Source organism: Roseibium sp. AWQ4_290 (assembly GCF_056160985.1).
The window spans coordinates 1-57,671 of record NZ_JBSWYG010000030.1 but is presented as its reverse complement, the minus strand read 5'-3'; the positions used below and the strand labels follow the sequence as shown (position 1 = coordinate 57,671).

Below are 57,671 nucleotides of genomic sequence, written 5' to 3'. Positions count from 1 at the left end.
GCCAGCCAGACACAGCATCTCCCGCACCGGCATCAAGAACATCGTGCCCGAGGCCACCGCGCAGATCATCGTTGCCTGCGCCGCCCAGCAATGTGTCGTTGCTTCTCTGACCATCAAGCACGTCATTTCCCGCGCCGCCATTGATCAGGTCGTGCCCGTTGCCGCCGTTCAAAGTGTCATCACCGTCAAGACCGGAGAGCCATTCGTTGGCGCTGCCGCCAGTTAGGGTTCCCGTGCCTGACGTATCCTCATTGAACGCTGTCAGATGACCGATCCAATGACTGTCGCCATCGTCAAAAGCGATGCGCTCAATCCGTTTCGTGGAGGACGTCCAACCTTCGATCGTGATTGTTCCGGTCAAAGGCGCCAGACCAGCCGCCGCAGCTGCGGCAGCTTCAGCCGTTCCTTCAGTATGGAAGCTGATGACCAGATTCGCGCCCGACAGGGAGAACGAGAGGTCACTGACGCCGATCCCCTTGCCGAACACCAGCGTGTCGCCGTTTGCGCCGCTGCCGGTGTCAGCGATCACATCGTCGCCGTCTCCGCGTTCATACGTGTAGGTGTCGTCGCCTGCACCGCCTTCAAGGCGATCGTCTCCGGTGCCGCCGGCAAGGTTATCCTCACCGGTATTGCCCTTGAGCGTATCGTTTCCTGCTCCGCCGATCAGGGCGGTGGCTTCCGTCGAGGCGATCAGGGTGTCGTCGCCATCCCGGCCGTAGATTGCGTCATAGCCCGCACCGTTCAGCGTTTCACCGGTCGCGGTGCCGATCAGGATATTGGCATCGTCGGTTTCGATCTCTACCGCACCACCGTCGAAGGAGACCTGAAGCGGGTCCTCCTTTTCCAGATCCATCAGGAAGACATCGTGGTTGGTGGTCTCGGTATGGCCGTTGCCGACCACATTATGTTCCGCCGTTTCTGCCAGATCCGCCGCAATCTGCGCACGTGTGACCGTGCCGCCGTCGAGATCCGAGAGATGGCCTTCCAACTCGTCAAGAGACGGTTCGCGCCCGAGTGTGTTGTGGTAAAGCCGCGCGACAAAACCTGCATCACTCAAAGTGCCGTACCGGACCGCATATTCGTTGGACAAAAGCAACGCTTTGGTCAGCGCCACGCGATTCAGCTGGCTGTCGGCCGCGTGTTCCACAAGGACCTCGACTTCCGACAGATCCATATCGCGATCGAGAACGGCATCGTAGATCCGCGCGGCTTCGGCGAGCAGACGCTCCTTGGCCTCGGCGTCGAATGTCTGGGTGAAGACGGCCGTGGTGCCATTCACGGTCTTTCGCATCTCCCAGGTTTCCAGGCCCAGGCCATCGACCGCATGGGCGACGATGATATGCGCATCCGTCGATGTTGCCGTGACGCCATTGCCCCAGGAATAACTGCCGTTTTCAACCGGAGAGCGGTCGATCGTCTGGGTGACGTCATCTCGAAGGATCGTTGTCTGAAGACCGTCGGCAGACGTCGTGGTCACGGAACTCCGGGTGCCCTTGTCACCGAAAGCCGTCTCGGTGATCGTGACACTGCCGTCTGCTCCAGTCACGGATACGAATGTCTTGTCGACAGCCGTATCGCCGTCAAAGTCATACGCTCGGTTAACCGTTCTGCCATCGGCGCTGACGGTTTCCTCGAAGCTGGAACGCAAAGCGCCGTTGTCGAACCAGTCGGTGCTGTTGGTCGTCGTCGACCCGTCGGCGTTCAAGGTGGTGACGGTGATCTCGGTGTTGTCCACCTCTCCGTTGCCGTCGGAATCCACCACAGTTGTCGAGTGCAATCCGTTGGCCGAAGTCGTTGTCGTGCTGGAGAATTCCAGACGGTCGTCTGCACCGCGTTCCTCAAACGTGCTGATCTCGTTGCCTGCCGCATCATGGGACATGGTGGTGACACGGGTGATGTCCGCCGTACCGTCACCGTCGATGTCAAAGGCGTAGCTCTGAGTGGCCCCATTGGCCGACATCGTCTTGGTGATAACGGCCTCGGTCGACCCATCCGCTGCCCTGTCGGTGTAGGTGACCGTTTCGGTGCGGCTGAGATCGATCTGCGTTACCATTTGAAGGTCATCAGATCCATCGCCGTCCCGGTCGAGCGTGGAGGTCACGGTGCGCCCGTCAGCGCTGATAACAGTCTGCGAGCTACGCAGGAGCGCGCCACCTGAGCCGTAAAGGCTCACCGTTTCCGTACTGCCGCCTGACGCGCCAAGCTGAAGGGAATTCACCCGGTTATCTGTACCGTCTCCGTTAAAGTCGGTTGTTTGCGCGACATCAAGGCCATCTCCGCTGGTCGTACGTGTCTGAGACGCTGTTAACGTATTTGCAGCATTGCGCGTTTCCCAGGTCTCCAGAGTCTCGCCGTCTGTAGCAAAGGTCGTGCTGAAGGATGTAGCCGTCTCGAAGCTGCCATCACCGTCAAGATCTAGGGAAGCTGTGCTGGAAAGACCGTCGTCGGATGTGATGACCTGCTCCCTGGCAAGTAGCGCTCCCGCACCGTCCCGGTGCTCAGCGGTTCGAGTCCGGCTGCCGTCGGAACCTAGGGTAATACTGGCCGCAAGGGTGCGATCATCGCGACCATCGCCGTCAAGGTCGTAACCCATCGTCCGGGTCAGACCGTTGCCGCTTTCCGTGGCAACCATCCGTGCCACCAGCGCGCCAGTTGCAGCAAAATAAGACGAAGTCGTTGTCGTGGCACCGTCATCGCCGACGGTCGTGACCATATCCTCATCGTTCTGGCCATCGCCATCCCGGTCGACATGAAGCGAGGTCGTGCGGCCATCTCCGCTGACGGTTTCAACCGTCTTTTCAATGAGCGCGCCACTCTGTGCAGCCACGTCGGTCGTCGTCGTGACCGTGCCGTCCTGGGCAATCACCGTCTGGCGTGCCGTTGTTCGATCTGCCTGGCCGTCCGCGTCCAGATCGTCGGCAAGGCTGCTCGACAGACCGTCGTCACCGGTTGCCGCGACCGAGCGGGACCAAAGTGTGCCGTCACGTCCCTTGAGGTCGTTGGTTTCGGTAACAGACCCGTCGGCATTCAGAACGCGGGTGGTGGTTGCCACCGTTTCAAAAGTTCCATCGCCAAGCCGATCGGCCTCAGCCGTGGTGATCAGGCCATTGGCACTGGTGACCAATCTGGTCTGGCTCTGAAGGCTGCCGTCGGATGCAAGATACTCCGTCAGCGTTTCGACAATGCCGGTATCGGCTATCGTCTGCGTGGTCCGGATATCCGTATTGCCGTCGCCGTCGACATCTTCGGTCGTGACGACAGAACGGGAATTGTCGGTGACGCTTCGCGTCGATGCGCTGCGCAGAAGACCAGCGCCATCGCGCAGTTCGCTGGACACAACTGTCGATCCGTCGGTGTTCAGAACCGTCGTGGACGTCTCGACAAGATCATAGGTTCCATCACCATCGGCATCGGTGCTGACGGTGGTCACGAGACCGTCGTCGCTGACCTCCGTCCGGGTCCGGCTTAAAAGCGTATTATTCGAAGACCGGATATCCACCGTCGCGGTGGTGCCGCCGTCGCTCTCCAGAACGCTTGTCTCGGTGACGACACGCTCAAAAGTGCCGTCTCCGTCGCTGTCTGTCGCCGTGCTTGTCTCCAGCCCGTCATCGCTGACAGTCACAACAGACGCGCTTCTGAGCGACTGATCTCCGTTCAACGTCTGTTGCGTGGTTGTTTGGCTGCCATCAGCATTCAAAACACTTGTGCGCGTCGCCGTAACGTCAGCGGTCAGATCACCGTCAAGGTCCGTTGCCGTCTCGCTCACAAGACCGTTGGCGCTGGTGCTGGTCACCGTCTGCCCCAGCACCGTGCCGTCATTGGCCGTCACCGTCTCGGTCAGTGTGATCGCCCCGTCACTGCCTTCGTTCCTGACCGAGAGCGAATCGGTGTTGCCGTCGCCGTCCCTGTCGACCGTGACCGTGCGCACGCGCCGGTCGGCGCTGTCATGCACAATTGTCCGCGCCAGCAAATTCGTCTCATCACCGGCATAGCTCGACGAAGTACGCGTGGTGCCGCCATCGGTCTCCAGAACCCGCGTCTCGACGGACTTTTCCTCATAAGCGCCATCGCCGTCAACATCGGTCCGGACTGTCGTCGTCAGTCCGTCCGCGCTGGTGACGGTCTCGCTTACAGTCCTTAGGGACTGATCCTGATTGCTGGTCGTAACCGTCCGTGTGGAGGTGCCGTCGCCATTCAGAACCGTGACGTCGGAAACGCTCAGATCCGTGTCGCCGTCAGCGTCTGCATCGGTTGTAACGGTCTTCGTCAGACCGTCGGAACTTGTCGTTGAAGTTGTGACGGCATTGACGGACCCATCCGCATTACGTGTGTAACTTGTCGCGATTCTCTCATTGGTTGTAGCACTGACCGCAACAGAAGACACAAGGTCCGTAGACTCAAAACTCCCGTTCTGGTTGAGATCCGCCCAGGTTGTGGAGCTGACCTTGTCCGCGCCGAGCGTTTCCTTCGTTTTTGCCCGCACCGAACCATCAGTGTTTGTCACCGTGACCACCGTCTCGCGGCTGTCATCGGCATTGATCACGGTTTCTTCGACGGTCTTGACATCAATGTCGCCGTCGCCGTCCTGATCGAGCTCGGTCGTCTTGGTCAAGGCATCGTCCGACTGGACAGTCGTCGAGCTGCTGCGCACCGAGCCGTCGCCGTTCTTGACGGTGAGCACGGAGGTCGTAACACCATCCGGGGCAACGGTGATGGCCAGGTCCTCGCGCGTGTCAGTATCGCCGTCGCCATCAAGATCGCGCAGGATCGTCTTGGTACGACCATCCGCACTGACATCTTCCTGAACATGCGCGCGCAGGGATCCGTCCCGGTTGGCGGTTGCCACGGTTTCGGTACGGCTGTCATCGACATGAACCGTCACCGTGTGGGTCACGGTGGTGTCGGCCAGTCCGTCGCCATCCCGATCCGTCCCTTCGGTGCGGACAAGACCGTTGACCGAGACGGTTTCGGAGCGGCTGGTGATCACCGAACCGTCCTGCGCCAGATCGCTGAGCACGATCGTCCGGCTGCCGTCGGCATGCTCGGTGCGAACCTCGCGCTGGTCGAACCAGCCGCCCCCCATCAGGTCGCGTTCGATGGTCTCGACCTTGCCGTCCGCGCTCGTCGTCGTGACAATGCGGGTTTCCAGCACCGCCGTTGCCGCAACGCTGCCGTTGAGATTGGATTCCGTTTCGGTGCGGCTGCCATCCGGATTGACCACCGTCACGATGGTCTGGATGCGGTCGGTCACCCCGTCGCCATTGTCGTCATAGCGGTTGGTGATATCGAGCCCGTCCGGGCTGAAGGTCGAGTGGATCTCATAAGCCTTGCTGCCATCCGCCGCATAGGCGGCCGAGGTCAGCACCCGGTTGCCGCTGCCATCGGTTGTTTCCACCTGCTCGACCCGGTGTCCCTGGGCCTCGGAAGCCAGCAGCATGTCGCCGACCGTGCCTGTGGTGCCGTCGGAGCGTTTGAAGGTCGTCTGTCCGGTGATCACCGAGCCATCGGCAAGCTCGATATGGGTTGCGTCCGCCGTCAGGTCGAGTTCCGTAATGCCAAGCTCGGCCAGGGTTTTCGAGACGAGCGACCCATCCGCATTGGTCACCATCAGTTTGAATTTGGAAAAATCCGTATCACTGGCGTTCAGGACGCCGTCGCTGTTCGTGTCGAAGACGGAGGCCAGGGCTTCCAGATCACTGGTTGCGGTCGGATCCCACTCGGTGAAGATAAACTGGCGCTTTTCGGTGATCTCGTTGCGGCCGTCAGGGTCAAAGTAAAGGATCCCGTCCCCCTCGCCCGCCCAGGCCGTGCGGCGCAGAAACCCATCGCCCTCAGAGTCGAGGAATACGGTCGACCGATCCAGCGCCGTGACCTCGATCCCATCACCGTCAAGATCAAGAAGAACAGGCTTGCCGTTGCCGTCGCCATCGCCGCCGGATTCGCCTTCGCTTTTGTTGTTTCCGTACTTCCCTTCGGCCTCCGCGCGATTGTGTTCGCGTGCGCTGACCTCACCATCATTGTCGTAGTCGCCAAGGCCACCGCTGCCAATGCCCGTCTCCCGGGAACGGGTCGTGTCGACGGTCGAGCCCTCCGAGTCACGGCCCGAATCTCTGTCCGAGGCCGACGAAGCAGCAAAGTCTCTACCCTTGTCGCGACCGTGTTTGATCGACGCTTCCAGACGGGAAAAGTCTTTCGCACTCATGAAAGCGGACGTCCAGCCAACACCAGACTTATCTATGTTTTTCGCGCGGTATTCACTCCATGCCGCAGCATTCACCTCGCGGTTTGTTCCGCCCGCAGCCGCAGCACCAAATGCAACGGCTTCTGCTCGGCCTTGAGACGTTGAATCATAGGATGAGTTTTGGTTCGCTCTGTATCCAATGACCGCATGCCCATTTAGCGGCACAACTCCCTCAAGTTGAGTAACGGCAACGGCATTTCCACTAGCAAAATTTTCTTTCTGATACTCAAACCCTTTCCCATCTGCCCAAGAGTCATTGTGGACTCTTACACCACCGGCCACATAGGTATGGAATTCATCAACTTCAAAGTTGTATGTTTTCCAACCTTTCTTATAAACAGGCTTAAGCGCAAGACTTCCGCTCTCCGGGTAATAGTAACCTTCACCCTGTTCGAACATATCTGCGGTCTCTGCGGAATAAACAATACGTTCTGAAGTGACTTCGACTTCTGTGCCGTCGGCTAACACCAAAACTCCTTTACCGCCTTGAACTAGACTATCGATCTCACGAAAGCCGCCATTCGCGGAGAGAAACTGGTGCTCTGGTGTCGTCACCAGTTCTTTTTCTTCACCGTTGTCTACCCAACACAACCTAAGCCAAACATCTGTTATATTTTCGAAAACCCGAACGACTTTTCGCGGCAACAGCGCTCCCCGACCCAATTCAACTGTTGAATCAAATGAAAGAACGGTATGGCCAGGGCGAATTTCCTCAATAGGCAACGTACCAGACGACAAAACAATCGGAGTCCCGCCAGCAAAGCAACGATCTACAAATATTTCTTCTAATCTTCGAACAAAATCGGTAAGATCCGCTTTTATATTTGACTGATGCTCCAAACTACCTAAGATAATTCCAAACTTTGCAACCCCTTCCGCTCCAACTCTAAACTTGCCGTCCTCGTAGTGTAATCCTGCGTTGCCTTTGACTGAGTAGCCCTGCGCCACCCCCAGCGCAGTCCAAAAGTCCCCCTGAATAAACTGAGCACCGACAAACGACTTGAAATCATCAACCTTCAAGTTTGGCAGATCAATTTTGCTGCTGAAATTGAGCCCAAAGCCCCTAAAAGCACCCGAAAACTCAAGATCAACAACAAATGTGTTGGGATCCGCGGACAGCGAAACGATCGCCCCTGTTCCTCTCTGACCATAAGTTACAGTTCCACCGATATCAGGAGCATAGTACTCATCATTCACGTATTCTTCTCGTATAGTGTAGTACGTGTCTGGAATATTGTATTGACCAATATGCGAGTGCTTCCATATGGACCCATCCCAGATGGGTGTTTCTTCCTTCGAGCCGTATAGTACGAGGGCTTCACTTTTTGCTCCAATTTTTACTTTGCTACCGCCAGCCATATGCCCCTCCTAAAATCTGCGCATTAAAATGATGAAAATTGACAAAAAAACCAAAGCGTACACAATCAAAACATAATATTCTATCTTTCCATCAAATAAATAAGCAATAAAAAAAACAATTGGTACATTTATTAGAAGTAAAGCGGATCCATATATCAATCTAAGCATTCTAAAATATCTCCGACCAAAATCCAAAAAAGAATACATTCCTACTTGAGCGCTTCTTGAGACAAATAACCTCACAAAAAACTAACAAGGACAACGAATCACCAAACATATATTTGAATACTTCAAGATATAAAGTTAAATATATGAATTTTTTAATTCTCTTTTGCTTTTAATTCCCACAAGAAAACTGATTATTAAAAAATAAAAATCAAAGAGACATCTCATTTTCACCAATACTACTTCTATCGAAATTTTCTTCTGAGCTCTCAAGTAGATATCGAAAATCGATAAGAATTTTTGCGTATTAAACGAAATAAATGACGGGCACTTGAAACTATTTGTTCGCACAATCCACCTTACAACCAACATGGATACAACAAAGGTTGTAGAATTATACACCATAGATGTTTTGCACATAACTCCCCCCCAATGTCGCAAACCCACAGCGACGAAAAAAAATGTCGCTCTCAGCCACGTTTATTCCATTCGTCACATGCACCATTACGTGCGCGCAACGCCGCTCCTTTACCCAATGCCGGACCGCCTGCATCAGCCGGAGAGCAACTTTACCTGCGAGCACCTTCCCGGAGAGCTGCTGGCTGATATTCAGCGTCTGCACTGTTGCAATCAGCGCTCCAGACCCCAGGAAATACTCCCCCGCAAGAACCGAGGCAAAGCCGTAGAGGCCTTCTTCTGCAAGTGGCTCACTGCCGGCTGGAACGGCATAGATCAGCCCGAACCGGTTCGGCTGTGCCATCGCCTTGTCGAAAATCGCGCGGGCTTTTGCTTCAGAAAACGGAATGTCACGGAAGATCGTGTTCTGATGCGCTTCACGGGCGAGATAGACACCAGCGCGATAGTCCGCCTCGGACTCCTCCGCCAACCGGACCACCATATTGCCTTTGACCCGCGCCGTGTCGGCCGCGCCGCCGAATAACCTGGCATCCACCGCCGCGCCACCCGCCTGCACAGCCGTTCTCGTTTCGCCAGGCACACTTTCCCTGTGCCCGGAGAGATCAAACTCTCTTCTGTCCACCTTGCCCCAGTCCCCTGCCGTTACCGGATCACGCATCCTGCTAAGACAACGCCTTCGGTCAGAGCCATCTTTCAGAAATATTTGATAGCGTTAAGAAAACATTAGCAATAATGCGGAGAGGTGCGCAACCAGATTTTTGCGATTTTCAGTTGAAATTTTGTCGCAGCGCCTTCGGTCCCATCGGCAAGTCATTCACGCTCGTGCGCGCGGTTCGCGGGCAAACGCCTGCAAGCTGTGAGGCGCTTTCCGGCGTGTGCCCGCTGTCCATCAAACGGACGAGCCGCACTCGACCAAGAGGCGTCAATCGGGCATTCTGGTAAATGTTCATTCGGCTGCTCCGGGAAGGCGTGAAGTGTGGGAACTCCAGTCTCCTCGTAAAGCCCCGAAGGGACAACCTGTTGAAAGCTCACACCTAGAACCTCGGGCGACAATGGCTTGGAGTGGGCTTGACCTGTTTCAAATGCGTGACGGTTCTTGCCCGCTTTTTGCCCCACACCGGGAAGACCGGCATTTCCAAGTTCGTGCCGATTTGCTAGCGTTTGGAATGTTCCTTGTCCCAACGCGCTTAACGACTTCTGCCAGATCCTGCTGTGTCCACGCGGTCTGGCTCAGCTTTGCGGTTGTCCTGCTGTCTGTTTCCCTGGCAAAAGCGGAGCAAGCGCTCGTGCTAACGATGGCAGACAATGCGGCCCCGGCGGAACAGGCTGCCAAGTTCGTTCTCTCCGCCTATGACATTTTGGAGATCCCGGTCAAGATTGTCCGCGCACCGCACTCACGAACCTTGCTGATGGCGTCCAGTGGACGGGCCGACGGTGAAATTGCGACCAGTGCTGCGGTGGAAGACAAATTTCCAACCCTTATGCGCGTCAATGTCCCGCTTGTTGCCATCCCCGTCATGGTCTTTGTATGTGAGGACGTGGGGGAGGATGCGCTCTTCCGGGCCGCCTTGCCGTCCAAGCGCGTCGGCCGCCTGTCCGGGGCCGTGGTTCTTGAGACCCTGACACAAGACTATGAAAACGTCTGGACCGGCGAGACCTTCGATGAACTGTTCGACATGCTGAAGGCCGGGCGTCTTGATGCGGTTCTCGGCCCCAAAGCCGTCCTGAAGAAATATCGGACGAAACATGACCTGGACTGCATTCGGCACCTGCAAACCCCGGTCAAAACCGTGCATCTCTATCATTATCTGCACGAAAAGAACGCAGCCCTTGTTCCCCTGATTACCGAAGCGCTCAAGCAGGTCACACATATGAGCCCTCTGGGCAACTGAAGCACCCGGGCGAACCGGGCATCAAGCGGTCCGTTCGGACGCGGATTTCACAGTCTTCTCCGGTCTTTGACGAAGCTACCTGGCAGAAACAGACCTGACGGGGTTTGTTTTAAGGCTTTGCCACCAGCACACCATCTTCCAAGGCCAACGTGCGGGTGCCAAGACGGTCCCGGAAGGTCGCGTCGTGGGAGACGATGATCATGGCCTGCGGCAGGCCCGACAGAATTTCGATCAAACGGGCTTCATTTTTCCCGTCCAGGGCATTGGTCGGCTCGTCCAGCAGCAAAATATCCGGGGACATGGCCAGTACCGTCGCCAGACTGACAAGCCGTTTTTCGCCGCCCGACAGCTTGTAGGTTATGCGCTCTTTTAGCGGGCAAAGATCCAGCTCGGCCAAAACACGGTCAACGATGTCCGCCGCCTCTGCCCGGCTCTTGCCCAGATTGAGCGGACCAAAGGCAATGTCTTCGGCAACGGTCGGGCAAAACAGCTGATCGTCCGGATCCTGAAACACAAACCCGGCCCTGCGCCGGACAGCCTGAAAATCCGATTCAGTGGCACACTGCCTCCCGAAGGCGCGGATAGTGCCTGCCTCAGGCACCAACAGTCCGACAATCAGGCGCAGCAGTGTGCTTTTGCCAGCCCCATTGTGGCCGCTGATCACCAGCCGTTCCCCTTCTGACAGGCACAGGGACGCGCCTTTGAGAACAGGTGTATGGCCGGGATAGCCAAACCGGAGGCCAGTCAATTCAAGCAGCGGCGCCAATCGTTCCCTCCAAGCCCAAGAGACAGAGCGCCAGCAGGACTGCGCCCCCAGCGAACACGCCGTCCCGGCCGGTGAACCGCATCGTGTCGAGCAACGGGAGCCCTCCGGTAAATCCCCGGCACTTCATGGCTGCAAGAATGCGTTCGGACCGGTCAACTGAGCGCACCAGCATCATGCCCACCAGATAGCCAACAGATCTATAGGTGTGCAGCGAGTTTTGCAGTCGAAAGCAGCGCACCTTCATCGCCCCGCGCAAGCGCAGGTATTCCTGATGCAGCACGTCGATATAGCGCACGGTGAACATCAGGAGATGGACCAGTGTCTGTGGCATTTTCAGGCGGTTCAGGGCATGACCAAGGGTCACCGGTTCAAGCGTTCCCACAAGCACCATCAGCATGAGAATGACGGCATTTGCCTTCAGGGCAATCTCCGCCGCCCGGGCAAGCCCTTCTAGGGAAAAGCCGAATCCGAACACAGTGAAAAGCGGTGAGCCTGGAACCGTGAAAGGCAACAGCACCAGCATGAAGACAACAAAACCGTCCATCGCCGCCATTCGCCGCAAGGTTGCCTTGACCGGAATACGGGCCACCAGCAGACCTGCAATGGCAACAGCTAACCCGAGGGGCAGCACGGCGAGGCTCTTGAGGCTGACCATCAGAACCGCAAAGGCGGCAGCCGCCAGAATGCGGGTGCGCGGGTCCAGCCCGTCCAGACCCGTTTTGACCTGGACTTGACCGGAGCGGACGAGACCCGGCGCCCCGGTGGAAACGAGGTGCCCCATGCCTAGGCCTGCCCCTCCGCCTGAGCCAGCTTGCGCCGTGCGGCAAGGTAGAAAAAGAGGCCGAACAGCCCGGCAATGTAGCCGATCCCGCCCAGAATGGTCTGGAAGTCGTTCTTTTCCTTGTAGGCGGCAATCTCCCGCCTCAAAGGTGTCACCTCCTTGTGGATCATCTGCCGTAACTGCTCCCGGTTTTCTTCAAGTGCTGCAAGGGAGGCTTGGCCTGCCTGTTCCTCAACCGTCTGTGCGGTTTGCCGCAGGGCTGCCGGGCGTGTTTTCTGTGGCCCTGTCCCCGTTTCACCCCCACCAGTATTTGCCGTCTGACCGATCTCCGGAAGGTCTTCCAGCTCCATACGCACTTGGGCGATGTGACCGGCCCCGAGATTGGCCTTGAAGACATGGACAACCCGCTTGCTGGGCGTGAAGGTGAAAAAGCCATCGCTGTCAGTGATCGCCTCGCCCAGTTTGGCGCCATCTTCGTCAAAGACTTCAACCAGGGCACCTGTGGCCATGTCGCCGTTGGAAAACCCGATTTCCCCCTCAATCACGTCCCCGTTTGCAAAAACCGAGGCAATCACCTTGTGGGCCTGAGCCGGGAGCAGGCCCATGCCGGCAAACAAGAGGCCTGACAGCAAAAAGATGGCAGCGCGTCTCATGGGGTCCTCCTGATGGGCGAGTGAAGAGCGGAAAACAGATCCGGTTTGACCCTGCGCGCCAGATAGACGGCAAAGCCGGTCAAAAGTCCCTCGACGGCCACCACCGGAAGATGGGCGAAAAACACCAGTTTGGCGGCCGGAACGAATTCCTCTCCGCTCAAGGCCAAGGCTGCGCCAACCAGAAACGTCGTCAGAACAATGGCAAGCGCCCCGCCCGCCCCTCCCCAAAGAGCGGCCACCAAAGGCGACCCTCTGGCCGCTCCCCGGCCACACAGATAGTAGACCGCAACAGCAGGCAGCGCGATGTTCAACGTGTTGACCCCGAGCACGGTGAGCCCGCCAAAGCCGAAAAAGGCAGCTTGCAGCAAGAGGCCGACAAACAAGGCGGGAAAAGCGGCCCAGCCGAGAACAAGCCCGGCCAGACCATTCAAGATGAGGTGGACACTGGAGGGACCGACCGGCACATGGATGAGAGAGGCGACGAAAAACATCGCACTCAGCACCCCTGCCGCCGGGATCTTCTCCATGGGCAGGGCGCGCAGGCCAAGGGCTATGCCCCCGGCCGCAAGCCCTGCACCGCCCAGAACAACCGGCATCGACAAGGCGCCATCAACAATATGCATTGGTCTCCCTCCGCTATGTCCAGGAGTTTTAGAAGCTATCGCGTTCATCGGGATTCAATTCGTGTTGTCTTTTGTGTCGAAATCTCTGATTTCAGGCTGCGAAAGGCAAATCCGATGAAACGCGCTTTGCTCTAGTCGACGTCGTAGGCGCGGATCCAGATCACCGCATCCTGGCTGAGTTCCTTGCCTTCATGCTCCTTTGCAGGACCGGAGCCCAGAGCTGCAAATCCCCAGAACCCGGCCTTCGGGATGCCGAAAGTGAAATAGCCGTTGTCATCGGAGATTGCGACGATGCCCCCGCCCGGCAGGGGAGACGCAGTTGGTGCGGTGGGGGTGTTGGCATCCATGTCCGGCTCTGCGGCCATATACTCAATCTCGATCTCCGCTCCGGCCACAGGCTTGCCCTCTGACAGGACCCGGCCGGAGAAGGTGGAACCGGCCACAATGTTGGTCGGCCGGTTCAGCGGCAGGATTTCTGTCGCAAGCCCTTGCGGCTCCATCCAGTCCGTCGGGATCTCGTTCCTGGTCACGTAGGATTTCGTGATCTGCTGGATATAGATGTCTTCACTTTCTTCATAGTACGGTGCAGGTTCCACGACGAGCACATAGTCCCCGCTGCGTTTAACCGGAAGCGTGACGTCAAAGGCTGCGGCCTCATTTTCCGACCCGGAAAAGGTGATCGGCTTCAGGCTGTCCTTCAGGTCGATCTTCTGGCCGCGATGCACGGCATAAACCTCAAGGGGCTCGGCCATATCCATGACATGGCCGTTTTCGAACGGATGCCAAAACAGGAGTTTCACCGGGACATCCCCGGCTTTGTCCAGATTGACCTCAGGCGTATACGCCAGCTGAAAATGGGCCTGGGCAGCAAAAGGGGTCAGCAATGTGGCCGCGCAAAGCGCACCAAGGCCAAGCTTGCGAAGTGTCATATGACGTCTCTCTCAATGGGCCACCGGGACGGATTGCCCGGTCTGGTCGACTGAAAGGACGGTCGGGGAAAGAAGCGGAAAGCGGATGGAGGGTGTCCCGCCGCTTGGCCGCGTGACGCTCACCCCGGCGTCCGGTTGCGGTGTCAGGTCCGGCTGGCCGGCCATGACAATCAGCGGCAGGTCTCCTGGCTTGCGGGTCAAGGCATCCACCGGCCTTCCCGGCGCGCGCTTGCGCCAGTGGCTTTGTCGGTTTCAGCTCACCGCCTACAGTTGCGGGGGCAGCCACGGCTTTAGTCCCTGATGGGTACGCTTCACCGTGTTCCCTTTTAATCCCGGTGCCAGGATCTGGCGCCGGAAACCGTTGACCTGGCATTTTTGGCCCTGATCCAGCAGCCTTGTCAATCGTCTTTCTGCAAGAGACTTTTGGCATGCGCCTCGCTGGGCAAGGCCAAAAAATAAGTGGCGGAGCCAGGCTCCGCCACTGAACAAGATTAAAAAAAAGTCCTGGATCAAAGGTTTGGCGCGTCCTGCCTGTTCTGGGCATTCAGCAAAAAGGTCTGGTGCGGTGTCCCGCTAAAAAACTGTTTCCCGCTCCTGTGGAGCGTGCCGCGAACCTTGAGCTGTCGTCACATTTGCCCGGGTCAAGAAAAGTTCTGATGTCAGGCCGCGGCGGGCAAATCTGTCCTAAGCGCTATTTTCACTAAACGATGGGGTAGCCGTCAATGACGTTACGGTAAAATCCGGCAATGTCTTTTGACGCCTCAAGGTCCGGATGAAATTCGTCTGTCCAGCGTCCGCGCACAACATTGCGGATGTCGACCAGCGTCACATTCGGATAGAGCGCATCAATCTCCTGAAGCATGGTGTAAAACCGGTCGACCAAAAGGTGCAGGATACCGGAGATCAACTTCTTGTCCGCCTCGATCCTGAAATTGCGCTTCACAAAAGGCCGTCCGAACCAGGGGCCATCGCTATGGGCCACCGGGTAGTCATAGCCATGGACGAGGATTTGTGTCCGCGGCGCTTTTTTCAAAACATAGCCGGCAAGCTCGTGATAGCCCTGTCTGACCTTCTCCAGCACTGCGTCAAGCCGGTCCAGATTGAGGAAATCCTCCGCTCGATCCGATCCGAGCGCCGCGCTGCGGTCTTTCAGCAGGCGGGTGAGCGCCGAGCCACCCAGAAGCTCATTGGCCCCGCCGGAAAAGACAAAATAGTCATAAACGCCTGTATCTACATGAATGCGGAACGGTTTTTTCGCAATCACTTCGTCAAAAGACTGCTCGGGCCAGGCGGTGCTGGCGGTGTGGTAGTAATTTTCAAGAATATCGAAAAAGGTTCTATTGTAGCCCAGGTAGCGGGAGACCTCGATCACCACATTGATCCAGGCATCGCCCCCGGCGCAGACCCGCAGCGGAGACCGGCGGATGCGGACTGGGGCGCTGTCTTCCCCCTTGCCCGATGCGGACCACTCGATGGCGACCTGTTCCTGGGTCAAAGGCACCCGGTTGTCGTCCAGAATATGATAGGTGAGACACCGGTTGGGGTCTTTCTCATAGCGCGTGTTGTTCAGAACCGTCGCTTCCAGAATATCAACGTACATGACAACCTCCACTGCCCTTGCCGACCGCTGCCTCTGTGCTGACGTGACCTGAGGAAGCCGGTGCCTTTGACAGGCGTCGAGCCTGCCCAAGGATGGTCGATGGGGCCGGCTTCCTCACTTCGGGCCCCTCAGGGCCCGGATATGTCACATCCAAGCCGGGGGAAGACGCATCACCTCCCTCCCCCTTGGGCGTCCGCCGGTTCTGAAACCGCGCTGCAGATGCCCGCGCTTTTTCCAGCTGATCAATGTTCTTTGGCTCAAACGGACCCGTTTGAACCGCCATTGACCCAGGAAGACCCGGAACACGACCTGAAATTGTAGTTCGCCCTGTTCCGAAGATGAAACCCAAACCGCGTCTGGCTTCCCTTCCGTTAAGAGTAGTATTTACAATATCCGCTGCTGTGATGCGCGTGAGTAAAGCGTGAAAAGTCCGTCTCACAAAACGAAAGGCCCGGTCAAAACCGGGCCTTTCAGAGTTTTTTCATATCTCCTCGTTCAAAGAACAAGAAATTTTCCAAGCCGGGCAGAGTCTTCCACACTTTGAGATTGGAGTTCTGTGCTCTCGATAATGGAGAGATAGTTGTCAGCCTCCGCCTGCCGCACCTGTTCATCGGTGCATCTTGCGAAGGCTTCGGACAGTCTTCGGGCCACCAGGGGCGCGGCCACGCTGGTTCCCTGGACCAGGGCATAGGACCCGCTGCGTGTACCCGCCGCCAGAATGCCGGGCACCACATGGGACCGGTCCGACGGCGCCGTACAATCGACCTGGCCGACCAGATCCCCTGCCCCGGGTTTGCCGGCGGAGCTGTATCCGGACGGCACCGGCTGGGGCCTGCTCCAATCGGTGCCCGCAGCCGGACGGCAGCCGGAGACAATCAGAGAGGAGGAGGCAGCTGCCACACCGTTCATCGAGCCAAAACGCTTGACATAGCTGCATGGCACATCCCCGTCAGCTTGACCACCTGTGTCATCCACGACCCTGTAGTTGTCATCTTTCAGGTAACTCTGCCGGTTGCCCTTTCGAAACGCTTCCAGATCAACATCCCTTTGCACCCACACATAGAGCGGACCATGAAGTTCTGGAGCGTCCTGAGACCGGCTGAGAGTAACTTTCCACTCCCCCGCTGGCCCCGCTGCAAGACCGGCCGTTTCGGGTTCGCTTGGCGCAACAACCAAGGTCACACGCCAGCGGCCCAATCCTCTGTGGTTGTCCAGACAGATCAATCCGACAGGGCTCCCAATTGGCGGATCTCCAGCCCGCAACACCTCAAAGCGCCTTGGGTCACCGTCTTGGTGTGATCTGTCCGGCGTCAGGTCCATGCTTGCTTTAACCGTGCCGAAAGGCGACTGAACTGAGATGGAAAAGCCTTTTGGATCGAGCCCATCAGGAAACCAGACTTCCAGGTAGTTTGACGTCCTGTCATTGGGCTGAATTACCCAACGGAATGAAAATTCTCCCGCTTCCAAATCCTTATCCGTGACTTCGCCATGAAGGCGGTCCTGAAACGTATTTCCGGAAGGAAGAACAAAGGCGGTTGGCCGACCCAGCTTACGCCGAGCAGTGACAAGTTCATGAATAGCTGCTTCCAATTCGGAGTGCCCATCATGTCTGCCTGCGGAAAATCCGTAGCTGCAATTGATCGTCACCCGAATGTCATCAACGCCGTAGCCTCTGGCAATCCGTTCTGCCCTTTCCAAAATGTAGTGAACAGCTGCCAAAAGATACATATCCTTGCCGAAGCTTGACGTATCCCAGGGATACGTATTGGGCAGCTGTACCGCGATTAGACGCGTTTCTTCCGGGGGTTCGCTGGCCTTGTTGGGGTCATATCCAGCGGCGACATCCATGATATGTGCCCCATGCGTCACAAGCCGCCTGATCGCAGCTCCGCTTCCAAAACTATCTCGGGCTGCGCCAGCAGCTGCATAGAGTGCGTCCTCATCCTCGCCATGATCACGGATCAGATCCTCTATGGTCTTGCGGTCAAACTCCTTGCCAAACAGAACGCCCGGTTGCGTGTTCCCTTCCTCCTTAGGGGCAGATTGCAGCCAACAGAATTCCAAACGCGTTCTTGAGCCATCAGGCGCCCGAAAATTGCTGTGCGCAAACGGGATACCATCATCTATCACACCCAGCACATTGATGGTCTTCTTGCCCGTCGGATCGACCGATACCGCTGGGTCGGGAAACCAATCAGGTTCACCTGGCCCCGGTGCCGAGAGTTGGTGCATAGCTTGTTCTTCAACAGGAAACGCCATACGAAAGCGCGCCTTTGAAACAGCTTCTCGGTCAAGCGCTGTGCGAAGCCGTTGCATCAGCCCCTCAAAAGCACCATCGCCTTTTAAAGGGCTTTCTACGACGATCGGCCAAAACCGCAACGCAACTCCTTCTTCGGCGCCCCAAAGTGTCGGCAGCCACGGGTCAAGGTCAGACTTGAAAGCCCCCGCTTGCGCCGCTCTTGGCACATGCGGCTCCGAGTGCTCGGCCAAAGCCGTGAAATACTTCAGGTTCTTTCGGCGATACACCGGAAAGGCATATTCCTTGCCGACGCCGAAATTCCAAGCTTCATAAGGACCGCTGTAGTTCTTAATCGAAAGATCGTCTGCCCCAGCTAAGACAGAGGTGTTTGCATCAGTCATTGCCGAGCCTCCTCGTCCAAGAACATTCTACACCAAAAATTGGCGCGAAATGCTCTAGTTCATTGTTTTAGAACAACTATCCCGCTCAACTCGCCTCGGTTGAACATTTGTTGAACTAGAGGTCGAACTCTTCAACCGCGCTCTTCCAGAGCCACTCGAACTGGTCACTTTTGGCCACGGTACACAGGTCCATCTCGCTGACACCATGTCTGCCCCATTTGGACGGATCGTAGTCAGAGACCATGAAATCGGACTCGGCCTTTGCCTCATATTTCAGGCCGCGCATCTGAGCCGTGGCGCCACATTTGTTCAGAACAATCTCGCCAACCATTTTGCCTATGAGCGAGCCTGCCCAGCTGTCCACTGGATAGTGAACTCCGGCCACGGTCCGGCTTACAGCGATCCGTTCTGCCTGTTTTCGAAGCAATCTCTTCCGCTTATCCGCATCCGGGTAGTGAGATCCCGACGCATCGACAAGCCCCTCAAGCATACGGACAACAGCGAAGGCCTCTGTCGCATGGGCGCTCGGGAAGCTGCCATGTCCCGGTGTTGGAATCATAGGTAAGATCGATGCCCCGATCCGGTCCGGACGCCGAATGGCAAGATGATGCTTTACAATCATGGCGACATGCGCTGCCAAAACCTGCGTCAGCGTGATCAACTCAAGCGTCTTGCGGTTTCGGGCAGGAACAAGGCCCAAAATCATCGCAAAGTATGGTGTTGGAAACCCAAGTTGCGAAGTGATTTCAGCTGTCCGTTCCGGGCGCTGATCAATGTAGGATTTTACCAAGTCCAATTGCTTGTCAAAAACTTCCCCGTCAGGCCGGACAATGGAAAAGAAAGGTTGCGACGCCGCACCGGAGCGAGGCCGGTAGGAAAGCGTTACTGCATCGGAAGCACCTGTTTGGGTGTCCCATGTCAATTCACTCATGAAATCGCTGAGATAGATGGACGCTCGGACCCAGTCAGCCCAACTTCCCAAATTCTCAGCGGATGAAAATGCCATCTCACGGGAAGGGTGCCCGAGCTCTTCTCCCGCAACATAGCCAATTGCCTGGGCACTGGTTTGAAGACCTTGGACGGTTATGGGGTCCAAAGCCCCGCCAGCACCAGCTCCGAGCAAGCCACCCAATCCCGTGGCGTTTAAACCTCCTAACCCACCAAGACCGCCAAGACCACCAAGACCACCAAGACCGCCCAGCCCGCCAAAATATGCCATTTACGCCTCCCTTGAGAAATCAACTACTGAAAACCAACCGCACGCAGTGCACGCGCAACATTCTGTCCACTCTTATAATCGGCTGCAGGATGCGCGCGCATATATCCTTCGACCGAGAAATTCGGCTGCCTCCGCCGAAGTTCATCAGCAACAACGCTAGCCTCGTTGACCCTACCTAAGAAATACAAAGCCGTTATCTTCACTCGCAGAGTCGACAGATGCCTTTGGTTTCGATCTAATGAACTGTTGGCAAATTTTAGGGCCGTTTCATAATCTTCAGAGGCTAGATAGGCTGTGGCGCTCAAGCACTCGTAAAAGTATCTGAACGGGTCAATGGGAGACAACCGGCGGGCTTTGTCGGCCGCATAGACGGCCTGTCCTCCGGAATCTTGAAAAGCCAAAAGCGCGCCTCGAAGTAGCCAAGACAGCGCTTCGTTGGGATTCTCCTCCAGCGCATTCTCATATCTGCTTGAAGCCACATCCAGTCTGCGCAGCAGATTGTTATGTGCGAACCCGTCGATTGTCAGGCAAAAAGCGTTGTCTGGGTCGATATCAAGCGCCTTCGCCGTGCTGCTAACAGCGCTTTTCGTATCTTTCAGGGTGTCAGAGCTCCAGCCATTGACCACGCTGAGCACGTGCCATTTACCACGCCAGGCATGCACCTCCGCCGACCGCGGCGAACGGCGGAGCGCTTCGTCAAGCAACTCCCGGGACTGAGCAAAGTTGCGCAAGGTCGACTTATGCATCAGGCTCACCCCGGCCATAAGAAGCCTATGGTCTGCAATCTCGGAGATGGGACGGCCCCGAATATAGCGAAGTGTATCCGTCGCAATAGCGTTGCCGACCGACGTTACAACGTTTGTCAGCCCCTCACCGGCATGATTGATAAAATCGGCACGCCTGCTGCTGAACTGACGGGTCCACAAGATCCGCCCCGTTTCCGCATCCAGAAAGTCGACATCGGTAATCACCTCGTCTCCGGCCTGCCGGATACTGCCACAAACGCAATAGTCAACCGACAGTTTCGACCTGACTGCTTCGATATCGATCTGGCGTCCGGCCAAAGCCCGGCTCGACAGATGCGAAATCACAGCAAGCAGGTTGGAGCGCGACAAGGACCGGCAGATTTCTTCTGCAAACCAGTCTCCCAAAATCGAAAGTTCAGGATTGCTTTCAACGCTCAGGAGCGGCACCACCGTGACCGAGGGGACCGGTGGCCTTGGGACCGAAGCAGAGGGAGAACGGAACAGGGAACTGATCTGATCCGGATTGGACCGGATCGTCTCTCGCCAATTCACAAAATCCTGCGTCGGGATATCCAGCCCTTCGAGAAAAGTGCCTTGTCCGGGACGGCCAGAGAATGTGACCTTCCCCAGATCCAGAGTAACCTCGGAATTGTTGGTCGTGATCAGCTGAGCATAATATGGCCCCATGGCCGATTTGATGTCGGACAGGGCCCGGCGCAGGCTCTGACGGCCAGTGTCGTAACAGGATGCCCCCCAAAGTGTTTCCTGAAGAAATGTTCTGCTGCGGCAGCCATGGGGGGCGGTCGCCAGCAAAGCGAACAGCGCACGGGGCTTTTTGCCCGTGATTTCAAACGCGCCGGGCTCAACTGAGCGGACGATACAGGATCCGAACAGGCTGATTTCCAACACTTTTGCGCGCATGCCCCATTGCCTCGAGAAAAGTACGAATTCTATAGAACAAACTTATAGCAACTCTCCAAGCGGCTCACACTTTTTTCACACTCACAGCCAGGGAAGACCCACTAAACTCGCGCTGTAAGGACCAGACATGCGAGCGCGTGAATTGACTGAAAAAAGCTCCCTCATCGACGACGTGACAGATGTGGTTGATTTCTTTCTGGCGTGGAACACCCACCGGCAGACCATCTTGAAGATTACCGAAATCGACACACTCGACACCGAACAGAAAAAGACCCTGAACTGGCTGGTCAAGATGGCCGACCGGATCAGCCTCACCGATCTTGAAAAGGACGATCTGCGCTAGTCACCTGACTCTGACGTTCATCACATTTCCCGGCACGCTTCGAACGAACTTCAGATTCAAAAGGCGACTAGAAAGTTCAGGTTTCTAGTGTGGTTTGCGAATTTGCAATACGCTCCGGCGGGTATTGATAAAATGAGGCGTATTTCAAATTCACCACACTAGCGCAGATCGCACTTGACCGGATGTTCCTGCCAGAAGGGACATATCATACGCAACCGGAAAGTACGCTTTCGGCTGAGGCGCAAGGTCCAGAAAGGGCATAAGGCGGTTCTTTCCATGGAACAGCCATTTGCGCGCGTGACGTTGCACGCCGTTTTCGGCTATGGTCAGGCCTTGATGGCCCGAGTCGCCCGGACCGCATAACCGCCTTTCAGGCGCCCGTGGACGACAGGGCGCAACCGGTTGCAAGAGTTGACAGTCATGAAGCCGTTTCCGGCCGCTTTCCTGTTTTCGGTTCTTCTCTTTCTTCTGCCCACACCGCCCGGCCATGCCCAGGACCCAGGTGTACGGGTGCCCAATTTCTGGGACCCGAAGGCGGTCCAGGACCGGCCGGCCTCCATTCCCGACAAGATCCAGTTTCTGGCAAGCGATGCCTATCCGCCGTTTGTCTTCCGTGACCCGCAAGGACGGCTGACCGGCTTCAATGTGGATCTGGCCCGCGCGCTCTGCCAGGAACTTGGCAGTTCCTGCGCCCTCAGGATCAAGGACTTCGAAGTGCTCGTGGCTGCTCTGGACGAGGAGGAAGGCGATGCTGTCATCTCTGGTCTGGCCCGCGATCTGCCCTCCACCCGGCAACTGAACTTCACCGATGACTATCTGAAACTCCCGGCCCGCTTCGTCGTTGCCAGGGACAAGGCAGGCGTTTTTGACGAACAGGCCTTGAACGGAACCGCCATCGCCGTGGTGGCCGGCTCGCGCTACGAGGCCTTCGCCAAGCGTTTCTTTCCGCAGGCGAAGCTTCTGGCACTGGACAGCGTGTCCTCCGCCCGCGAGGCGGTGAAGACCGGCGAGGCGGATGCCCATTTCGGCGACGGGCTCAGCCTGGCCTTCTGGCTGCCCAGCGAGGCGGCAGAAAACTGCTGCGTGTTTGCCGGAGGCCCCTGGCTGGAGCCCGGCTATTTTGACCAGGGCCTGGCCATTGCCACCCGCTCCAGCGATCCGGAACGGGCCGCCGCCCTCAACTACGCGCTCCGCCAGCTTCACCAGAAGGGCATCTACCGGGAACTCTATCTCAGATATTTTCCGCTGAGCTTTTATTGAGGGCCTTCTGGTCCTGACCGGCTTCGGCAGGACATTCCGGCGCCGTGCCGGTCCTCAAAAACGGCATGCTCAGACTGAAGGCAAAGCTGTGGGCTTTCGGGGTCAAGGCAGGGCCAAGGCCGATTTCCATCCCCTCATGGCCCTTTTCCGGGGCCTCGATGTAGGTGCCGAAAAGCCGGTCCCAGACGGAGAGATAAAAGCCGTAATTGGAATCGGTCTCCCGCCGGATCACCGAATGGTGAATGCGGTGCATGTCCGGCGTGACAAGGACCCAGCGCAAGCCCCTGTCGAAAGACCCCGGCAGGCGCAGATTGGCGTGTCCGAAGACCGCCGAGGCATTGAGCACGATTTCAAACGTCAGCACCGCCTCCACCGGCCCGCCAAGGGCGCAGATCACGGCACCTTTCCAAAGGAAAGACAGCAGGATCTCAGCCGGGTGAAAGCGCAGGGCCGTTGTGGCATCCACTTCGCTGTCTGCATGGTGAACCCGGTGGATGCGCCAGAAAAGCGGCACCTTGTGGGAGGCAACATGCTGGGCCCAGACGGCCAGATCCAGAGCCAGGAAGGTCAAGACCCCGGCCAGCCAAGCGGACCAGTCCAACAGGGCGAACAGACCCCAGCCCTTGTCCTGCGCCAGAAGAGCCAGACCAGCCCCGCCGATGGGAAAGACCAGGCGGACGAGAAGGGAATCCAAAAGGATCAGCCCCCAATTGGCGGGCCAGCGCCTCCATCGGCTGCTCTTGCGTTGCCGTTTGGGCAGCCCCGCTTCCAGCAGCGCCATCAGCAAAAACACGCCGCCAAAGGCAGCCATGCGCATCTGGTCGATCCCAATCCCGTCCAAGGTCACAGTCCCCTTTTGAACCCCGCGCGCCCCGCGCAAGGCGGCTTGCCAAGCAGAGCCCGGCCCGCTACGCAGGCACATCGGGTCCCACCCTAGCGCCGGACCACGCCCTTTTGAACCGCAGACAGATCACATCCCCATGACCGAGTTTCTCTGGACCCGCCGTCCCGATGCCGCCCCCACTGCCACGCTGCTGATGGCCCACGGCGCCGGCGCCGCGATGGATTCCACCTTCATGAACATGCTGTCGGGCGCCTTGGGAGAGGCAGGCCTTGCAGTGGCCCGGTTCGAATTTGCCTATATGGCCGGCCGGCGCACCGGCGGCCCCAAAAAACCCCCGCCCCGGGCGGACAAACTGATTGCCGAGTTTCAGACCGCCCTGCAGGAGCTGATGGCAGAGTGTGAGGGCCCGCTGCTCCTGGGCGGCAAATCCATGGGCGGCCGGGTGGCGGCCATGCTGGGCGGCGGCGGGTCGCTGCCTGCCCGGGTGAAAGGCATTTGCTGTTTTGGCTATCCGTTCCATCCAACGGGCCGCCCGGAAGCCGACTGGCGGCTGCCGCCGCTGGAAGAGGCCAAACGTCCGGTGCTGATCCTGCAAGGGGACCGGGACCCGTTCGGCTCGAAATCCGAGCTGGACGCGGTCCCTTTGCCCGGCCATGTGCGCCTGACCTATCTGGAAGACGGCAACCACGATTTTGGCCCGCGCGGCAAATCCCCGGCCACGCTGGACGGCAATATCAGACAGGCGGCAGAAGCCACTGCCGCCTTCGCAGCAACGCTTTAGAAACGGGCGGATGCGGCCGTTGAGCCCGGCTCCGCCCGTCTCGCCGGACCCGGCTACTGCGCCGGTGTCAGGCCGCGCCCGCCCCCTGCCGGGCCCTGATGGCTGCTGGGGGTGTGGTGCTTGCGCACGAAGATGATGCTGCCGATGTCATCGCCGATCTTTAACAGCGCCGGAACCAGCACCAGCACCAGAGCGGTGGCCGAGGACAGGCCGAAGACGATGGTGATCGCCATGGGCAGCAGGAACTGGGCCTGAAGACTGGTTTCGAACATCAGCGGCAGCAGGCCGCCAATTGTGGTCATCGATGTCAGCAGCACCGCCCGCAGCCGGTCGCAGCTTGAGCCGATGGCCGCGCTGTCCAGCCCCTCGCCTTCCGCAATCCGCTCCTCGAACCGGGCCACAAGAATGATCGAGTTGTTGACGAGAATACCGGCGAGCCCAAGCAGCCCGATCATGCTCAAGATGGTCAGGTTGAAGCCCATGACATAGTGGCCGACAATTGCCCCCACGATGCCGAAGGGAATGATCGACATCACGACGACCGGCCGGGCATAGCTGCCGAAAATTGCCGCCAGGATGATGTAGATCCCGGCAATGGCCATCAGAACACCGGTCAACAGATCCGAAAACGCGTTGGCCTGTTCCTCTGCCTTGCCCGCAAACGAATAGTCCACACCATATTTGCGCGCCAGATCGGGCAGGAACTGTTTGTTCAATTCCGCGATGATCTCGTTGTTGGAGGTCACCGTGCTGTCCACATCGGCCACCACCGTCACAACGGTCTTGCCGTCCCGGCGCAGGATGATGGAAAAGCCCTGGGCATCGGTCAGCTTGACCACTTCCGTCAACGGCACGAATTCCCCCGCCGGGGTGCGCAGGGACAATTGCCTGAGGGCGGCGGTGCCGTCCGCATCGAACACCTGTTTCACGCGCACCGAGACTTCCTCGTCCCCTTCCGCAAAGCGTCTGGCAATATTGCCCTCAAAGGCGTTGCGGATCTGGCGGGCCGCGCTCTGAACCGTGAAGCCGAGCGCCCGCCCGCGCGGGGTCAGCTCCACCAGCAGCTCCGGCTTGCCATAAGGCAGATCATCTTCAACGGCGCTGGTGCCGGGAAAGGCGGAGAGTTCCTGCTGCAGCTCCTGCGCGGCCTCTTTCAGAACGCTTAAGCGCGCCCCGCTCAGACGTATATCAAGATCCCGGCCCGGAGGCCCGCCCCGGCGCTCGGCCACCGCCACACGCGAGGTTCCGGGAATGGACGGCAGGGCAGCGCGCCAGGCCCGCACGATGTCCGGCGTGCGGATGGAACGCTCTTCCGAGCGGGTCAGCTGCACGGTGATGTTGGCAACATTGTCGCCATGATTGTTGCCGGCTTTGCCAAGCGTAGCGTAGGTTGCATCAACCAGCTTTTCCCCGGAGCCCTTTGTCAGCTTTGCCTCGGCCTGTTTCAGCGCCTGTTCAATCGTGTTGATCCCGGCAATGGCCTGAGCTTCGGGAATACCCGCATGGAAGAAGATCGACGCGGTCAGGTTTTCCGCCTCCGGCGAGGGGAAGAAGGTGAATCCGACCCGGCCGCCACGCACAAGCCCGACCGCCAGCACCATGGCGGCAACGGCAACGGCCAGCGTGACATAGCGCCAGTTGACCGCCAGCGTGACGAAGCTGCGGAACGGATAGTCCCGCACCCAGTTGAACCCGGCATCAAAACCTCTGCGGAACCAGCTCGGCCGGTCCGGCGCCTCCTGTTGCTGTTTGCGGCGGCGCAGGGCCATGAGCAGGGATTCCACCGCCAAAGCCAGCAGGAAGCAAACACTGACCAGAACCATCTCGAAAGCGAAGACCCCGGCTCCGTTCCGGAAGCTGCGCAGCGGATCATCGATAAAGTCGAGATAGGGCGGCACGGAAATATCCGGCTGAGACACCAACGCGCTTAGGAAGAAGGCGGGAACGCCCGCAACAATAACAACCCGCCACCAGCTCCAGCCCGGCCGGCTGCCCAGGGCATGGGACAGGTGGCCGGGCAGCACCATGAAACACTCGATCAAGGAGGCGATCACCACCGCGACCACCACGACTGGCAAGGTCGACATGATCTGGCCAAGCACATCGCCCACCAGCAGGATCGGCAGGAAAGCGGCAATCGTGGTCAGGCTGGCGGCAAAGATCGGGGCCAGCATTGTGGTCGCGCCGTTGACAGCGGCATCCTCGGGCCGGTCGCCCATGGCCTGTCGGGTGGCCGTATGCTCGCCAACCACAATCGCATCATCCACGATCACGCCAAGCATCATGATCAGCGCGAACATGGAGATCATGTTGATGCTTTCCCCCATCAGCCACATGATCCCGAGCGTCGCCATCATGGCCACCGGAATGCCGGCGGCCACCCAGAGCGCAATACGGGCATTCAGGAACAGGAACAAGATGGCCACCACCAGCACAAGGCCGCTGAGACCATTTTCCACCAGCAGGGAGATCCGCCCCTTCACCGCGTCGGCCGTAACGTCATATGTCAGGATTTCCAGGGTCTTGGGCAGTTCCCTGGTTTCCTTGGCCAGATAGTCATCCACAATCTTGGCCGCTTTGAGCGTATCCGTCTTTTCCGTGCGCAGGATCTTGATTTCAATGGCGCGGGTGCCTTTGGAAAAGCCCTGGTTCTCGGTGGAATTGAAGTCCCGGGTGACAACCCCGATGTCCTTCACCAGCGTCTTTTCCCCGGAGGAATAGGACTTCACCTCGACCCGGCCCACCGCTTCCGGCGAGCGCTGCTCCGACAGGGCCCGGATCTGGCGCTCCACCGCCCCGTCCAGTTTCCCAGCCGGAAGGTCAATCGTGTTGCCCGCAATCTGTTCGGCTACACCGGCAATGGTCAGGTCCAGACGGCGCAGCTCCCGTTCGGGGATCTCGACCAGATATTCCGGGGAGCGGTAGCCGTAAAGCTCGACCTTGTCGATTCCCCGAGCCAGAAGGTCATCCCGGATCTTGCGGGCAAACACTTTCAGCGCCTGTTCGGAAAACGGCCCGCGCAGGGCAAGCGTCGCCACGCTGTCGGTGAAGGTGGACGCGGAAATCACCGGGGTTTCGGAATCCAGCGGCAGGGTTGTGACACCTGAGACCGCCTGCTCCACATCGGAAAGCGCCTGCTGCATGTTGGTGCCTTCAAGAAACTCCATCTGCACCGAAGCCGCCCCCTCACGGGCATAGGACACAATCTCGTCCAGACCGTCGATAAAGCGCAGCTCCGGCTCGATCACTTCCAGAATGTTGGAGGCGACGTCTTCCGCACTGGCCCCGGGCCAGTCGATGGTGACCGAAATCCGGTCTGTCTTGATGGTCGGGAAAAACTGGGTGTTCAGCTTGGCAAGGCCATACGCGCCGAACAGCACCATGACCGCCATGATCAGGTTCGCCGCATTCGCATGGCGCACGATCATTTCCAGAAAGCCGCGTGACTGTATCTCTCGCATGATGGCGGCCTCCGTCAGCGGGCGGTGGTGTCACGGCGCTCCGCCGTGGCTGCCGGGCCCGCCGTCTTGTCGGTGCTGGTGACGTCTTCCACCAGCAGCCCCTTGCCGGCTTCCGGGATCCGGGTGGTCAAAAGGGTCTCACCGGAAGTCAGATTGCCGCGCACGATGATGTTGCCATCGTCAATGGCGAGCGCCTCCACCTTGCGCGGCTCCAACCGGCTGTCCTTGACCACATAGACCTTGCCCTCGCCGTAATAGGCGGTCTCCGGGACCCGGAAACTGTCATGGTAGGTTTCATCAGCCAGGGAGATCTCGACAAAGGCGCCGGGGCGAAGGGGAACAGCCGCATCCGAGCTGTCGATGGAGGCAATCAGCTCTACCCCGCCGCGCGTGCTGGCCACATCCGCACCGATGCGGCTCACCGTCGCCTGATAGGTAACCGGGGTGGTGCCCAGATACCAGGTCACCTGCACCGGGCGACCGACAACCGTGCCGCTGTCGGCAACCAGGCGGCCATACTGGTTGTCCGACAAGGTGAAACGGACCTCAAATTCATCGGCCGCGTAAAGCGAAACCACAGAATCGTTCACACTCACCAGCCGCCCCGGCTCCGCCGCTTCGGAGCGCACAATGGCATCAAACGGGGCGCGCAGAACCGTGTTCTCAAGCTGCCGCTTTGCATCTTCAAGGCGCCAGTCCAGGCGCTTGACCGCCGCTTTCTGCTGCTCGACCTTGGCTTCATAAAGGGTCAGCGTGTTTTGAGCCTGCTCAAGCGCCTGCTGGCGCTGGGACACAAGCAGCCGCCGGTCGTCGACGGTCCGCTCCGTTACCGCGCCGCGGTTGACCAGATCCTCTGCCCGCTGCAAGTCGCGTGTGGCAAATTCCAGCTGTTCCTTCGCCCGCGCCATATTGGCCCGTTCCAGAACCACCTGCCCCTGGCTTTCCACAAGCGCAGCATGGGCTTCCGCCAGATTGGCCTCCGCTTCCGTGACAGCGCCTTCATAGTCGAACCGGTCGATCGCCACCAGAAGGTCACCCTTGGCCACAAAGCCGCCGGCCTTCAAATTCGGGTGAATCTGGCTCACCTCACCGCCGACAAGGGCCCTGAGTTCCACTTCCCGGCCCGCCGTGGTTTCCCCATAGACATTGATATCCGGAGCATAGTCCCCTTTTTGAAGGGTCAGCGTCTCGACGGGATAGCTTTTTTCCCGGATGGCCTGTTTCGGCACTTCTGGCTTGCTTGCCACCAGTGCATTCATGCCAATAAACGCCCCGATCAGGATCGCAAAGGCGATCAGTGCCTGGAGCAGGGCCTTCAGGATCAGCAACGTCCGCCGCCAGCCTTCGCCCGGTTGCGGAGCCTGCGGCGGAAGAACGTCTGAAACCGGCTTGTCTGCGGTTTTCTGGGGTCCGGTTTCCTGGGGTCCGGTTTCCTGGGGAAGCGTTTGCAGCATGTTTGGTACACCGGGCTTTAAAAGGGACTGCGGGTGTCTTTATGTCAATGATTGACGGATAGTTTTATTTCGCACCGCAAAATTCAACCCCGGACCTGCGTAGAAACCGCAAATGGGGCGTGAAAAGTGTAACGAAATGTGTCTGTTTGCGCAGACTTAAGCTGTCTTTGCGGACAGATCCCTCTGCCCGGAAGGGCCATCACATCCAGCCCCAAGGATCTGAACTGTTTATGCAATCAGTGCATATTCTACCCAAACGGTAGATTGAGATCAGCCATCGAACTCATATTTGGCGTTGCAGAATTCACACGTGACAGCAATCTTTCCGTCAACGGTCATGCTCTCCACTTCCTCCGCCGAAAAGCCGGACAGGACGGAGGCAATCTTCTCGCGGGAGCAGCGGCACTTGTCTGCCAGCGGCTGGGGGTTGAACAGCCGCACCCCACGCTCGTGAAACAGCCGGAACAGCAGCATTTCAACGCTCACTTCCGGGTCTGTCAGTTCCACATCCTTGACGGTGTCGACAAGCGCCTTGGCTTCCACCCAGGCATCATCCTCCGCAACTTCGGGCGCTTCAGTGCCTTCCGGGGCATCCCCGGGGTCGATATCCGCTTGACGCAACCGCTCCGGCGCCTCGGGCAGGAACTGCACCATGATCCCGCCTGCGGTCCATGTTCTGGCATGGCCCTCGCCTTCCTGGCGGGTGAACAGCTCTCCCACCCCAAGCCGGACTTCGGTCGGGATCTGTTCAGAGCGTTCGAAGTAGCGGCGGGCGACTTCTTCCAGAGAAATCCCGTCCAGCTCCACAAGGCCCTGATAGCGCTGCATGTGCTGGCCCTGGTCGATGGTCATGGCCAGATGGCCATGGCCAAGGAGCGCCTCCGGCGTCGCCTTGCCTGCGGCCACAAGCGCTGCGACCCGGTCTTCGTCAAAGCTGGCGCAGGCACGCATTGCATCCGGCGAGGCAAAGTCGACCACAAGCATCGACACCGGCCCCTGCGTCTGGGTCTGCAGTGTGAAGCGGCCATCGAATTTCAGCGATGTCCCCAACAGGCTTGCCAGAACAATAGCTTCGGCCAGGAGCCTGGAGACAGGCTCCGGATAGGAATGCCGTTCCAGAATGGCTTCCAGTACCGGGCCAAGAGCAACAGCGCGCCCCCGAACGTCCAGCCCTTCCACGGCAAAAGGCCGGACAGCGTCCAGCCCTGCGGGGGCAATCCCCAGTTCCTCAAGATTGAATGCCACGTCGGCCTTGCCTTATCCTTTGCCGAAACACCAGGCCAGAACGCCTTTCTGGGCATGGAGCCGGTTTTCAGCTTCATCAAACACCACGGAATTGGGACCGTCCATAACCTCGGCTGTGACTTCTTCGCCGCGATGCGCCGGCAGGCAGTGCATGAACACTGCCCGGGCGTTGGCTTCTTCCATCAGCTTTTCGTTGACCTGATAGGCGCTGAGAAGATTGTGACGGCTCTCGCTGTCATCATCGCCCATGGAGACCCAGCAATCGGTCACGACACAGTCGGTTCCCTTTACGGCCTCATATGGGTCTGTGGTCACAAGAATGGAACCACCCTTGGCGCGCGCGGCGTCGATCAGGTCCTGGGGTGGTGCCAGCTCGGCCGGTGTGGCAATGCGCAGTTCGAAATCAAACCGCGGCGCGGCATGCACCCAGGAGGCCAGAACATTGTTGCTGTCGCCGGTCCATGCCACACTCTTGCCGGAGATCGGCCCGCGGTGTTCCTCAAACGTCATCAGATCCGCCATGATCTGGCACGGGTGGGACACTTTGGTAAGGCCGTTGATCACGGGAACCGTGGCATATTCGGCCAGCTCCGTCAGATCCTCATGGCTGAGAATACGGATCATGATTGCATCGACGAACCGGGACAGAACCCGGGCCGTGTCGGCAATGGTCTCGCCCCGGCCAAGCTGCATTTCCGCGCCGGTCAGCATCAGGGTTTCGCCGCCGAGTTCGCGCATGCCCACATCAAAGGAAATGCGGGTCCGGGTGGAAGGTTGCTCGAAAATCATGGCCAGTACCTTGCCGGCCAGCGGCCCCTCACCCGGGCGCACACCATTGCGGTTTGCCTTGATGGTCTTTGCGGTTTCCAGAATGGCGCGCAGTTCGTCGCCCTCAAGGTCCGTCAGGTCGAGAAAATTCCGGTAAGCTGCATGTGCGGTCATCCGGCCGCTCCTTCCACCAAGTTCGCCTCAACCGCCTGCGCCGCCTGTTCCAGACGCTCCAGCGCGATCGCAATTTCGTCTTCGCTCATTGTCAGCGGCGGCAGAAGCCGCAGGACATTGTCACCGGCCGGAACGGCCAGGAGCCCGGCCTCCCGGGCCGCAGCCGAAAATTCGCCCACGGGCACCACGCATCTGAGACCTAGCATCAGTCCGCTGCCGCGCACTTCCGCCAGCACATCCGGATGGCCGTCCACCAGACCGGCAAGCTTCTGCTTGAAGTTCAGGCCCTTGCGTTGAACCTCGCCCAGAAAGCCCTCTTCAAGAATGATGTCGAGCACCGCATTGCCAACAGCCATGGCGAGCGGATTGCCACCAAATGTGGTGCCGTGAGTGCCAGGCCCGAGCGCGCCGGCAGCCTCTTGCGTCGCCAGGCACGCGCCCATGGGAAAACCGCCGCCGATCCCCTTGGCAATCGCCATCAGGTCCGGGCTGACACCGGTCCATTCATGGGCAAACAGCTTGCCCGTCCGGCCGATGCCGGTCTGGATCTCATCGAAAATGAGCAGCAGGCCGTTGTCGTCACACAGTTTGCGCAGGGCGCGCAGAAAGTCCGGCTGGATTTCCCGGATACCGCCCTCGCCCTGAACCGGTTCAATCGCGATGGCCGCTGTCTGGGGGCCTATGACCGCCTTGAGCGCATCCAGATCGCCCGCCGGCACCTGGTCGAAACCGGGCGCCTTGGGGCCAAAGCCTTCCAGGTATTTCTCCTGCCCCCCGGCGGCGATCGTCGCGATGGTACGGCCGTGGAAAGCCCCTTCAAAGGTGACAATGTGAAACCGTTCCGGATGGCCCTTGTCATATTGATGGCGGCGGGCGCATTTGATCGCCGCTTCCATGGCTTCGGCCCCGGAATTCACGAACAGCACCTTGTCGGCAAAGGAGGCATCCGCCAGCCGCTGCGCCAGCCGTTCCCCCTCGGGCATCTGGTGCAGGTTGGAAATGTGCCAGAGCTTCGCCGCCTGTTCCTGAAGCGCCTTGACCAGATGCGGGTGACTGTGGCCGCAGGAATTCACAGCGATGCCGGACCCGCAATCGAGGTATCGTCGGCCGTCCTTGGTCACCAGCCAGACACCTTCCCCGTGATCAAAGCTCAGGGATGATCTTGCGTAATTCCCAAACAGTGCGGTCGCGGACATAACCTCATTCAACTCCATGGCCGTCCCCGCGCTGTCGAGTGTGGCAGGGACTGGCGGTTTTCAGGGATTTCAGCTCCGGCAGGCTGGCTGCGGTGCACGCGCACACCGTCAGACCTGCACAAGGCCAAAACGCAACGTGCCGCCCCTGAGAGGCGGCACGTTGCGGTTCCGTTATACACTGGCCGCCCCATTATCTGTCAATGGGCCTGCGGCCAGGCCGCATACGTAGAGTCACCGGAACAGAATTCGTAAAATTCTCAATACCCTCGCCATACTTGGGGAAAAGTCCCTTCATCCCCAACTGGTTTGGGCCCAATGGTTGCCTCACAAATTAACGTTATTGTAATCTGTGACCAATCAGACACGACATCTCGTAAGGCAAATCACTCGAAGATACTAGATATGCCACACTTAGGCATGCACCAGCATGCTTAATACGGGGTTAATGGCCGCAGAGGCCGCAATAAAAGGTGCGGGCAATGAGTTGGACAAACGAACGGGTTGAACTCCTCAAGAAACTTTGGGGTGACGGCTTGAGCGCAAGCCAGATCGCTGGCGAGCTTGGAGGCGTCACCCGGAATGCCGTGATCGGCAAGGTTCACCGGCTTGGCCTGTCCGGGCGGGCAAAGACCTCAAGCGCAAGCACCAAGCCCCGTCGGCCGCGCTCTGCAACCGCCAGCAACACCAACACCAGCTCAGCTCCGAAGAAGCCGGCCCAGCAGCCGCCGCAAACAATTGGGGCGACGGCGCTCAAGGCGGATACAGCCCCTGCGCCCGTTGCAGAGATCAAGCCAGAGCCGGTGGCCGAACTGGTGGTGCCGATCTCCCAGCGTGCCACGATCCTGACGCTGACCGAGCGCACCTGCAAATGGCCGATCGGCGACCCGGCGACGGACGACTTCTACTTCTGCGGCCGCCAGTCCGAAGCCGGTGTTCCCTATTGCACCCATCACTGCAAGATCGCCTACCAGCCGGTCGCTGACCGCCGCCGCGACCGCAAAGTGATTGCGAAGGCCGGCTGACGCCCCACCTTCTTTTAAACGAGAAAAGCCCGCCATTTTGGCGGGCTTTTCAGTTTGAAGCGTGCTTTTATTTTCCAGCCCCCTACTAGGCCCCATGCCAACCTCACCCAAAAGGTCCCTATTGGAGTGGGCAAGTTCACCGGCAAGGAGAGGCACGCAGACCGGCCTGTTGGCCGTTCAAGCGGCGCAACGCAGTCCGGCGGGCCGGAGCAGGCCACCGAGGCCGTGTTTGAGGACTGTTCAGCTGCGTCCCAAGTTTTGAACGATAAACCATATCGCCCTGCAACCTGCTCCTTGACGAACAGTCCCCAAACACGGTCAGATCGGTTCCTATCTATTGAGGTTGGTAGGAGCCACCTTAAGCTACGACACGAGAGCGTTCCGCCGTGTCGCGCGTCTTGGACGAAGCCGCACATCACCCTGTGACCCGTTCCTTGCGGAACGCTCTCATGTCACGGTCGAATAGGGTCCTGTTTGGTGAGGTTGATATCAGCCGACAGCTGAAAACTGATCGTTGAAGGCGTAGCCCGCGCCGCGGACCGTGCGGATCGGGTCCTTGGCCTTGCCCCTGTTGAGGGCTTTGCGCAGACGGCCCACATGCACATCAACCGTGCGCTCGTCCACATAGACATCATGACCCCAGACACCGTCCAGAAGCTGCTCGCGGGAAAACACCCGCCCAGGCGACGTCATCAGGAACTCCAGCAGGCGGAACTCGGTCGGGCCCAGGTGGATTTCCTTGGTATTGCGCCGGACCCGGTGGGTTTCCCGGTCCAGTTCAATATCGCCGGAACGCAACATCGTGGAGACCACTTCCGGGCTGGCCCGGCGTAGGATCGCACGGACCCGCGCCATCAGCTCCGGCACGGAGAACGGCTTGACCACATAGTCATCTGCCCCGGTCGACAGGCCGCGGATCCGCTCCGCTTCCTCGCCCCGCGCCGTCAGCATGATAACCGGCAGGCGCTCGGTGTCCTCGCGGGTGCGCAGGCGGCGGCACAGTTCAATGCCGGACAGGCCCGGCAGCATCCAGTCCAGAAGCAGCAGATCCGGCAGGCTTTCCCGCAGGCGGATTTCCGCCTCATCGCCTCGGACACAGGAATCCACCTGATATCCTTCCGCTTCCAGATTGTATCTCAAGAGAAGGCTGAGCGGTTCTTCGTCTTCAACGATGAGGACCTTCGGCATTCGTTCTTGCTCCGTCTAGGCGGCCGGCGCCCAGGCGCCGGCCGGAAATTGCGCACTGTTTTTTGCAGAGGTTTATGCGCTGGTCGTTTCGTCGAGCTTTTCCCGCTCTTCCGGCAGACGCTCGCCTGTGACCATGAAGAAGACATTCTCCGCAATATTGGTCGCGTGATCCCCGATCCGCTCGATGTTCTTGGCGCAGAACAGCAAATGGACACATTGGGTGATCACCCGCGGGTCTTCCATCATGTAGGTGAGCAATTCCCGGAAAAGGGAAGTATAGATCGCGTCGACTTCCGCGTCCCCTTCCTGCACCCGGCGCGCCGCCTCGGCATCGCGCCGCGTATAGGCGTCAAGCACCTGCTTGAGCTGGGACAGGGCCAGCTCGGTCATGTGCTCGACCCCGATGGCCAGCTTTTTGGACTGGAGATTGCTATCGATGGCAATCACACGCTTGGCCACGTTCTTGGCCAGGTCGCCCACCCGCTCCAGGTCATTGGCGATGCGGCTGGCGGCAGTGATCTCGCGCAGGTCCTGCCCCATGGGCTGGCGGCGGGCGATCATCTCGATCAGCTTCATCTCCACGTCCTGATGCAACCCATCCAGGCGTTCATCGCCGGAAATGGTAGCCTTGGCCAGATCAAGATCCTGGTTGACCAGCGCATGCACCGCATCCGCGAACGCCCGTTCTGCAAGGCCGCCCATCTCGGCGACTTTGCCGGCCATGGCAGTCAGTTCCTCGTCATAAGCCGAGACTGTATGTTCAGACATCCTGTGTCCCCTTCAGATTTCGCAAATACGCTTAGCCAAAGCGTCCGGTGATGTAATCCTGCGTGCGTTTGTCCTGCGGGTTGGTAAAGATGTCTTCTGTCTGACCTTCCTCAACCAGAATTCCCAGGTGGAAAAACGCGGTGCGCTGAGAGACACGGGCCGCCTGCTGCATGGAGTGGGTCACGATCACGATCGTGTAGTTTTCGCGCAGCTCGTCGATCAGTTCCTCAACCTTTGCCGTAGCAATGGGATCAAGTGCAGAACATGGTTCATCCATCAGGATCACTTCCGGGCTGACGGCAATTGCGCGCGCAATGCACAGACGCTGTTGCTGTCCGCCGGACATGCCTGTTCCCGGCTCATCCAGCCGGTTCTTGACTTCTTCCCAAAGGCCGGCCTTCTGCAGGCTCGAGGCCACGATATCGTCCAGTTCCGCCTTGTTGCGGGACAGGCCGTGGATCCGCGGACCATAGGCAATATTGTCGTAGATCGACTTCGGGAACGGGTTCGGCTTCTGGAACACCATGCCCACCTTGGCTCGCAGCTGCACCGGATCGACCTTCGGATCGTAAATGTCTTCGCCGTCAATCTTGATGGAGCCTTCGACACGACAGATATCTATGGTGTCGTTCATGCGATTCAAGGTGCGCAGGAAGGTCGACTTGCCACAGCCGGACGGGCCAATGAAGGCCGTAACGGAACGCGGCTGGATTTCAATATCCACGTCTTTGATGGCATGGGTGTCGCCGTAATAGACCTGGACCTTGTTGGCGGAAATCTTGCTGTCGGTCATCTCTTTCGCCTGTTCAATCGTCGGCATCTCGTTCATCGGATCAATCCTTACCAGCGGCGCTCAAACCTGCGGCGCAGGATGATTGCGAGAATGTTCATGGAAAGAAGGAAAATCAGGAGCACAATAATCCCGCCCCAGGCCTTCTCGTAAAAGGCATAGTCGGCCCGGGCCGCCCAGGTGTAGATCTGGGCCGGCATGGCGGAGTTCGGGTCCATGAAGCCGGAGACGAGCCCGTCCGGATACCCACGGGCCACAAAGCCGACCATCCCGATCAGCAGCAGCGGCGCGGTCTCCCCAAGAGCCTGGGCCAGACCAATGATGGTGCCGGTCAAAATGCCCGGCATGGCCAGTGGCAGGACATGGTGGAAGATGGCCTGCATCTTGGACGCTCCGACGCCCAGCGCCGCATCCCGGATGCTCGGCGGCACCGCTTTCAAGGACGCCCGTGTGGAGATGATGATGGTCGGCAGGGTCATCAGCGTCAGCACCAGCCCACCGACCAGCGGGGCGGATTGCGGCAGATGCATGAACTGGATGAACACGGCCAGGCCCAGAATGCCGAACACGATGGACGGTACGGCAGCCAGGTTGGAAATATTCACCTCGATCAGATCGGTGAACCGGTTCTGCGGTGCAAACTCTTCCAGATAGATGGAGGCGGCAACGCCGATGGGCAGGGACAGGAACAGCACGACCAGCATCATAAAGAAGGAACCGACCACGGACGCCCCAATGCCAGCAGCACCCGGATTGTCCACCCCGGCATCCGCACCGGTCACGAACTGCCAGTTGAAGACGCTCTTGAGGACGCCCGCATCGACCAGATGGTCAACAATGTCCAGATCCGACGACTGCAGGAACCGGCTGTCGGTCATGTTGTCGCGCGTGATCCGGCCATTGATATAGCCATCCACCCGGGACGAAGCGGCCAGCTTGAAGTCGACTGGCTCGCCGAGCTTGTCTTCATTTTCCCGGTAAAAGGAACGGATTGTATTGCCCGGCTTGCCGACAATGCGGCCGATGGCTGCCGGTTCAACCGCTGCTTCGATGCCACTGTCCTTCAGCTGGGCGGTCAGGGCGTCCAGGAAAAGTTGCTCATAGGCTTTCGTCTTGAAGAGCTGCTTTTCCGCTGCTTCATACTGCTCCTGCGTCACGGTAAACTTCACTTCAACAACCGTGCGCGAGAAGGCCGGAATGCCCTGGGAGATGATGGCAAAGGCCAGAACCACCAGAAAGAACAGCCCGATCACGATGGCGGCGATGCCATAAGCCTGGAACCGCTTTTCCGCTGCATTGCGCTTGCGAGTGAGATCATCCAGCGCATAAAGCGACTTGGGCTGGCGCGGCGCGGCCGAAGTGGTTTCGCCCGCTTCGGGAGGAAGAGTTGTATCGGTCATCAGTCATACTGCTCCCGGTATTTGCGCACGATGTAAAGCGCGACAATATTAAGACCAAGCGTAATCACGAACAGCGTCATGCCCAGCGCAAAGGCAACAAGCGCAACGGGCGAAGCAAAATCCGCATCCCCGGTCAGCTGGCTGACGATTTTGGCAGTCACCGTTGTCATGGCTTCGAACGGGTTCAGGCTGAGCCGTGCGGCTGCCCCTGCCCCGAGCACCACAATCATGGTTTCACCGATGGCGCGCGACGCTGCCAGCAGAATGGCGCCGACAATGCCCGGAAGCGCGGCAGGCAGGATCACCTGGCGCACGGTTTCCGACTTGGTCGCGCCCAGACCGTAGGACCCGTCCCGCATGGCCTGGGGCACCGCGTTGATGATGTCATCGGACAGCGAGCTGACAAAGGGAATGAGCATGATGCCCATGACCAGACCGGCCGTCATGACGGCGGTCCCGGCCTGCATGATGCCAAGGCCGTTTTCCCCGAAGATGGACATCAGCAGCGGCCCGACGGTCAGAAGGGCGAAGAGACCGTACACAATGGTCGGGATACCCGCCAGAACCTCCAGAAGAGGCTTGGCGACGGCCCGTACTTTCGGACCGGCATATTCCGACAGATAGACGGCGGCGAAGAGGCCGATCGGCACTGCCACCACAAGGGCAACCAGCGAGATGTAGAACGTGCCCCAGAGCAGCGGCACGATGCCCAACTCAGACGAGCTGCCCCGGCCGGAGAAGCTTGGCGACCAGGTCGTGCCGAAGAAGAAGTCCGTGGCCGGATAGAGACGAAAGAACTCGGCGGTGTTGAACACCAGCGACAACACGATGCCGATGGTGGTCAGGATGGCTATCGAGGCCGCTGCAATCAGCAGTGCCTTGATACCCTGCTCGACCACATTTCGCGCCCGGAAGTCAGCATTGGTCTCGCGCAGGCCAAAGGCTGCCCCGGCCAGGGAGACCAAAAGAATGGCAACGGTCATCATCAGATTGCCGGTGGCGTTCATCACGCGGAAACTTTGCGCGGCGCGCAGAACCGGCTGGGTGACCTGGGAGGTCACAATCTGGCCCGCATCCTTGAGGCGGGTGGTGACGTCGGTGAAGTCGGCGCGGGCATTGCGCGCGAAGTCTTCATCCATGGCGCCAATCGCGACCGCATTGTCGAGGCCGCGCGCGGTCCGGCGGACCTCAGCCAGCACCAGACCCCGGGACGAGCCTTCCTGAATGGCGCTTTCCGGGATCATGCCGGAAATGGAGCTGTTCACGTAGATCGGCTGCACGAGCAGCCAGGCGATCAGGAGCAACAAGGCGGGAACGGCAGCCTTCATCGCGACATTCGTGCCGTAATAGGACGGTAGGGAATGCAGAGCCGACAGCTCTCCCCCGGCACTGGACAGGGCCCGCGACCGCCCAAGAACGTACCCCACCGCAGCGATGATGAGCACGGTCAAGATGAGCCAGAACAAAGGCATTTGCTCCCCCGGAATTTTTAGAAAGTACAAAAAGAAAAAGGGGCGGCGATCACGGCCGCCCCTCACAATCAGCCGGACGGCTGATTACTTCATGGTTTCTTCAGCAGCAACAGCAGCCTGAGTCGCAGCCAGTTCCGGGTCGGAAACGAGGCCGTACTGAGCCAGAGGACCGTCCGGGCCAGCGATTTCGTCAGAAACGAAGAACTGAGCGTATTCTTTCAGGCCCGGGATCACGCCGATATGTGCCTTCTTGACGTAGAAGAAGAGCGGACGGGAAACCGGATATTCACCGGAAGCGATGGTCTCGGTGGACGGAGCGATCCCATCCATCGTTGCGACTTTCAGCTTGTCGGTGTTGTTCTCGTAGAACGCCAGACCGAAAACGCCGATGCCGTTCGGGTTGGTGTCGATACGGGCCAGGGTTTCGGTGTAGTCGCCGTCGATGTCCACGGACTTGCCGTCTTTACGCACTGCGATGCAAGCATCTTCAGCGTCGTCTTCGGACATGCCGGCATCCATCATGGCTTTCAGAGCGCCAGTTGCTTCACAGCCAACAGCCAGGACCTTCTCTTCGAAGACTTCACGGGTGCCGTGCTTGGTGCCCGGGATGAAGGCGTCGATTTCAGCGTCCGGAAGGTCGGCGTTGAACTCGGACCACTTGGTGTAGGGGTTGTCGACAACCTTGCCGTCTTTCAGCACCTTGGCGCCAAGAGCGTTGAAGATGTCAGACGGCGTGAAAGCCACAAAAGCCGGGCCGTCTTTTTGAGACGCGAAAACGATCCCGTCATAGCCGATGCGCACTTCCATGATGTCTTTCACACCATTGGCCGCACATGCCTTGATTTCTTTTTCGCGGATTTTGCGGGAAGCGTTTGCAACGTCGATGGTGTTTTCGCCAACACCTTCACAGAAGCGCTTCAGGCCAGCAGAAGAACCGCCGGACTCAACAACCGGTGTCGGGAAGTCGGTGTTTTCGCCAAAAGCTTCGGCAACAATGGAAGCGTACGGCAGAACCGTGGAAGAACCGGCAACCTGAACCTGGTCGCGAGCCTGGGCTGTGCCTACGAATGCAGTGGAAGCAACAGCCAGGGCGGTTGCGCTAACGAGGGTCGTAAATTTCACTTGACCACTCCCTTTGAATGTCAAGGTTTGTAGATGATCACCCCGCGCCAGAATGCGCGGGCGATGCCGGGACCCTAGGCCCCATGGATGTGAGTTATATGACAGTTATTTATCTGTTTTATGACAATGTAAAATACTGACTTATTTATACTTTTTCTTTTTGTAACCGTATTGTCTCAGTATTTTCTGCGGCGCGGCATTCCAACTCGCCAGCGAGACTGCCACTGCGGATTTGACGCCTATCCGTTTCAAAAGCAGCCCGGTATCTCTGGTTTCAAGCCGCCAGATTTCTCATAACGTCTTTCAACAGCGCAACCGCTTCGTTTTCAGGACTCAGATCAGGTTCAAATAAAAAAACCCTGCAGCGCGCCGCGGACGCATGGCTTCAAATCGCTTTGCCTTTAGCCTCGCCATTTCTGGTTGTCAGAGTGCGAAAGGAAAATCCAATAAACTGGGGCTTCCGCTAAAATTGCAGTTCGGTCAGCGCCAGAACGTTTTTCGCCTGCTCCTGACGAATTTCCCTGGCCAGTGGGATCAGCCCCTTGTCCGCCAGATAGCCCTCATCTCCCCAGGCCTCTTCGGCGGTGAACGCGGACACATAGTCTTCAATGCCAGGAATGCGGCCCACATGCTCTTTCTTGATATAGAAGAACAGCGGCCGGGACACCGGGTAGACCCCCGTAGCGATGTTTTCGAAGGTCGGTTTGATGCCGTTGACCCCCAGACCCCGGATCTGGTCGGCATTCTGATCCAGGAAAGAATAGCCGAAAATACCCACCCGTTCCGGGCTGGCTTCCAGGGCGCCAACGATCAGATCATCATTTTCGCCTGATTCAAAAAAACTGCCATCCTTGCGGATCCTGGTGCACAGCCCCTCTTGCGGCATGCCGCCATGGGCCTCACAACCAACCTCCATCACCAGCTCTTCAAAAGCATCCCGCGTGCCGGATGTCGGCGGCGGCCCAAGAACTTCGATTTTCTCGTCCGGCAGAGCCGCATCAATATCCGCCCAGCTGACATTCGGATTGGCTGCGATCATACCATCCACGGACAGCTTCTCCGCCAGAGCTTCATAAAGCTGCTCAACGGTGACGGAAAAATCCGGGCCGCTCAAAGAATTGGCCAGAACAATGCCATCATAGCCGATTTCAACTTCCACCGGCGTGACCCCATTGGCCTTGCAGGTTTCGAACTCGGATTTTTTCATGCGGCGGGATGCATTGGTGATGTCCGGTGTGTCGTCGCCAGCCCCTGCACAGAACAGCGCGAAGCCAGCACCGGAACCGGTCGATTCGACAATCGGGAATTTCAGTCCGCTATCACCGACTTTTTCTGCAACTGCGGTCGCAAAGGGAAACACGGTGGATGATCCGACAATCAGAACACGGTCCCTGGCCAGGGCCTGCCCCGGCATCAGCAGCAGCATAGCCGCCATGAAGGCGCGAACCGTCATTTCCATCGCCACCGGTACACTCCTTGTGCCGGCTTGCCTATGCCGGACCACCACATTGTCTTCAGGCCAAACGGTTTCCCGGCGCACTAATTAACCGCCTGAAACCCTGTGTTTTTTTACCTGCTAACACCATCCGGTTTCAGTATTGCGACACTGGCTGCAGATTTTTTAGGCACCGGTTTGCCCACGTTTGTCTTCCGCACTTTCCAGGACTGGAAACTTGACCCGGAATACAGCTCCTTCGCCGGGCTCGCTTTCCACATCCAGACGGGCGCGGTGACGGGTCAGGATATGTTTGACAATGGCAAGACCAAGCCCCGTTCCCTTCATGGCCCGGCTGGATTCCACATCGACCCGGTAGAACCGCTCCGTCAACCTTGGCAAATGCTCGCGCGGGATACCCTCGCCATAATCCCTGACAAACAGCACCCAGCCCGGCTCCTCCGGCTCGTCGGCAAGCGCGCTCAAGCCCACATCCACCACCTTGCCGGAACTGCCATATTTGAGCGCGTTTTCAATCAGGTTTTCCGAAACCTGGATCAACTCGTCCCGGTCACCGCGCACCCGGACCGGGTCATCGGGCAGGGTCACCTTGATTTCAACAGCCATCTCCCGGGCCAGCGGCGACAGCGCGTCGGCTGTGTGGCGGATGATTTCGGTGAGGTCCACAACCGTCGACGGGCGCACATGGGCTTTCAGCTCGATCCGCGACAGGGACAGAATGTCGTCAATCAGCCTGCGCATGCGCCCGGCCTGATCGAGCATGATGGACAGGAACCGGTCCTGGGCCTCGGGATCGTTGCGGGCCGGCCCTTGAAGGGTTTCGATGAACCCGGTCAGGGACGCCAGCGGGGTGCGCAATTCATGGCTGGCATTGGCGACAAAATCGGTCCGCATACGCTCCAGGCGCCGGTTTTCTGTCAGGTCCTGGATCACCACCAGGATGAAATCCGGCAGATCCCGCCCGCGCTCTTGTCCGCCGGCCCCGGGCATATAGATCGGCGCGATATGGGCCTCATACCAGGTTTCTGTCGGAACCTTTTCGATCCAGCTGATCCGCTCTGCGCCTCCGGTGGTGCAAACCCGGTCAAATGCTTCCAGCAAAGACGGCGCGCGCAGGGAAAAGGACAAGGGATCGCCGGGCTTCACCCCCTCATAAACGTCCATGGCCTTGGCGTTGACATAGCGCGTTATGCCGCGCCCGTCGGCGACAAAACAGGGGGTCGGCAGGGCATCGACTGTCACCTTCATGCCAGTGCCCGGCCACATGCGGCGCATTTCGCGCTGGGTGGTCAGTTTCAGCCGCCGGCCAGCTGCCCGCCTCGGCACAAAGGCGGCGACAATTGTCATGACCAGCACAACGGAGACGGCCGGCCAAAAGGGCACGCCATGGGCAAGGACAGCCACCATGGCGGCGCACAGGGCAGTCAGCAATATCCAGCGCGCTTCTCCGATCCGCGTCAGGGGGGATGCGGGCGGGCGGGGCTCGGACATTTCCTCTTCAGATGACGGTAAGGACATGAAACTCTTGACGACTGGGACCCTGCAACGTTTCGCCGCGAAGCGCCGACACTATTTCGACGCCTTACTAGTTTGCAAGCGCGAAAACGGCGTGGCCGGAGCTGGATGATTTTCTCCAGTAGCACATCAAGCATGTCAGCCAAGCGACAGAAAAAGCATTTTCCGGGAAACGTTTGCAGCCCGTGGATCAGCGCGAAGGCGCAGCCATGGCAGCGGTCTGAAGACGGGCGATCAGGGCGGGCCAGCCTTCTTGCCGGCGGATTTGTGACAGGTACTCGGCCCCATGTTCACCATGTCTCAAAAACTCCGAATGAACGATTTCCAAACGGGTCTTGTCCCCGGCCTCCCGGAAATTCATCATCACCCGGCTGGCGGCAAGAGGATCGGCCACTTCTCCGCCCTCCTGCGACACCTGCCAGGCCAGACGGATATATAGCGGCGCTTCAATCGACAGCACCGTACCCCAGGTCCGGCGGCGGCCCTCCCCGTCCATTTCATAGCAGCTTCCGCCGGCAAAAGGGTCAATGCCCGCCTCCACCGGCTCTGCCGCCGCGCCGGAAAAAGGCGAGACCCACCACATCTGCGGCTGGTCAACCACCACTGAAAACGCCCGGTCCCGCGGACAGTCCAGAAGGACGTCGTACCGGCACTCCAGGTCATCTGCCATTGTCATTCCACCACATTCGAAAAGGCCTCTCCCCGCGCACAGCCATCAAGGCCCGCCCGGGGCCTGATCCGGCGCGGCCCAGCTTTCAGCTTACACCGAATTCAAATCGAATTTTGCCTCTATCTGATTCAAACGTCAGCCGCATGACGCCCTGGAACAAGCATTGATACACAGGCAAATTCAATCACGCGCCTCAAACGGCGCCCGAGCAACCAAAGCGCGTGATCCCGCAGTTGCCTTCGGCACAGAACTGCCTCAAGGTCGCAGGAATGATCCCGGCCCGGTTCAAGAGGCCGTACGACACTCTTTGGCAGGCGCCCGATGAAACACAATCGCGACTTCGATCCCGCCTATGGCACGGCCGTGGAGCTGGCCCCGGGCGTCAGGCGTCTGACGGCGGAGAATCCCGGGCCATTCACGTTTTTCGGCACCAACACCTATCTTCTGGGCACAGAGCGGCTGATGGTCGTGGATCCGGGCCCTGCCCTTGCCTCCCATCTGGAGGCCCTCCTCAAGGCAGTGGGTGGCGCCGGGGTCGATGCCATCCTGGTCAGTCACACCCATATGGACCACTCCCCCGCAGCCCGGCTTTTGAAAGAGAAAACCGGCGCGCCGATTGTGGGTTGCGGACCGCACCACCCCGCCCGGGCCCTGCAGGACAATGAAATCAACCCGCTCGATGCCAGCGGCGACAAGGACTATCGGCCCGACCGGCAACTCGGGGACGGTGACATTTTCTCAACGGATTCTTTGGCAGTCGAAGCCATCGAAACCCCGGGGCACACCGCCAATCACCTGTGTTTTTCCGTTGTTGGAGCGGACCTACTATTGTCCGCCGACCATGTCATGGGCTGGGCAACCTCGATTGTGGCCCCGCCCGACGGCTCCATGCGCGCCTATATGGCCTCCATTGACAAGCTTCTGGCGAGAACCGAAACACGGTATCTTCCGGGCCATGGCGGCGTCATCGACAATGCCCAAGACTATGTTCAGGACCTGAAAGACCACAGGCTGGGCCGGGAAGCGGCGATCCTCAGCCTCTTGTCCAAAGGCGGGCACAGCATCCCGGAACTGGTCGGCCAGCTTTATGCGGGGGTGGACCCGGCGCTCCATCCGGCCGCCGCCCTGTCGGTCTTTGCCCATCTGGAAGATCTGGTGGACCGGGCCTTGGTCAGCACTGTCGCCCCGCTCTCCCTGTCGTCCCGCTACAGTCTGGCGTCCTAAAGGGAGGCACAGGCTCCCGCCCCGCGCTCAGCCAGCCAGATCACTGACCTCCGGGCCGCCGGGCGGCAGCTCTTCGTCTTCCTCAAAATAGGGCTTGAATCCGGGCAGCGGAATGACTTCGACAGGAGGCTCAACAGGATCGGGCTCCAGGCGTTCGCTGTCCTCTTCTTCCACCGACAAGCGGGCCAGATCGCCATAGGTTTCCAGCAGCACCTTGTCTATTTCGTCAAACACTGTGCGAATCCGGTCCGCATTGCCCGACAGCTCCCGGAGCGGGGTGGCCGAATGAGCCCGCACATCCAATAAAGCGCCGAGCCTGTCCGGTCGGACGCGGAGCGCAATGTCGAATTTGAGCCCCAGCAGAGCAGTTGCCCCTTGCGCCTGCAGACGGGTTGCCGCGTCCAAAAGATCTGGTGGCAGCTCGTCCACAACGGCCCAGTTGAGGTTGTCCAAGGCCTTGGCACACGCAACGTGCAACTGGCCCGGCGCAATCCGGTAGCGGCGGGGCACGATATCGGCCGTACCACCCGCCTCTGCGAGCCCGCCATGCGGCAGCACCTCCGAGACATCCGGCACAAACGGCCAGACATCCTTGGCAAGCCATGCGGTGGCCCAGGTCAAGAAAGGCTGCTCGGCCGTTTCCGAAACAGCCACCAGCCCTGGAGGATCAAGCCGGTTTGTCGACAGGTCCCTGTCCGCAGGAGCTGCGATCAACATTCCCGCCACAAGAACGGGCGGTCCCAGGGCAAGTCCCCCAAGCACCAGCCCGCCCAGAGCGGACGGCACGCCCGGACCGCCGCGGGACCAGATGCGGTGAAACGCCAGCAGCGCCGCCAGAACAGCCAGAAAAGCCAGAATGCCGGCGAAGAACAGCGACAGGACAAACACATCCGCATCAATCACCGCAATGCGTTTTGCGACAAAGGCGATCACAACGATGGCCAGCGCGACCGACCCGGCAACCCGGCTTGCTGGCGCAGAAGCAGATTTGTAAACGGCGTAACGCTTCATTTCATCCCGACCCGCGTTAGAGCGCATGCTATGTGCCGGCGACCGGCAAGACCAGAGTTGTTTTTTCGGTTTAAAGTCAAATTGTCAAAATTGAACTTCCCTAACGCAATTGGCGCATACTACCTTTGAGCTGCTCAACCGGCGAGTCGCCTGTTGGCAGGCTCATTCAAGCCCCAGACGTCAGACATGATCTCATGACAGTATCGTCCAACCTCCCGCGCCACGCTCCCCGGACCTGCCACTTGTCCATAGGGAACATGTGGCCATGACCGGGCTGCAAAAGCCGCGGCAGACCAGAGATCTGCCCCAGCCGCCTGCTCCCTGCTTGCCGCAGGCGGAACTGGACCGCGAGGGTCTGCTGGGGGCCAGTTTTGCAAATGTTGTCCTGTGCTATCTTCTTGTCCTCACTGCGGCACTTCTCCCGTTCGCCCTTTTTTTTGCGCTCCGGTTTGCAGACCGGGCCGGCCGGGCGCTCCAGGCACATTATTTTTATGTACGCACTACAATCGCCATTCTGGTGATCGGCACATGCGTCGGCGGCCTGACCATTCTGGCCGGTGTCGCACTTGCAGCTCCGTTGATTTTTGCCGGATTGGCGCTTTTTGGCCTGACCCTGGCCCTGGGCCTCACCCGCTGTCTGTGCGGTCTTGCGCGCGCCCTTCAGGGCAGGCCCCCCCGCGCCTACCAGACCTACCTGATCTGAGCAGCCCTGCCGCACCCGGCTTTTCACCAGAGTCGGGTCAAAGACATACGAAACCAGTCCTTCAGCGTCGGCAGCCAGAACATGCCACGTTCATCCGGTTCCAAAGCACTTTTTCTTTAGCGTCGAAATCGCCGATGCGGGTCCGTGACAGACAAATCCAATCAAACGCGACCTGCTCTAAAACTTTAACGAATACTTAGTTGACTACTTCAATTTCACACCCGAAAAGTTACAGGTTGTTATGAAATGTGACTGGCTGAGACGGCTAAAGAAGCGCATGCTGACTGCGTCAAATTGCGGAGAGTATCGTTTTTAAGGCCCATCGCCCTTTCCTCGCCGCAATTGGCAATGACATGCACGCGGCCCGCACCTTTCCGCATTCAAACGAAACAGCCAGCGGGGGCTGAAACCAACACGGACCTGGAAAAATGTCTGAACAATCGTCCCAACCGGTCAAGCAGATCCCGGCGGGAGCAAAATTGGAAAATCACTATAAACCGGTCGGCATTGCCGCCCTCAACGCCGCTGCCCTGTGCAAGAACGCCGGCGCGGCGACGAAAAAACAGAAATAATCCGCACCGTTTCCGCGCGGACCAATTTGTTTCAAGGCCAGCGCCGGGCCGGTCGGCGTCTTTGAAAACACTGTTCTCAACAGGAGTGTATTCCCGGTTCTGTTGAGCTTGCCGGATTGTTTTGTCTTGGGCACACTGCCGCTGAAAGGCTGGCGGACGTGTCAAACATGGGGCAAAACAGTCGCACATGGTGTCACTTGACAGGCTCCGCCAAAAGCGGATGGGCCCTGTCAATGGTTGGCTGTTGCCACATCCTTTCGTCCGGGCAAGTCAGCCCCCGGCCGCACTCTTCTATTGGCAGCCGTTTAAGATCTCCGCTCTTGCCGGTTCGGCCCAACAGATCCCATTCACGCAAAAGCACGGACAGGTTCCGGGGCACTCTCCCTTTGCAATTGCGGCTGCAAAACCGCTATCCACTTTACCTGGAAGGGTCTGCCTCCCATGCTGCCCCTGCCATCTGCCCTCCAAGCGGAGACGTCCCGAATGATCGTTGCCTATTGCCCCTCCGTCAAAGGCCTTGAAAAGGTCGAGCTTACGCCGGAGATGCCGGTTCCGGCCACTTCCGTGTGGATTGATCTGGAGGCTCCTACCTCCGCTGAACTGCAGGCTGCCGAAAAGCTGATGGGGGCGGAAATTCCAAACCGGGAGGAGATCGCCTCCATTGAGACTTCCGAGCGGCTATATGTAGAACCGGGCGCCGTCGTCATGACCGTGCAAATGCCGATGGCGACCAGAACCCCCGACCCGATCCTGTCTTCGGTTACCTTTGTCCTCAGCGCGAAACGCCTTGTCACCGTTCGGTTCGGAGACCCGAAATCGATCGCCATCCTGTCCAAGAAAGTTCAGGCGGACGCGACCATTGCCCATACCGGTCCGGCTGTCCTGTTTGCACTGATGGAAACCATTGTGGACCGCTGCGCTGACGAAATGGAAACAGCCTCGGGCCGCTATGACAACCTGGCCCTGGAGGTTTTCGGGGATGGCCTCAACATGCGCAAGACCGCCAGTTACCAGATCGCCATCAAACGGGTTGGCAAACTGGGCCTCCAGGTGGCCAAAATGCATGATGTGTGCACAAGCCTGGCACGGATGCTGCTGTTCATGGGCGCGCAGGCCAAACGGCTCTCTCTGAACGAGGAGCAGATCTCGGATCTGAAGATCCATGGCCGGGACATCCGCTCCATCAAGGAACATGCGGACGCCATGGACAACAAATTGTCCTTTCTGCTGGATGCGACCGTGGGTCTGGTGACCCTGGAGCAAAACCAGATTTCCAAGATCTTCACGGTGCTGGGCCTGATCTTCATGCCTCCCACACTGATCGCCTCGATCTACGGTATGAACTTCATCAACATGCCCGAACTGAAATGGGAACAGGGGTTTGCGTTCTCCCTCGGCATGATGCTGGTCTCGGTGGTGGCAACCTTCCTGTTTTTCCGCTGGAAACGCCTGCTCTAATACATAGCGCAGTTGATCATGCCCCTCTGTCCCCGGGCCCTGACATGCTCAGGCGTGTGACTGGTAGAAAACCAGGCGGCCCGGAGGCCGCCCGCGAGCGCAACGTTCAACACGGCCAGCCGCCGTCCCGACGCGGACCTATTTCTCCAGAATATACCGGCGGCCAATGTCCTGAATGGGCCGGGCATTGTGGTCGTAGAGCGCTTCAAACTCCGCAATCGCACCGTCTGACACTTTGATCGGCTCCTTCAGAACTGTCCAGACCACAGTTTCTGAACAGGGCGGCGTCGTCAGCGAGCCCTGGTAGCGGTAAAAATGTGTTGTTGCCGGGATCAGACGGTCCGGGTCGGCTTGCCCGACGATCCAGCTTCCACCTTCCTGATCCGGGGCATGATCCATGATGGACTGGAACAGCTCGTTCTCGCCGCCGCCTTCGACCATGACAGCCAGGACCGCAATGGTGCCGTCGTCGGCAACATGCACGAAATGGGCTTCCATCGGGTATTTCCTGCCGTCAATTGCGTGTTCCGACGGCGCATGGAAGTGGAACTGCTTGAGCGTATAGGTTTTGCCATCCAGGGTGATGGTGCCGCCATCCTTGGAATTGTCCTGAATGCTGTGCCCGTTATTGACCTCGGTCCAATCCGCTTTCGGGTTCCAGTGCATTTGCACATCGGCCGCCTCGGCCCTGACGGTGTTGGTCAGGTCGACCGGCGATTGCTCGTCTCCCGCTTCGCAAGCTTCGAAATGATCGGCAAGTTCGCCCCAATGTGCCGGGCCTTCCGTTCCCTCATAACTCCAATGGGGCGTGCTGGCCGCCATGGCGGAGGAAGCGATCACCATGGCGGTGGCCGCAGTTGCAAAAAAGCGGAACTTCATGCGTTTCTCCATGCTTCCCCGGCGCGGCAACCACAGCCGCGCTTTCGGGGTGACTGAGGAGGTACGCCTCCTACCGCACTGCGAAAAGTTAAATATTTGTCATAAATACCTAGTAACCAGCAGTTGTTCTAGACAAGTATAAGCAACGCCCAAATATTCAATCACGGGTAGAGGCGTTCTTTCCGCCAGGGATCATCAACAGAACTCCGCGTCAGCAGAATCCGGTCATGCAGGCGGAACGGACGGTCATGCCAGAATTCAAGGGAGGTCGGTACCAGGCGCATGCCGGACCAATGGGACGGGCGCGGGATCTCGCCCAGGCCGAATTTGGCAGTGAATTTCGCCACTTCCTTTTCCAGCGCAAAGCGGCTTTCCAGCGGCCGGGACTGTTTGGACGCCCAGGCACCGATCCGGCTGCCGCGCGGCCGGGACTGGTAATAGGCATCCGCCTCCTCTGGCGTGACCTCCTCGACCAGACCTCTGACCCGGACCTGCCTGCGCAGGGATTTCCAGTGGAAACACATGGCCGCCTTGCCGGAGGCCAGCAATTCGCGCCCCTTGGCGCTTTCAAAATTGGTGTAGAAGACGAAGCCCCGGTCATCGACATCTTTCAGCAAGACCATACGCACATTTGGCAGGCCCTGGTCGTCGGTGGTGGCCAGCGCCACCGCATTCGGATCGTTCAGCTCAGCTGCCTTTGCGTCTTCAAGCCACTCAGAAAAAAGATCGAATGGATTCTTGACGTCCGTAAAGTCACCTTTTGTTAACTCTTCCGGAGGATGCTTCAGGTCTGTCATTGGTTACCCGTCGAAGAAATCGACTGCCTGCAGCACGCCATTCATTTCCCAGCGTGAGGGCTGTCTAAAAGATGTGTTCTATGCGTTCATATACCCTTGGGCATGCCAAGATCCAATTATTTGTCGCCCTGGCGCTTTTGTCTGCCGGCGGCCTTGGTGGCTGCGCCCAGGTGACCGTCCCCACGGGCAGCAATGATATTGACACACCGACGCTTCTCACCGGTTCGATTCCCTCCGCCTCTGATCAGGCCTATAGTGATGTGGATGCGCAGGACCGGGCCGTGATTGCAGAAAATCTGGACACGCTCAGCCCCACGCTCGATGCGGGCGGCCCCAACAGCGACCTGCTGCTGTCCTGGCTCAATCCGGAGAGCGGCAATTCCGGCACATTGACGGATATCGACAGCGGCCTGCTGGGCCAGACCGGCTGCGTTTCGTTCCGCACAACGGCCAATACAATCGCCGGAATCCGCCTTTATTCCGGCACCGCCTGCCGCGATATCTCGCAAAAATTTGCCGTCACCACCCTCAACGTCACCGACGCTTGATCAGCCGGGCATTTGTGCCCATAAGAGACATCTATGAACCGCCCCAAGGTATGGGCTGGAATTTCAGGTGCTTTATACCGATATTAAAAGACGTCGGGTCAGTACTCACAATTTCCAACGCACATTCCGGAGCAGGCGCTGTATCCGGAGGGATTGCGTGTGAGGATCCTGACCTGAAAATCTGAGAAACCTGGTGATGTGAATGCGCGATCCCTACAGCGTTCTCGGCGTGGCGAAAACCGCCAGCGAGAGCGAGATCAAAAAGGCCTTCCGGAAGCTGGCCAAGAAATACCATCCGGATCAGAACAAGGATGATCCGACAGCCCAGCAGCAATTTGCCGAAGTGAACCAGGCCTATGAAATTGTCGGCGACAAGGACAAGCGGGCGCAGTTCGACCGGGGCGAAATCGACCCGGAAGGCAAGCAGCGGTACCAGTCCAGGGGCTTTGAAGGGTTTTCCGGCTTTGAGGATTTCGGCAGCGCGGGCGGCACGCACGGCTTCCGCTCCAGCGGAGGTCCTGGCGCGGGCCCGGGCAGCGCTGGGGGCCCGACCGGTGGCTTCGACGATTTGCTGAACGATATTTTTGGCGGCTTCGGAGGCCGCAGCGCCCGGGGCGGGGCCGGATCGGGCTTCGGTGGCGCCCATGCACGGGCCAAGACGCCTCCCAAGACCAAGGGCGCCAATATTGATCTTGTCGCCCGCGTGTCGCTGGAAGACATTGTCAATTCCGGAAAGACACAAGTCACACTGCCGACCGGCAAAACGGTCAATGTGACCCTGCCCGCCGGGGTGGAAGAAGGCGAAAAAGTCAGGCTGAAAGGCCAGGGTCAACCGGGCGAGAATGGCGGCCCGCAAGGCGATGCCATGGTCGAGATCCGCTTCCGGGCGCATGAGCTGTTTGAGGTCAAGGGCTGGGACCTGCATCTGGACCTGCCCCTGACCCTTTATGAGGCTGTGCTGGGGGCCAAGGTGCGTACCCCGACCCTTTCGGGCGCTGTCAATCTGACCATTCCGCCCCGCACCTCCAGCGGCAAACCCATGCGCCTGAAGGGCAAGGGCCTGCCGACCAAGAGCGGTGGCCACGGAGACCTTCTGGTCAAACCGCAGATCATCATGCCGGCCCATGGCGACGAAGAACTCGACACGCTGATGAAGGCCTGGCAGGCGATCACCCCCTACCGCGCCCGCGGCCCTGAATTTGACTGATTGGCCGTGACTTATAAGTCTGAACCCGTTCGGATCTGAATAAGCTGCCACGCCGCCCTTTGGGCGGCGTGGCTGTTTTCAGGTTCCTACATTAAGGAGGTCCGCCAGCCAGTCGTCTCCCGTTTCAAGCCGCGCCGCGGCGCTGCTTCGCCTTTTCCATTATCCCCTTTTCGGGGGACTCCTCTCCGATCCGAGCAAGCCGTCTGAAGCGCGATGTCATACCACAGATTGATTTATATAATATGTTATATTACTTGTTATATAAATCAAGGAAACCGCATGACTGACGACATCCTCCGTTCGCTTGGATACAGCACGCTTGGCAGCCGCTTGAAACGGCTGGGGGAAAAACTGCAGGCGCAGACCCAGGAGATCAGCGATCAGGTGGCCGGCACCTCTCTGCCAGCCTCCCACAACCCCATCCTGGCCGCCCTGGACCAGCACGGTCCGCTCAGCATTGGCGCCTTGGCCGGCACACTTGGCCAAAGCCAACCGGGCGTCACCCGGATGGTCAACAAATTAAAATCCGCCGGTCTCATCGACAGCCGCCCGGATCAGCGGGACAAGAGGGTCAGCCAGGTCGTCCTGACCCCGAAGGGGGACGCGCTGGCCGCGCATTTGCGGCAAACGCTCTGGCCGAGAAGCCTGCAAACGGTCGCCGACGCCTGTGCCGGGCTGGAAGGTTCGCTTCTGGACCAGCTGTCCCAGCTGGAAGATGCGCTGGAGGCCCGGCCCCTTGTCGGCCGCTGCGCGGACGCCCCCTTGCCCGGCTGGCCGCCTGCGTCCCCCGGAACACTGTCCCAAGACCCCTGACCGCCGTTTGACCTCCCCAGCGCAGCCGCGTCTCACCCCAAAAGAGCCCATCATGTCACATCCGTTAAACCGGGCGGTCTGGTCCGCCCTCTCCTCCCGTCAGGCTCCGGTGTCTCTTGGAGGCGGGCACGCGCGGCGCTTCATGCCCGAAATCTCCCCCTTCGCAGCCGCCAGGGACAATTCAGTCGAGGCCCTGACCGAACTGGCCGGACTGATGACACCGGAGGAGGCCCCAGTCTATTTGCTGCAGGCAGAAGAGATCGCCCTGCCTCCTTCGCTTGAGGCTGAAAAGACAGCCCTCGGAGTTCTGATGACCGAGCGGCGGCCCCAGCCCCCGCGTAGAGGCGCTTTTAGCATCGAGCCACTTGGCAAGAGCGATATCCCGGCCATGTCCGCACTGGCCGAGCTCACCAAGCCCGGCCCTTTCACGGAACGCACGCCCGAACTCGGCCAGTTCTGGGGAATCAAGCGGGAGGGCCAACTGGCCGCCATGGGCGGCACCCGGCTGGATCTGGAAGGCTATACGGAAGTCAGCGGAGTGTGCACCCATCCCGCATTTCAGGGACACGGCCTTGGCAGCACGCTCGCCCTTCATATTGCCGCCTCCATCCGCGCACGGGGCGACTTGCCCTTCCTCCATGCTTATGCGGACAATGAGGGGGCGATTGCCCTTTACCGGAAACTCGGCTTTGAGATCTGGAGCGAGGTTCATATCGCCGTCCTGCGCAAGACTGCCGCAGCCGAATCTTAGTTCACCGGGCATTGATCAGAACCGCTGTGTTGTGTCACGCCTCTTGCCCGGCCAACCAGGCGGACCTGCGCGCGTTTCCTTGCCGGCGAACCAGAAAAACCATCAAACAGGGTCTTATTTGTTGAGCGTGCTACAATGAGCCGAAGGCTGTCAACCTATTGTTTCATTGAATGAAATTTTCGTCAGACTCTCGGCCACGGTAAATCGTGATAATCAAACATCACAGAAATCTAACTGACCCGAACATGACCAACAAGTTGACGATGCCGGCTCTGCACTAAAGCGGGCTTGATGAAAGACAAAATGATGATGAAGAAAGATACCAAGCTAACTGGACCAATGACCAGAGCCATTCATGCCGGGGAAGCTCCGGACCCGGCGACAGGTGCCTCGGCCCCGGCGCTGCATATGAGCTCAACCTTTGTCAGCAGCGAGGTCGCCGGGTTCTCCGCCCATGACATTCAGGAGGGGGAGAACAGCTTTCTCTATTCCCGGTGGAACAATCCCACTGTGGCGATGCTGGAGCGCAAGATTGCAGCGATGCAGGGCGTTGAAAGCTGCCTGTGCCTGGCCTCTGGCATGGCGGCGGCAACGGCCATCTTTCTGACCTTTCTTGCAGCGGGAGACCATGTCGTCGTCTCTGATGTCTCTTATGCAGGGGTTGCCGAATTGGCACGGGAGACGTTGCCCCGCATGGGAATCGAAGTGACTGCGGTCAACATGGCGGATCTGGAGAGCGTGGCGGCGGCGGTCCGTCCCGAGACGAAACTCATTCACATTGAAACCCCGGTCAATCCGATCGGCCGGTTGACCGATATTGCAGCCGTATCCGCGCTCGCGCGCCAGGCAGGTGCACTGCTCAGTTGCGATGCGACTTTTGCCTCGCCGCTCGGAATGGATGCAGCTGGCCTCGGTGTTGATCTCATCATGCATTCAATCACCAAATATATCGGCGGTCATGGCGATGCGGTCGGAGGGGCCATTGCGGGCAAGGCCGATCTGATAGAGCGTTTGCGCGCTGAAGCGGCCATTCATCATGGCGGTGTTCTGTCCCCCTTTAATGCGTGGCTGATTGCGCGGGGCGCCGCTACTCTGCCGCTGCGCATGAAGGCCCATCAGGCTGGTGCACAGGCTGTTGCCGAGTGGCTGGAAACCCACCCTAAGGTCACCCGCGTTATCTATCCGGGCCTGGCCTCCCACCCCCAGGCGGAGTTGGCCACGCGCCAGATGTCGAACTTTTCCGGCATGATTGCCTTTCAGGTTGGCAGCGCGGAAACGGGCCGGGCTCTTGCCCAGCAGATGATCGACCGGCTCGAGGTGATCCACTATGCGGTTTCGCTCGGCCATCACAGGTCGCTTGTTTTCTGGATGGAGACCGGCCCTTTGATGGAAACCTCGTTCCGCCTGGAGGGTGCACAGCTGAATGCATACCGGGACTATGCGGGCGACGGCATCTTCCGTTTGTCAGTAGGACTGGAAGATTCGGAAGACCTGATTGCGGATTTGCACAATGCCTTGGGAGAATGAGTGCAGCGTGTGTCGCAAAGGGCTGTCTCGCAAATCCCTTTGAAGACTTAGGATTCGGCGCAGGCCAAGATTGAGGTGAGAACGGCGGTCCGAATCCGGGACAGGTCCATGTTGTTGATAGTAGCGCCCCGAAGATCAATGTATCCTACGGAACTTTTGACGATAGAAATTATCTGGCTGACTTCATCTTCCATTTTTTTCCATCAGCACTAATCTCATCAAAATTATCGTTTCATGCTCCCCGCCTACGATCTTGGCGCCGGTCGAACTTTCTTTAGCTGTGATTTTCCCAAGCTTAAGAAGCTTGGTTTTTCCGTCAACTATTTCAATACCAATCGACCGTTGTTGGTCCTCAGAGAGGCGAGAAAGTTGTTCGTTTAAGTGTAACAGTTGCGCTCGATGAATTTGTGTGTATTGATCAATCAGTGATTGTGTCTTTGCCGCAAATTGCAGACACTTAGAAGCATGATTTTGAATACAAGATAGAAATTGACTCGTGAAGTAATCGCTGGACCATTCTATAAAGCCCAATGAGGCGCTGGCTAATTAGAGCTTACGCTGAAGAATTTTACTTTGGGGCTTTGCGGAAACCAATACACCTTTGTCGATTGAATTCGCAAAAACAGTTGAAAATTTCAAATCGAATCTAAACGCGCAAATATTTGGGAGGAAAAGATGTATATTTCCAAGAAATTCTCCTGCATTTTTATTTTGATGTTTTTTTCGCTTACGTTCAATGATCCAAAAGCACAGAGTGTAAATCCGCAAACACTCAGCCCAAATCAGTGCAAGATTAAAGATAATAATATTATTGTTCCGAACTTACTGGGATTCAATCCTGATAAAGCTCAGGAAATAGCAGAGGCCTGTGATCTTGTTTGGTCCTTTTCAAATAGTCCTGGAACTATTTCATACGAAGCGATGGGAACTATTGGAGACCAAGAACCAAGTGCAGGTACAGTTGTAAAGGCAGGTTCAACACTGCGAGGTTTCAAATCAAACGGAATTTACGTCCCTAACCTTATTGGATTGAATGAAGCAGATGCAACATTCCTTGTTAAAAATCAGCGGTTCGGGCTTAATGTTAACTATAAGCGTGTACCGGGCCCGGTGGGCACAGTCATTGAACAAAGTCCGAAGAATGGAGATTTCTTCAATTCTGGTGTGCCTGTAACAATTACTGTTGTGCAAGGCTTTAAACTACCTACGCTTTTAGGCAGGCCTTACAACGAAGTGGTTGACGATATTCAGGCCTTAGGCCTCTCACATTCGCATCTTGGCGGTGATCTGAGTAGTGGGTGGCAGGCAACCGTACCGCCATGTGAAGGCGAAAAATGGTTTCCTGTTATCAAGAATAGTGAGCCACAACAAGGTGCCACAGTTTCGGAAGGTACCGTGATAGGCTTGGTGACAGAAAGAAAAACGGTGCCAACTTTTACGAAACCGACTGGTGCCATTTGTAGGTAACTTGCATGAATTGTTTGATACTTAGTTTGATCGGCTCGAGACTATGGCGGACGCAGAAACTAATTGGATCGACTTTTTTGTTTCACTAAGTCCAGTCGTCCAAACCGCAATTTGGGCAGGTGTAGTGGTGGCGGGTTTTGTTGTTCTACGGGACCCGATAAAGCAATTTGCGAAAACGATCGTGAATAGAGTTAGCAGCGGAGATAATTTTATTACTCCGTGGTTATCACTCGAGCGGCGGGCGAAGCTTGAAAAGCTTGAGAAAGCAGATTTCACCAAAACAGAAGTAGATAATATTGAGGCGATTAATCAAAAGGAAAGCCTCAAAAATGCAGAAGTCGAAGTAATATATCAACCTGAGTCGAAAATACAATGGAGCCTCTACCGACAAAATATTTATCAAAGCCAGAAAGGATTATTTCTAGTTCACGTGATCAGTCCGTCAGCTACGGATGGTCAAAAGTATGACATCTATATATTAGTGAAACGTCATAAGGATCGGCCAATCGATGACATCGAAAAAGTAGATTTTTATCTTGGTCAATATTGGGGAAACAAAATCTTTACCGAGTTGCCACGAGACGGTCTTGTTGGTCTTCGAACAGCTGCCTACGGACCATTTTTATGTGTTTGTAAAGTGCATTTGAAGTCACAGGAAGGTACGGCTCTTGAGCCGATTATGCTCCAGCGCTACATAGATTTTGAAATGGGACAACAGTAGTAGCTGGACACCCGCAAAAACCTCGCCATTGGAGGTGATTTCTGATTCACTTCGATCATGGAGGTGTTTTCATGGATCCGAGCAGTCTTTTCAGTTTGTCCGATCATCTTGA

The 57,671-nt window shown here is 58.3% G+C and carries 45 protein-coding genes, 1 pseudogene and 1 riboswitch (1 of these 47 running past the window's edge); of the genes and pseudogenes, 15 read left to right on the top strand and 31 right to left on the bottom strand.

Annotated elements, in window-relative coordinates; translation table 11 throughout:
- The 3 genes and pseudogenes from ACXAH0_RS23375 to ACXAH0_RS23365 all read right to left on the bottom strand — a co-directional run.
- The coding region annotated (locus tag ACXAH0_RS23375) for a DUF4214 domain-containing protein (RefSeq protein WP_475195475.1) crosses the window boundary (this coding region is incomplete at its 3' end): on the bottom strand, window positions 1-6,202 show 6,202 of its 8,449 nt. The annotated region extends 2,247 nt beyond the left edge of the window.
- Between the two features lie 1,957 nt (window positions 6,203-8,159).
- On the bottom strand, window positions 8,160-8,840 hold the full coding sequence (locus tag ACXAH0_RS23370; RefSeq protein WP_475183893.1) for a hypothetical protein: 681 nt from the start codon (window positions 8,838-8,840) through the stop codon (window positions 8,160-8,162).
- A 166-nt stretch (window positions 8,841-9,006) separates the two neighbouring features.
- A pseudogene (locus tag ACXAH0_RS23365) lies at window positions 9,007-9,132 on the bottom strand (leucine zipper domain-containing protein); the annotation flags it as partial.
- Window positions 9,133-9,468: 336 nt separating this feature from the next.
- Between ACXAH0_RS23365 and ACXAH0_RS23360 the strand changes: the two are divergent.
- A complete protein-coding gene (locus tag ACXAH0_RS23360; RefSeq protein WP_475195473.1) occupies window positions 9,469-10,074 on the top strand; it encodes a substrate-binding periplasmic protein in 606 nt (201 codons plus the stop codon).
- Window positions 10,075-10,183: 109 nt separating this feature from the next.
- Here the strand turns inward: ACXAH0_RS23360 and ACXAH0_RS23355 are convergent, their stop codons facing one another.
- The 10 genes from ACXAH0_RS23355 to ACXAH0_RS23310 form a co-directional block, all read right to left on the bottom strand.
- Window positions 10,184-10,840, bottom strand: coding sequence for an energy-coupling factor ABC transporter ATP-binding protein (locus ACXAH0_RS23355; RefSeq protein ID WP_475195471.1), 657 nt, complete (start codon window positions 10,838-10,840; stop codon window positions 10,184-10,186).
- Window positions 10,824-11,621: a cobalt ECF transporter T component CbiQ gene (cbiQ, locus tag ACXAH0_RS23350; protein WP_475195469.1), complete on the bottom strand. Its 798-nt coding sequence runs from the start codon at window positions 11,619-11,621 to the stop codon at window positions 10,824-10,826. The genes ACXAH0_RS23355 and cbiQ overlap by 17 nt, the downstream gene beginning before the upstream one ends.
- A gap of 2 nt (window positions 11,622-11,623) precedes the next feature.
- Window positions 11,624-12,274 carry a cobalt ABC transporter permease gene (locus ACXAH0_RS23345; RefSeq protein ID WP_475183885.1) on the bottom strand — a complete coding sequence of 217 codons (651 nt, stop codon included), beginning with the start codon at window positions 12,272-12,274 and terminating at the stop codon, window positions 11,624-11,626.
- Complete coding sequence (cbiM, locus tag ACXAH0_RS23340; protein ID WP_475195468.1) at window positions 12,271-12,897, bottom strand: cobalt transporter CbiM; 627 nt, start codon at window positions 12,895-12,897, stop codon at window positions 12,271-12,273. Before cbiM ends, ACXAH0_RS23345 begins: the two co-directional genes overlap by 4 nt.
- A gap of 131 nt (window positions 12,898-13,028) precedes the next feature.
- Entirely contained in the window at window positions 13,029-13,826 is a 798-nt protein-coding gene (locus tag ACXAH0_RS23335; protein WP_475195466.1) for a DUF4198 domain-containing protein, read from the bottom strand.
- 12 nt (window positions 13,827-13,838) lie between these two features.
- Window positions 13,839-14,027 (bottom strand): hypothetical protein, encoded by a 189-nt coding sequence (locus ACXAH0_RS23330; protein ID WP_475183879.1) that lies wholly within the window; start codon window positions 14,025-14,027, stop codon window positions 13,839-13,841.
- Window positions 13,985-14,204, bottom strand: a riboswitch (cobalamin riboswitch). It overlaps the preceding gene by 43 nt.
- A gap of 322 nt (window positions 14,205-14,526) precedes the next feature.
- A complete protein-coding gene (locus ACXAH0_RS23325; RefSeq protein WP_475183877.1) occupies window positions 14,527-15,426 on the bottom strand; it encodes a hypothetical protein in 900 nt (299 codons plus the stop codon).
- A 495-nt stretch (window positions 15,427-15,921) separates the two neighbouring features.
- On the bottom strand, window positions 15,922-18,066 hold the full coding sequence (locus ACXAH0_RS23320; RefSeq protein WP_475195464.1) for a S8/S53 family peptidase: 2,145 nt from the start codon (window positions 18,064-18,066) through the stop codon (window positions 15,922-15,924).
- 115 nt (window positions 18,067-18,181) lie between these two features.
- Window positions 18,182-19,285, bottom strand: coding sequence for a phosphatase PAP2 family protein (locus ACXAH0_RS23315; protein ID WP_475195462.1), 1,104 nt, complete (start codon window positions 19,283-19,285; stop codon window positions 18,182-18,184).
- A gap of 23 nt (window positions 19,286-19,308) precedes the next feature.
- On the bottom strand, window positions 19,309-20,940 hold the full coding sequence (locus ACXAH0_RS23310; protein ID WP_475195482.1) for a hypothetical protein: 1,632 nt from the start codon (window positions 20,938-20,940) through the stop codon (window positions 19,309-19,311).
- Between the two features lie 139 nt (window positions 20,941-21,079).
- On the opposite strand from ACXAH0_RS23310, the gene ACXAH0_RS23305 reads away from it, so the two are divergent.
- Both ACXAH0_RS23305 and ACXAH0_RS23300 read left to right on the top strand, forming a co-directional pair.
- Entirely contained in the window at window positions 21,080-21,295 is a 216-nt protein-coding gene (locus ACXAH0_RS23305; protein WP_475183868.1) for a hypothetical protein, read from the top strand.
- Between the two features lie 420 nt (window positions 21,296-21,715).
- Window positions 21,716-22,555 (top strand): transporter substrate-binding domain-containing protein, encoded by an 840-nt coding sequence (locus ACXAH0_RS23300; protein ID WP_475195460.1) that lies wholly within the window; start codon window positions 21,716-21,718, stop codon window positions 22,553-22,555.
- On the opposite strand, the gene ACXAH0_RS23295 is transcribed toward ACXAH0_RS23300, so the two are convergent.
- Window positions 22,527-23,402 (bottom strand): sterol desaturase family protein, encoded by an 876-nt coding sequence (locus ACXAH0_RS23295; RefSeq protein ID WP_475195478.1) that lies wholly within the window; start codon window positions 23,400-23,402, stop codon window positions 22,527-22,529. The genes ACXAH0_RS23300 and ACXAH0_RS23295 overlap by 29 nt on opposite strands.
- Before the next feature lie 133 nt (window positions 23,403-23,535).
- Here ACXAH0_RS23295 and ACXAH0_RS23290 point away from each other — a divergent pair, with 133 nt between their 5' ends.
- A complete protein-coding gene (locus ACXAH0_RS23290; RefSeq protein WP_475195458.1) occupies window positions 23,536-24,180 on the top strand; it encodes an alpha/beta family hydrolase in 645 nt (214 codons plus the stop codon).
- Between the two features lie 53 nt (window positions 24,181-24,233).
- Here ACXAH0_RS23290 and ACXAH0_RS23285 read toward each other — a convergent pair whose 3' ends face one another.
- The 5 genes from ACXAH0_RS23285 to ACXAH0_RS23265 form a co-directional block, all read right to left on the bottom strand.
- A complete protein-coding gene (locus ACXAH0_RS23285) occupies window positions 24,234-27,641 on the bottom strand; it encodes an efflux RND transporter permease subunit (protein WP_475195456.1) in 3,408 nt (1,135 codons plus the stop codon).
- A 14-nt stretch (window positions 27,642-27,655) separates the two neighbouring features.
- Complete coding sequence (locus ACXAH0_RS23280) at window positions 27,656-29,095, bottom strand: efflux RND transporter periplasmic adaptor subunit (RefSeq protein WP_475183859.1); 1,440 nt, start codon at window positions 29,093-29,095, stop codon at window positions 27,656-27,658.
- A 270-nt stretch (window positions 29,096-29,365) separates the two neighbouring features.
- Window positions 29,366-30,340 (bottom strand): Hsp33 family molecular chaperone, encoded by a 975-nt coding sequence (locus ACXAH0_RS23275; RefSeq protein WP_475195453.1) that lies wholly within the window; start codon window positions 30,338-30,340, stop codon window positions 29,366-29,368.
- Window positions 30,341-30,352: 12 nt separating this feature from the next.
- Window positions 30,353-31,282 carry an ornithine carbamoyltransferase gene (gene argF, locus ACXAH0_RS23270; protein WP_475195452.1) on the bottom strand — a complete coding sequence of 310 codons (930 nt, stop codon included), beginning with the start codon at window positions 31,280-31,282 and terminating at the stop codon, window positions 30,353-30,355.
- Entirely contained in the window at window positions 31,279-32,478 is a 1,200-nt protein-coding gene (locus ACXAH0_RS23265) for an acetylornithine transaminase (protein ID WP_475183850.1), read from the bottom strand. The genes argF and ACXAH0_RS23265 overlap by 4 nt, the downstream gene beginning before the upstream one ends.
- A 479-nt stretch (window positions 32,479-32,957) precedes the next feature.
- On the opposite strand from ACXAH0_RS23265, the gene ACXAH0_RS23260 reads away from it, so the two are divergent.
- A complete protein-coding gene (locus tag ACXAH0_RS23260) occupies window positions 32,958-33,500 on the top strand; it encodes a GcrA family cell cycle regulator (protein ID WP_475183846.1) in 543 nt (180 codons plus the stop codon).
- A gap of 489 nt (window positions 33,501-33,989) precedes the next feature.
- Here the strand turns inward: ACXAH0_RS23260 and phoB are convergent, their stop codons facing one another.
- The 9 genes from phoB to ACXAH0_RS23215 all read right to left on the bottom strand — a co-directional run bounded on the left by phoB (window position 33,990) and on the right by ACXAH0_RS23215 (window position 43,881).
- Window positions 33,990-34,688, bottom strand: coding sequence for a phosphate regulon transcriptional regulator PhoB (phoB, locus tag ACXAH0_RS23255; RefSeq protein WP_475183842.1), 699 nt, complete (start codon window positions 34,686-34,688; stop codon window positions 33,990-33,992).
- A 72-nt stretch (window positions 34,689-34,760) separates the two neighbouring features.
- Window positions 34,761-35,456 carry a phosphate signaling complex protein PhoU gene (gene phoU, locus ACXAH0_RS23250; RefSeq protein ID WP_475183837.1) on the bottom strand — a complete coding sequence of 232 codons (696 nt, stop codon included), beginning with the start codon at window positions 35,454-35,456 and terminating at the stop codon, window positions 34,761-34,763.
- A gap of 31 nt (window positions 35,457-35,487) precedes the next feature.
- On the bottom strand, window positions 35,488-36,285 hold the full coding sequence (gene pstB / locus ACXAH0_RS23245; protein WP_475183833.1) for a phosphate ABC transporter ATP-binding protein PstB: 798 nt from the start codon (window positions 36,283-36,285) through the stop codon (window positions 35,488-35,490).
- A gap of 11 nt (window positions 36,286-36,296) precedes the next feature.
- A complete protein-coding gene (pstA, locus tag ACXAH0_RS23240) occupies window positions 36,297-37,646 on the bottom strand; it encodes a phosphate ABC transporter permease PstA (RefSeq protein ID WP_475195449.1) in 1,350 nt (449 codons plus the stop codon).
- Window positions 37,646-39,118, bottom strand: a complete 1,473-nt coding sequence (gene pstC, locus ACXAH0_RS23235; RefSeq protein WP_475195448.1) for a phosphate ABC transporter permease subunit PstC — start codon at window positions 39,116-39,118, stop codon at window positions 37,646-37,648. The genes pstA and pstC overlap by 1 nt, the downstream gene beginning before the upstream one ends.
- Window positions 39,119-39,202: 84 nt before the next feature.
- A complete protein-coding gene (locus ACXAH0_RS23230) occupies window positions 39,203-40,240 on the bottom strand; it encodes a substrate-binding domain-containing protein (protein ID WP_475183823.1) in 1,038 nt (345 codons plus the stop codon).
- A 463-nt stretch (window positions 40,241-40,703) separates the two neighbouring features.
- Window positions 40,704-41,699 (bottom strand): substrate-binding domain-containing protein, encoded by a 996-nt coding sequence (locus ACXAH0_RS23225; protein ID WP_475183899.1) that lies wholly within the window; start codon window positions 41,697-41,699, stop codon window positions 40,704-40,706.
- A 162-nt stretch (window positions 41,700-41,861) separates the two neighbouring features.
- On the bottom strand, window positions 41,862-43,187 hold the full coding sequence (locus tag ACXAH0_RS23220; protein WP_475195446.1) for an ATP-binding protein: 1,326 nt from the start codon (window positions 43,185-43,187) through the stop codon (window positions 41,862-41,864).
- A gap of 214 nt (window positions 43,188-43,401) precedes the next feature.
- Window positions 43,402-43,881 carry an SRPBCC domain-containing protein gene (locus tag ACXAH0_RS23215; protein WP_475195443.1) on the bottom strand — a complete coding sequence of 160 codons (480 nt, stop codon included), beginning with the start codon at window positions 43,879-43,881 and terminating at the stop codon, window positions 43,402-43,404.
- A 321-nt stretch (window positions 43,882-44,202) separates the two neighbouring features.
- Between ACXAH0_RS23215 and ACXAH0_RS23210 the strand changes: the two genes are divergently transcribed.
- Window positions 44,203-45,105, top strand: a complete 903-nt coding sequence (locus ACXAH0_RS23210; RefSeq protein WP_475195439.1) for an MBL fold metallo-hydrolase — start codon at window positions 44,203-44,205, stop codon at window positions 45,103-45,105.
- 27 nt (window positions 45,106-45,132) lie between these two features.
- Here ACXAH0_RS23210 and ACXAH0_RS23205 read toward each other — a convergent pair whose 3' ends face one another.
- Window positions 45,133-46,116: a DUF1499 domain-containing protein gene (locus tag ACXAH0_RS23205; RefSeq protein ID WP_475183813.1), complete on the bottom strand. Its 984-nt coding sequence runs from the start codon at window positions 46,114-46,116 to the stop codon at window positions 45,133-45,135.
- Window positions 46,117-46,381: 265 nt separating this feature from the next.
- Here ACXAH0_RS23205 and ACXAH0_RS23200 point away from each other — a divergent pair, with 265 nt between their 5' ends.
- Together ACXAH0_RS23200 and ACXAH0_RS23195 are read left to right on the top strand one after the other, a co-directional pair.
- Window positions 46,382-46,819 (top strand): hypothetical protein, encoded by a 438-nt coding sequence (locus ACXAH0_RS23200; RefSeq protein ID WP_475183811.1) that lies wholly within the window; start codon window positions 46,382-46,384, stop codon window positions 46,817-46,819.
- Between the two features lie 1,055 nt (window positions 46,820-47,874).
- Window positions 47,875-48,849: a magnesium transporter CorA family protein gene (locus tag ACXAH0_RS23195; RefSeq protein ID WP_475183806.1), complete on the top strand. Its 975-nt coding sequence runs from the start codon at window positions 47,875-47,877 to the stop codon at window positions 48,847-48,849.
- Window positions 48,850-48,987: 138 nt separating this feature from the next.
- Here ACXAH0_RS23195 and ACXAH0_RS23190 read toward each other — a convergent pair whose 3' ends face one another.
- Together ACXAH0_RS23190 and pdxH are read right to left on the bottom strand one after the other, a co-directional pair.
- Window positions 48,988-49,728: a carbonic anhydrase gene (locus ACXAH0_RS23190; RefSeq protein WP_475195436.1), complete on the bottom strand. Its 741-nt coding sequence runs from the start codon at window positions 49,726-49,728 to the stop codon at window positions 48,988-48,990.
- 161 nt (window positions 49,729-49,889) lie between these two features.
- A complete protein-coding gene (gene pdxH / locus ACXAH0_RS23185) occupies window positions 49,890-50,525 on the bottom strand; it encodes a pyridoxamine 5'-phosphate oxidase (RefSeq protein ID WP_475183801.1) in 636 nt (211 codons plus the stop codon).
- A gap of 80 nt (window positions 50,526-50,605) precedes the next feature.
- Here pdxH and ACXAH0_RS23180 point away from each other — a divergent pair, with 80 nt between their 5' ends.
- The 7 genes from ACXAH0_RS23180 (at window position 50,606) to ACXAH0_RS23150 (ending at window position 57,559) form a co-directional block, all read left to right on the top strand.
- A complete protein-coding gene (locus tag ACXAH0_RS23180; RefSeq protein WP_475195434.1) occupies window positions 50,606-51,073 on the top strand; it encodes an RT0821/Lpp0805 family surface protein in 468 nt (155 codons plus the stop codon).
- A 202-nt stretch (window positions 51,074-51,275) separates the two neighbouring features.
- Window positions 51,276-52,280: a DnaJ C-terminal domain-containing protein gene (locus ACXAH0_RS23175; protein WP_475195433.1), complete on the top strand. Its 1,005-nt coding sequence runs from the start codon at window positions 51,276-51,278 to the stop codon at window positions 52,278-52,280.
- Window positions 52,281-52,559: 279 nt separating this feature from the next.
- Window positions 52,560-53,093, top strand: a complete 534-nt coding sequence (locus ACXAH0_RS23170; protein WP_475195430.1) for a MarR family winged helix-turn-helix transcriptional regulator — start codon at window positions 52,560-52,562, stop codon at window positions 53,091-53,093.
- A gap of 52 nt (window positions 53,094-53,145) precedes the next feature.
- Window positions 53,146-53,844, top strand: a complete 699-nt coding sequence (locus ACXAH0_RS23165; protein WP_475195428.1) for a GNAT family N-acetyltransferase — start codon at window positions 53,146-53,148, stop codon at window positions 53,842-53,844.
- Window positions 53,845-54,150: 306 nt separating this feature from the next.
- Window positions 54,151-55,371 carry a trans-sulfuration enzyme family protein gene (locus ACXAH0_RS23160; RefSeq protein ID WP_475195426.1) on the top strand — a complete coding sequence of 407 codons (1,221 nt, stop codon included), beginning with the start codon at window positions 54,151-54,153 and terminating at the stop codon, window positions 55,369-55,371.
- A gap of 675 nt (window positions 55,372-56,046) precedes the next feature.
- Window positions 56,047-56,838, top strand: a complete 792-nt coding sequence (locus ACXAH0_RS23155) for a PASTA domain-containing protein (RefSeq protein WP_475195423.1) — start codon at window positions 56,047-56,049, stop codon at window positions 56,836-56,838.
- A gap of 43 nt (window positions 56,839-56,881) precedes the next feature.
- Window positions 56,882-57,559: a pYEATS domain-containing protein gene (locus ACXAH0_RS23150; RefSeq protein ID WP_475195421.1), complete on the top strand. Its 678-nt coding sequence runs from the start codon at window positions 56,882-56,884 to the stop codon at window positions 57,557-57,559.
- The last annotated feature ends 112 nt before the right edge of the window (window positions 57,560-57,671 follow it).

Bases quoted from the DNA above. Each gene is read 5' to 3' on its own strand.
- ACXAH0_RS23260 (WP_475183846.1), top strand. From the start codon at position 32,958: ATGAGTTGGACAAACGAACGGGTTGAACTCCTCAAGAAACTTTGGGGT.
- ACXAH0_RS23160 (WP_475195426.1), top strand. From the start codon at position 54,151: ATGATGAAGAAAGATACCAAGCTAACTGGACCAATGACCAGAGCCATT.
- cbiQ (WP_475195469.1), bottom strand. From the start codon at position 11,621: ATGGGGCACCTCGTTTCCACCGGGGCGCCGGGTCTCGTCCGCTCCGGT.
- ACXAH0_RS23175 (WP_475195433.1), top strand. From the start codon at position 51,276: ATGCGCGATCCCTACAGCGTTCTCGGCGTGGCGAAAACCGCCAGCGAG.
- pstA (WP_475195449.1), bottom strand. From the start codon at position 37,646: ATGACCGATACAACTCTTCCTCCCGAAGCGGGCGAAACCACTTCGGCC.
- ACXAH0_RS23320 (WP_475195464.1), bottom strand. From the start codon at position 18,066: ATGACTGATGCAAACACCTCTGTCTTAGCTGGGGCAGACGATCTTTCG.
- ACXAH0_RS23215 (WP_475195443.1), bottom strand. From the start codon at position 43,881: ATGGCAGATGACCTGGAGTGCCGGTACGACGTCCTTCTGGACTGTCCG.
- ACXAH0_RS23220 (WP_475195446.1), bottom strand. From the start codon at position 43,187: ATGTCCGAGCCCCGCCCGCCCGCATCCCCCCTGACGCGGATCGGAGAA.
- ACXAH0_RS23165 (WP_475195428.1), top strand. From the start codon at position 53,146: ATGTCACATCCGTTAAACCGGGCGGTCTGGTCCGCCCTCTCCTCCCGT.
- ACXAH0_RS23190 (WP_475195436.1), bottom strand. From the start codon at position 49,728: ATGAAGTTCCGCTTTTTTGCAACTGCGGCCACCGCCATGGTGATCGCT.
- pstB (WP_475183833.1), bottom strand. From the start codon at position 36,285: ATGAACGAGATGCCGACGATTGAACAGGCGAAAGAGATGACCGACAGC.
- ACXAH0_RS23335 (WP_475195466.1), bottom strand. From the start codon at position 13,826: ATGACACTTCGCAAGCTTGGCCTTGGTGCGCTTTGCGCGGCCACATTG.
- ACXAH0_RS23205 (WP_475183813.1), bottom strand. From the start codon at position 46,116: ATGAAGCGTTACGCCGTTTACAAATCTGCTTCTGCGCCAGCAAGCCGG.
- argF (WP_475195452.1), bottom strand. From the start codon at position 31,282: ATGACCGCACATGCAGCTTACCGGAATTTTCTCGACCTGACGGACCTT.
- ACXAH0_RS23265 (WP_475183850.1), bottom strand. From the start codon at position 32,478: ATGTCCGCGACCGCACTGTTTGGGAATTACGCAAGATCATCCCTGAGC.
- phoU (WP_475183837.1), bottom strand. From the start codon at position 35,456: ATGTCTGAACATACAGTCTCGGCTTATGACGAGGAACTGACTGCCATG.
- pdxH (WP_475183801.1), bottom strand. From the start codon at position 50,525: ATGACAGACCTGAAGCATCCTCCGGAAGAGTTAACAAAAGGTGACTTT.
- ACXAH0_RS23150 (WP_475195421.1), top strand. From the start codon at position 56,882: ATGGCGGACGCAGAAACTAATTGGATCGACTTTTTTGTTTCACTAAGT.
- cbiM (WP_475195468.1), bottom strand. From the start codon at position 12,897: ATGCATATTGTTGATGGCGCCTTGTCGATGCCGGTTGTTCTGGGCGGT.
- ACXAH0_RS23225 (WP_475183899.1), bottom strand. From the start codon at position 41,699: ATGGAAATGACGGTTCGCGCCTTCATGGCGGCTATGCTGCTGCTGATG.
- pstC (WP_475195448.1), bottom strand. From the start codon at position 39,118: ATGCCTTTGTTCTGGCTCATCTTGACCGTGCTCATCATCGCTGCGGTG.
- ACXAH0_RS23195 (WP_475183806.1), top strand. From the start codon at position 47,875: ATGATCGTTGCCTATTGCCCCTCCGTCAAAGGCCTTGAAAAGGTCGAG.
- ACXAH0_RS23180 (WP_475195434.1), top strand. From the start codon at position 50,606: ATGCGTTCATATACCCTTGGGCATGCCAAGATCCAATTATTTGTCGCC.
- ACXAH0_RS23300 (WP_475195460.1), top strand. From the start codon at position 21,716: ATGAAGCCGTTTCCGGCCGCTTTCCTGTTTTCGGTTCTTCTCTTTCTT.
- ACXAH0_RS23315 (WP_475195462.1), bottom strand. From the start codon at position 19,285: ATGGCATATTTTGGCGGGCTGGGCGGTCTTGGTGGTCTTGGTGGTCTT.
- ACXAH0_RS23325 (WP_475183877.1), bottom strand. From the start codon at position 15,426: ATGTACGTTGATATTCTGGAAGCGACGGTTCTGAACAACACGCGCTAT.
- ACXAH0_RS23370 (WP_475183893.1), bottom strand. From the start codon at position 8,840: ATGCGTGATCCGGTAACGGCAGGGGACTGGGGCAAGGTGGACAGAAGA.
- ACXAH0_RS23170 (WP_475195430.1), top strand. From the start codon at position 52,560: ATGACTGACGACATCCTCCGTTCGCTTGGATACAGCACGCTTGGCAGC.
- phoB (WP_475183842.1), bottom strand. From the start codon at position 34,688: ATGCCGAAGGTCCTCATCGTTGAAGACGAAGAACCGCTCAGCCTTCTC.
- ACXAH0_RS23280 (WP_475183859.1), bottom strand. From the start codon at position 29,095: ATGCTGCAAACGCTTCCCCAGGAAACCGGACCCCAGGAAACCGGACCC.
- ACXAH0_RS23290 (WP_475195458.1), top strand. From the start codon at position 23,536: ATGACCGAGTTTCTCTGGACCCGCCGTCCCGATGCCGCCCCCACTGCC.
- ACXAH0_RS23210 (WP_475195439.1), top strand. From the start codon at position 44,203: ATGAAACACAATCGCGACTTCGATCCCGCCTATGGCACGGCCGTGGAG.
- ACXAH0_RS23155 (WP_475195423.1), top strand. From the start codon at position 56,047: ATGTATATTTCCAAGAAATTCTCCTGCATTTTTATTTTGATGTTTTTT.
- ACXAH0_RS23285 (WP_475195456.1), bottom strand. From the start codon at position 27,641: ATGCGAGAGATACAGTCACGCGGCTTTCTGGAAATGATCGTGCGCCAT.
- ACXAH0_RS23200 (WP_475183811.1), top strand. From the start codon at position 46,382: ATGACCGGGCTGCAAAAGCCGCGGCAGACCAGAGATCTGCCCCAGCCG.
- ACXAH0_RS23305 (WP_475183868.1), top strand. From the start codon at position 21,080: ATGCGAGCGCGTGAATTGACTGAAAAAAGCTCCCTCATCGACGACGTG.
- ACXAH0_RS23345 (WP_475183885.1), bottom strand. From the start codon at position 12,274: ATGAGACGCGCTGCCATCTTTTTGCTGTCAGGCCTCTTGTTTGCCGGC.